Raw genomic sequence first — 45,004 nt, forward strand, 5'->3', positions numbered from 1 at the left:
AATCCCACCACCATCCCGAACTCCCCTGCCTGTGGATAACCCAACAGCCGGCAGACGAACCGCTGGGGCGCCTTCCAGGGATGCCGGAGGGCCGGCGCCGGGACCCGTCCCGACGCCGGCCCTCCGTGGGGTCAGCGGTCGTTGTTGTCGAGCGCCGCGCCGATCTCTCCGACCCGATCGGCGAGCAGGCCCATCGCACCGATGGCCCTGGTCATCGGGTCGTCGTCGGCTCCGCCCAGGGCCCGACCCCGACGGAAGCCGTCCTTGACCTCGGCCCAGCGTCGTTCCTGCTCCTGAGTCATCACGCCGCGCAGCTCGGCGAGCTTCAGCAGGTTGGCCTCGGCGCCCGACGTCAGGGTCTGTGCCTCGCCCAGGTAGTGGTCGTCGATGACGGCCTCCACCTCGGCGTCGTTCATGACCGGCACGATTTTTTCGGAGAGCCGGTTCATGTTGCGGTACGAACCCTGGAGCTGGAAGGGCGGTTCGGTGCGGGAGTCCTCGGACTGCGCGGCCGAGGCGATGTAGGCCTGGTTGTTGGCCAGCACCACTTCCTGCACCCGCAGCAGCTTCTGGAGCACCGACACGATCCGATCCACCTCGGCCGCCGAGTACGGGTGCTTCAGGTGGTCGGTGCCGACCGATTCGTCCCCCTGAGCCATGCGCACGAACGTGTACACGTCCTCCCTGTCCCGGGTGGACAGCGGCGCCAGGGTCGGGTTGGAGGTGATCGCGTTCTCGATGTAGCTGAGCGCGAACAGCTCCTCCTTCCCGGACAGTACGTCGCCCAGGTTGTACACGTCGGCACGGTTGGCCAACATGTCCGGGATCCGGAACCGCTTGCCCTGCTCGGTGTAGGGGTTACCGGCCATGCAGACCGCGAACCGTTTCCCACGCAGGTCGTAGGTACGGGTGCGGCCCTCCCACACGCCCTCCATCCGGCGCTGCCCGTCGCACAGCGAGATGAACTTCTGGAGCAGTTCGGGGTTGGTGTGCTGGATGTCGTCCAGGTAGAGCATGGTGTTGGCGCCCATCTCCAGCGCGAAGGAGATCTTCTCGATCTCCTGGCGGGAGGTGGCGTCCGGGGCCTCGGCCGGGTCCAACGAGGTGACGGAGTGCCCCAGCGAAGGCCCGTTCACCTTGACGAACACCAGCCCCAACCGGCTGGCCACGTACTCCATGAGCGTGGTCTTGCCGTATCCGGGCGGGGAGATGAGCAGCAACAGGCCGCTCTGGTCGGTGCGCTTGTCGTCACCGGCCGCCCCCAACTGTTTGGCGAGGTTGTCCCCGATCAGCGGCAGGTACGACTCGTCCAACAGACGGTTGCGCACGAACCCGCTCATCACCTTCGGCTTGTACTCCTCCAGCCGCAAACGCTCGCGTTCGGTGCCCACCAGGTCGTTGCGGCGCCGTTGGAAGTCCCGGTAGGCGGGCACGTCCACGGCCCGGAACCGGCGGGTGCGCGGCAGGATCTCGTCCAACCGCACGGAGAGTGAACGCCCCTCGATCCTCGGGTGGGAGCCCAACAGCCCCGGCACCTTCTCCTCGACCGCGGCGGAGGATTCGTACCGGTTCACGGTGGTGAGTTGCAGCGCCACGGCCTCGGGCAGGTCACCCGGGGCGACCGGCTCCTCCAGGGTGGTCGCGTAGGCCTCCAACCAGGCCGTGACGAGCTGGTGTCGTGCGGCCACGTCGTCGCCGAGCCCTCGCAGGTCCTCCTCGAAGGACTTACGGGTGGTCTCGCGGGTACTGCCCAGAGCCCGGTGGAAGCGGTCCAACAGGGTGCGCGCACCCGCACCGGAGACGAATCCGCGCCGGTTGGGGCCGTCCAAGGCCATTTCTTCGAACAGGTAGTCGCCCACCGTTTCGAGGTCGGTGCCGGGGTACAGCCCGGTCTCAGTGAGGAAGGTGTCCACGGCCTCGGCGAGTTCGGTGCGCAGGGCGTCGATCGCCGTCGACCGCCGCGCCCCGAACACGCTCCGGGCACGGGCCAGGGAGACCGCGCGAGTACGCCAGGAACGCCGCAGTCCCTCGTCCGCCCCGTTGGCCCAGAACAGCTGGGCGACCGCGCGCACCTGCCCCGGGTAGCGCAGCAGCTCGGCCCCGGCGCGCAGCCGCAACAGCACCGACAGGATCTTCGCGGCGTCGTGGTCGTGCACGCCCCGCTCGTATCCCTCGTCGTAACGCGACTCCGCGACCCCGCGCACCAGCGACAGCAGCGAGCCGCCGTTCTCGGCGTGCAGTTCCGCGTCGTGCAGGGCGTCCAGGGACAGTCCTTCGGCGCCTTCCTCGGCCGCGGCCAGGATCGACGTGGCCAGGTACTCGGCCCGGTACACCTCGGGGCTCTCGGAGACCAAGAGCCGGTCCCACAGGTGCCTGGTCTCCTGGAACGCCTCGTCGGTGACGGGCGAGCGGAAGTCGGTGCCGGTGATGGCCACCGACATGTGCCCGTCGTGCGGTGTGAGGGTGAGATCGATGGGCTGGGTGTTCACCGCGAAACGGTGCCTGCCCAACCGGATCGTCTCGCCCCCGGGCCCGCCCTCGAACAGGTCGCTGCGGTCCTGTAGGGCGCGCCCGGCCTCCTGCCGGGCGGCCAGGATCTGGCCCTCCAGCTCCTCGGCGCGGACGGTGTCACCGAGTTCGCGCATCTCCGCGACGGTGCGGCGCAGTCGCGTCACCATCGCGTCGGACGCGAAGTAGGTGTTGACGTCCTCCAGCGTGGTCAGGGCGGAGACCCGCCGGTGCACCCCCTCCAGGACGCGGGCGGCCGAGGACGCCAGGCGGTCGGCCCGCCTGGCCCTGGCGTCCACCAGCGACTGCTTGCGGGTGGAGAACGCCTCGTAGACGTCCTCGCGTTTGTCGGCCAGCTCTTGGAGGAAGTCGTCGAACTCCGCGAAGCGCGACTCCAGGTTCTCCAGCTGGAGCATGATCCGGCCGAGCTGTTCGTCGCAGCGCTCCGGGGTGTCCGCGGCGGCGATCGCCCCGGTGATGGCCTGGCCCAGCAGCGCGAACTCGGCGGCGAACTCGGCCCGGCCCTCCAGGGCGAGGAGTTCCTTGCGCCGGGACTCCAGTGTGGCCCGGGCGCGGTTGACCCCGCCCATGACCTCGCTGATCCGCTCCAGGATGCGGGTGCGCACCTGGGCGTCACCGATGTCGAGCGAACCGATGACCTCGGTGACCACCTGGAGGCCCTCGGTCTGCTCGGCGATGCGTTCGCCGACGGCGGTGGCGGCGCTGACCGCCTCCAGCGCCTCGGCGTCCTCGACCAGCCGCTCCACCTCGGAGTGGTAGCCGTCGAAGGCGTCCTCCTGCTCCAGGAAGGACACCGTGCGCCGGCCGGTGGAGGCGATCTCCTCGTCGAGGCCCTGCTCGATCACGTCGATCCGCTCGCCGTCCACGTAACGCATCTCGCGCAGCGTGGCGGCCTGACCCTGGGCGCGGCGCAGTTCGGTCAGACGGGTCACCCAGCCCTCCGCCGACCTCGGGGTCTCGCCCCTGGATCGACGGATGAGCGCGGTGACCTTCGCTTCGGTCTCCGCGAGGGTCTCGGCGGCCTGCCGGGTCAGGGACTGGACGGTCTCGAACTCGTCCAGCACCCGCTCGGCGGTGCCGCGTACCTCGGTCAGCGGAGCGGCGAGGTCGCCCAGTTCCTCGTCACCGAGCCAGTGGAACCGGTCCAGCACCCTGCGGCAGGAGGCGATGATCGCCTCGAACACCTCGGTGGAGGGCCGCATGTCCTCGGCGATCCGTGACACCGACAGACTCTCGGAGATGCCCTGCACCAGTTCGGCGTTGCCGATCCGCTCCAGGGGCCCGGTGCCCACCGGCTGGGCCGCGGCGTACACGTCGGACACGAACGGGGTCCGCCACACCTGCATCGGGTGCACCCGGGTGGGTTCGCCCGAGCCGTCGCGGAACACCGTCATGGTCCCGTCGTCGAACAGCGAGTGACCGTGACAGACGATCGGGTTGGCGACCTCCTTGCGGATGGTGTTGTAGGGCAGCAGCAGGCTGCGTCCATCCGTTGGGGAGTGGAAGACGTACAGCACGTCCTCACCGTTGGGAGAACGCACCATCCGGTCGAACTCCAGGTCGGTGACGTCGGTGTCGAAGGTCCGCGCCACCCCGGTGGCCAGGTAGTGACCACCCGGGAAGATGAGCCCCTGGTCGTCGGGCAGCCGCTGGCAGGAACGGCCGATGCCGTCGAGGCGCTCGACCTCCTTGGTCCGCTTGTTGAAGACCAGGTACCGCCACGTGGTCTCGTTGTAGGGCAGGACCTTCAGCAGGATCAGCGCGCCGGCCTCGGCGTGGAACACCGAGGCGTCGGCCAGGCTCTGTAGCGGCTCGTCGACGGGCTCGCTGTAGATCCCCTCGCCGACCTCGGTGTTGTTCTCGATCTTGATGGTCAGGTCGCCGCCGACCGTCTCCACGAACAGCTCGTCGCGGATCGAGATGTGCGGGTGCCGCCCCAGCACGTGGTTCTCGCGGGTGGCCTCCACCCACTCGAAGTCGTGCGCGGGCGGGAACACGTGGTCGCGTTCGCCCCGGTCGTCGAGGTAGGCGATCTCACCGGCGGGTGAGACCGACCACCTCAGGACGCGGACGTCCTCGGTTCTCGGCCCGGTCTGGAAGACGGCCAGCAGCCGATCCTCGACCCTGCGCAGCCGGAGCAGGCGGGCGTCGCGGTAGTAGCGGTACAGCTGCTCGAAGTCCTGCCGGAAACGCTCGTCGGCGAGCAACCCGGGGATGGCGTCCTCGGGCGCGTCGGTGAACTCGAAGGAGTCGTCACCGTGCTCGTACCGGTGCAGGGAGAACACGTCGGAGACGTGTGTGGTGCTCTGCATCCCGATGTAGACGTTGTAGCCGAACAGGATCATGTTCCCGCCGGCGTCGTCTCCGACGGAACGCCCCACGCTGATGATGTCGCGCGGCACGCAGTTGTGTTCGGTGCGGATGCGTTCGGTGCCGAGCAGGGCCAGCTCGGTGCCGCCGAACACCTCCAGTCGACGGTTGTTGAGCTCCTCGGTCCGTCGGGCCAGTTCGCCGGTCTGTTCGCGGAGCCGGGCGCGGAGCACCTCGTAGGTGCCCGCGTCCAGCGACCGCGCGTCCTCGGCTTCGGGCCCGGGGCCTTCGGTCTCCTGGAGCCGTGCTTCCTGGGGCTGTGTTCCCCGGGGCTGGGCCTCGGTCACGGAGGACTACCTCACTGCTTCACGGGGGCGAGTGCGTTGACGGGCAGCTGGTCCAGCCCCATGGAACGGGCGGTGCCGAGCAGCCGGTCCAGCTTGCCGGTGTCCGGGCCGCCCGCGCCGATCAGCTTGAGCAGCAGCGCGGAGACCGTGAGGTTCTTGACGTCCTCGGTGTCCACCTCGGCCAGGACCTTCTTGATGTCCTGGGCGAAGTTGCCCTCGCCGTTCAGCCAGCCGTTGCCCAGCGCCTGCACGGTCTCGGAGCCGTTGACGAACCCGTCCACGGCCTTGCCCATGCCGATCGAGTTGACCATCCGGTCGAAGAAGGCGCCGTCGCCACCGACGATGTTGATGTCGGCGCTCTCCAGCCCGGCGGCCATGGCCGTGGCCTGGGCCTCGGCGATCTGACGGTTGACGTCGATGCCGGCGAGGCGGACCTCCTTCTCCGCCTCCAGACGCAGGCGGTACTCCTCGTGCTCGCGGCTGACCTCGTCCAGGGCGGCCATCGCCGCGGCCTTGTCGGTCAGACCCGCGGCCTCGGCACGCAGCTTCTTCTCCACGGCGTCGGCTTCGACGTCGGCCTTCTCGCGTGCCACGACGGCCTCGGCGCGGCCCAGCTTCTCGATGGCCTCGGCGTCCTGCTCCCGGACCTGCACCTCGGCCAGACCCGCGGCGGCGGCTTCGGCCTGAAGGCCCTCGGCCAGGCGGATCTTGGCGCGGGTGTCCAGCTCGGCGGCCTGCTGACGGGCCTCGGCGAGGGTGAGTTCCTCCTGCGCCTTGTGCTTGGCCGCGGCTTCGGCGGCCTCGGCGGACTTGATGTCCTTGACCAGGTTCTCCTGGGCCTCGGCCTCGGCGTGGATGATGATGGCCTGACGCTCGCGCTCGGCCTCCTCGACCGCGCGCAGCTTCTTGATCGCCTCTTCCTGCTCGGCGACGGTGCGGTCGACGGCCACGCGCTCGCGGATGACGTCGGCGACCTCGCGCTTCTCGGCCTCGACCTCCTTGTCCTTGGCGATGCTGCTCAGCTCGGTCTCACGCTCGCGACCGATGACCTCCAGCATGCGGTCCTTCTCGATGCGCTCGGTCTCGATGGCGATGACCCGCTCGCGGTTCTTCTCGGCGACCGCGATCTCACGCTGCTGGTTCTGGTGCTGGACGCCGAGCTGCTCGGAGGTGCGGATGTTGGCGGTCTCGGACTTGAGACGCTCCTCGGCCTGGACCCGGGCGGTCTCGGACTCCTCCTTGGCGCGGATGATCTCGATCTCGCGCTTGGCCTTGGCGGCCGCCTCCTCGCGACGCTTCTCCAGCTCGGCGAGGGTCTCGGCGGTCTCCGTGTCCTGGCGGTCGATCTCCTTCTTGCGGTCGTTCTCGAACTCGTTGGTGCGCTTGTGCTCCCGGGCGGTGCGCTCGGTGATCTTCGAGATGCCCTGCGCGTCCAGGATGTTGTTGGCGTCGTGCTGGTGCAGCGGGGTCTGCTCCAGCTCGTCGATGGCCACGTCCTCCAGGATGTAGCCGTTGAGGTCGGTGCCGATCAGGGAGACGATCGCGTGGCGGAACTGCTCGCGGTGGGTGAACAGCTCCTCGAAGTCGAACTGCTTGCCGACGGTCTTGAGCGCCTCGGAGAACTTGGAGTTGAAGAGCTCCTGGAGGGTGTCCTGGTCGCTGGCGCGTTCGGTGCCGATCGCCTTGGCGACCTTCTTGACGTCCTCGGCGGTCTCGTTGACCCGGACGTAGAAGAACACCGTGATGTCGGCGCGGATGTTGTCCTTGCAGGTCAGGCCTTCGCGGCCGCCGCGTTCCAGGGCCAGGCTCTTGAGGGAGATGTCCATGACCTCGGCCTTGTGCAGGACCGGGAGGACGATCGATCCGGTGAAGGTGACGTGGACGTCCCGCACCTTGGAGATGATCAGGGCCTTGCCCTGTTCCACCTTGCGGAACAGCCTGGTCACCATCAGCAGCAGGGCCAGGAGGACGACGATTCCGACGGCGATGGCCACACCGATGGTCAGGAAGGTGGCGTCGGCCGCTTCCTGTCCGGTGGCCGGAGCACTCAGCAACACGTAGGGGTCTCTTTCTGCGAGCGGCGTGGATCGGGGGACACGCGGCATCGGGCGAAGGGACGGGAGCGGGACGGCCGTGCCCGAGGAGGTCGCTTGTCAGGGGTTATGACGCGTCCGCGTGGCGAACGGTTCCGAAATGTGCAAGATCATCCCTGCTCATCGCGGGTGGCGAGAAAAGGTCAATGCCGACCGGGGTCCAGAGCGGGGTCGAAGGCGGTGACGAGGAAGTGGTCGTCGGCCGCGTCGTGGTCGAAGATGAGGGCGGTGCTTCCGACGGACAGGACCTCGCCGCCGGTCGTGCGCACCGGGATGGAGATGGCGGCTCCGCCGGCGGTGGTGATCTCGGCCTGGCCGAAGTCCTCACTGGCCTCACCGATGCGGATGAGGCAGGTGCGGCCGACCAGTTCGTGCTTGGAGTCGCCCTTGCGTTTGGGCAGGAACCGCTGGAGTCCCATCACCACACCACTGGTGACCGCCCAGGCGGCGATCAGGGCGATGAGCAGGACGACCGCCCCCAGGGCCCACAGCATCGGCGCGGAGGTGGTCTCGATGAGACTGGTCACGATGCTTCCCATCATGCTGACGAACCAGGCCACGCAGATCAGCATGGTCAGGGCCACGGTCACCGGAACCCTTCCCAGGCCCGCCTTGCTCAGGACCGCGCTGAGCCCGGCGACGTCACCGTCGGCGTCCACGCTGTCGAGCGTCTCGGTGTCGGCGGCGCCGACGACCACGAAGATCCAGTAGCCGAGGACGACGATGAGCATCGGCGTGAACAGGACGGTGGGGAATCCGAAGGCGGTACTCAGGAACAGACCCATCCCGCGCACTCCTCCGTGTTCTCGTGGTTCCGCGACCGGTGCCGGGGGAGGGCGACCAGGGTTCGTATCCGCCGGAACCGTGCCGAAACCCTATCGAACACCCCTGCTCAGCACGTTCCACGGGGTCCCCGTTGACCGATTGTGGCCGGCACCCCGCTCCGTGAGCGCAGGCTGAACGGACCGCGCTGGGGAGGAAGAAGAAACAGGAGAATCTTCGATGGACGGTGTCGATCCGGCGTCGACCCGTTCGACGAACAGGTGAGAGAGCGGGGGAGGGACCCCGCCCGACACCCGAAAGAGGGCGAACACCATGCGTTACCTGATGTCGATCATGAGCGACCCCGAGTCCGAGGCCGGCACCCAGGAGCCCGAGCCCGAGATCTACGAGGCGATGGCCGCCTACAACGAGGAGATGGCCAAGTCCGGAGTCCTGCTGGCCGGTGAGGGCCTGGCCCCCACCTCCGAGGGCGCCGAGGTCGTCTTCCGCGATGGGGAGGCCACCGTCGTCGACGGGCCCTTCACCGAGGCCAAGGAGTTCATCGCCGGGTACTGGGTGATCCAGGTGTCCTCACACGCCGAGGCCGTGGAGTGGGCCAAGCGCTGCCCGCACCCGCCCAAGGGCGACCCGACCCGGATGAAGCTCCAGCTGCGCCGGATCGGAGAGCTGGAGGACATGGACAACATGTCCGAGGAGCTCAAGGAACGAGAGCGCGTCCTGCGCGAGCAGACGGAGGGATAGACCGGACCGGCCCTTGCCGACGCGATCCGCCGGTGCTGTCATGGTGCGGTGGATCACACGGATGTGACGCGCCAGGTGGAGGCGGTCTGGCGGATCGAGTCGGCTCGCCTGATCGCGACCTTGACGCGCATGGTCGGCGATGTCGGATCGGCCGAGGAATTCGCGCAGGACGCCCTGGTCACGGCCTTGGAGAAGTGGCCGGACGAGGGCGTCCCGCGCAGTCCCGGAGCCTGGTTGACCACCGTCGCCAAACGTCGAATCCTCGACCGTTGGCGCCGGGACGAACGCTTCCGGGAACGCACGTCCGAACTCGGCCGGGAAGTCGCCGACCGCGACGGGCAAGCGGAGTTCGACGCCGTCCTGGAAGAGGACTACGGCGACGACCTGCTCAAACTCATGTTCGTGTGCTGTCACCCCGTGCTTTCCACCGAGGCTCGGATCGCGCTCACCCTCCGCCTGCTCGGTGGGCTCACCACCGACGAGATCGCCCGCGCCTTCCTCGTTCCCGAATCCACCGTCGCCCAGCGCATCGTGCGGGCCAAACGGCGACTGGCCCAGAAGCGGGTTCCGTTCGAGGTGCCCTCGGGTGCGGACCGTGACGCCCGCCTCGCCGACGTACTGGAGGTCCTCTACCTGGTGTTCAACGAGGGGTACACGGCCACCTCGGGGGAGGGGTGGCTGCGTCCCGAACTGTGCGAGGAGGCCATGCGCCTGGGACGGGTCATCGCCGGGTTGATGCCCAAGGAACCCGAGGTGCACGGGCTGATCGCGCTCATGGAGCTCCAGGCCTCCCGGTTCCGGGCCCGGGTCGGTGCCGATGGGGCGCCGGTGACCCTCGCCGAACAGGATCGTTCCCGTTGGGACCGGCTGCTCATCCAACGGGGACTGGTCGCGCTGGAAGGCTCGATCCCCGTCGATCCCGCCCGTCCACGGGGCGTCTACTCCCTCCAGGCTGGCATCGCCGCGAAACACGCCACCGCACGTACCGCCGAGGACACCGACTGGCGCGAGATCACCGTCCTGTACGAGGCGCTGGCCAGGCGCACCGGGTCGCCCGTGGTCGAACTGAATCGTGCGGTGGCCGTGTCGATGGCGCTCGGACCCGGTGTGGCCCTCGGCATCGTCGACGCCCTACGCGACTCCGGGGCCCTGGACGGCTACCACCTGCTCCCGGCGGTCCGGGCCGACCTGCTCCAACGACTCGGGCGCGGTGAGCAGGCCCGAACCGAGTACGAACGGGCCGCCGACCTCACCCGCAACGAAAGCGAACGCGCGCTTTTGCTCGAACGAGCCCGTTCTGCCGTGGGCAGTGAGATCTAGCGGTGGGCGGGCGCTCTGGTCAGACTGGTCCGCATGAGACTTCTGGTTCTGGGCGGTACCGAGTTCGTGGGACGGGCGATCGTGCAGGACGCGCTCGCCCGAGGGTGGGACGTCACCGTCTTCCACCGAGGACGGCATGAAGCTCCGGTGGGGGCGCGCGTGCTGCACGGAGACCGTACCGAGGAGGGCGGCCTCACCACGCTGGCCACGGGGGAGTGGGACGCCGTCGTCGACACCTGGTCGGATGCCCCGGGAGCCGTTGCGGCCACCGCCCGACTGCTGGCCGATCGGGTCGGCCACTACGCGTACGTCTCCAGCCGTTCCGTGCACGGCATGCCCAGCGCTCCCGGTGCGGATGAGAGCGCCCCGACCGTGAAGCCCGCCCCCGCCGACGAGGGAGAGGACTACGCGCGGGCCAAACGCGGGGGCGAGGTGGCCGCCGAGGAGGTGTTCGGTGACCGGGCGCTGTTCGTTCGGGCCGGGCTCATCCTGGGGCCCTACGAGAACATCGGCCGACTGCCCTGGTGGCTGAACCGGATCGCTCGCGGTGGCCCCGTTCTGGCTCCCGGACCGCGTGATCTGCCCTTGCAGTACGTCGATGCCCGGGACCTGGCCGCCTGGGCCCTCGACGCGGTGGAGAAGGGGTCGGGTGGTCCGTACAACCTGGTGAGCCCGAGCGGGCACGCCACGATGGTGGAACTCCTGGAGGCCTGCCGGGAGGTGACGGGTTCGGACGCGGAGTTGCGCTGGACCGATCCCCAGGTGATCGAGGAGGCCGGTATCCGCCCCTGGATGGACCTTCCGGTCTGGCTGCCGCCGGGAGAAATGCACGAGACCCTGCACCAGGGGAACGTCGACCGGGCCCTGGCCACGGGGTTGAGGTGTCGCCCGGTCACCGAGACCGTCGCCGATACCTGGGCGTGGTTGAGGTCCATCGGTGGCGAGGCGCCCCAGCGCCCGGATCGTCCGCGTCTTGGCCTGGACCCCGAGATCGAAGCTCGCGTCCTCGAAGGTTGACCACCCTGCGCCTTGTCTCCCGGGCCGCGAGCGATCCCTGGTGATCCGAGCCCGGGCGACTCGGCCGTGTACCCACTTCTCAGCGTGACGATGCTCCGGTAACGGCCTCCGGTGAGGAAGGGGGCCGGCGGCCGGGAAAAATCCGCACCGGCGACCGAACACACACCTCCCGTCCCGACATAAGCAGGTGAGAGGACGGGAGGGATGCCCATGGGACGCAGCACGGACGGAGACCCTTACTCCGACGAACGCGCCTTCAACGCCCTGTTCGAGAAGCATTACGACGATGTGTACCGGTACGCCCGGCGCAGGGTGGGCGCGGACCAGGCCGACGACGTGGCCTCGGAGGCCTTCGTCGTGGCCTGGCGACGACGAAGGCTCCTGGTTCCACAGCAGGAACTGCCCTGGTTGTACGCGTGCGCACGAAGGATCACCCTGGCCCACCTGCGCCGCGACCGGCGACAGGACCGGATCGCGCAATCTTTGACTCGAGAACCCGGACGGATCGACGTGCTCGCCGACCACGCCGACCACGCCGACCGCGTCATCGACCGAAGCGGGGCCCTGGCGGCCCTGGCGCGGTTGACCGAGATCGAACGCGAGCTCGTGATGCTCGTGACCTGGGAGGGACTCGATGCCCGCCAGGCGGCCAAGGTCGTGGGATGTAGTCACGTCACCGCCCGTGGACGACTGCATCGGGCCCGCAAGAGGCTCGCCACTCACCTGAATGAGGCGCCCGAGCCCGAACCGGCCTTCACCTGGGAGAAGACGCCATGAACGACCTGACCAGCCTGCGCGCGACCCTCAACGACAGCGATCCGGCCAAGGACACCGCTCCCACCGACCAGGGCCGTCGATGGGCCCGGGGCAACGCCATCGCCCGACTGAGGGAGAGCACCCCCGTGACAAATCCACTGTGGCGTCGTATCCCCGTGCTCGTGGCCGGTGCCGCCGCCGCTGCCCTGGCCGTGGGAGTGGGAGCGACGCTGTTGCCCACCGACCACCCGGCCGGGGTGCCAGTGGCCTACGCCTCCCCGCCCGAGACCGTGGAGGTCGTCGGTGGGGAACCGGTCGACGGCACGGAGCCGTTGCTGGAGCTGGCCGAGGTCACGGCCGGACGCGGTGACCCCCAGGGGCGGGGGGACGTGGGGTTCGTCGCCTCCACCGGCACCACCATGTATCGGGTGAACGCCGACGCCGGTGACACGGACCCGGAGGAGACCCACGGATACGGGTTCATCCCCTTCGAGTGGGACCGGTGGCAGAGCCTGGACGGTGAGCTACGTGAGGACCAGAACCCCCAGCCCCCGACCGAGACGGGGGGAGAGGCCGGCGACCACGAGTGGTTCCTGGATCAGGTCGGTGAGACCCACGAGGAGACGCTTCACCCCAGCCTGGTCCTGCCCGAGGCGCTGCCCACCGACCCCGACGCTCTGGCGGAGCTCCTCATGGGCCTGGGCCAGGACCCGGAGGAGGTCAAGAGGACTGATTCCTTCCTGTTCCACGCCCTCGCGAGCCTCTACGAGTACCGGCCCTTGTCCGGCGAGGAGCAGGCCGCCGTCCAACGGATCATCGCCGACCGTGCCGAGGCGAGCCACCTGGGCACCGCCACCGATCCGTTGGGTCGAGAGGGTGAGCTCTTCTCGTTCCTCGTCGAGGAACCCGGTGTCCAGGTGCTGGAGTACCGCTATCTCTTCAGCGCCGAGGACGGAGCGTTGCTCTACCAGGACTCCACTCTGATGGGTGAGGAGGCCCCGGAGACCCCGATCGAGGACTACGGGCTCGAATACCCCGTCCTGTCCCAGCAGGTCAGCTACGTCTGGACCGGATGGGTCGAAGAGATCGGTGCGCGTCCCTGACACCGTGCCTCTGACACCGAGGGCCGTACCCGCCCGGGTACGGCCCTCAAGCCGTGGCCGGACGCATAAGGGTGTCGTAGGTGTCGCTCGTGCGCTCCAAGCCCACACCGAGCCGCTGCGCCCAGGCGTCCAGCTCCGCTTGGGCCCGCTCACCGTCCCGGTCGTCATCGACCACCAGTTCCAGCTCCATGAAGGTGCCGGCGCCCTCGACGACGTCGAGACACACACCGATCGTCCCCGAGCGCCCGGTGCGCCGTTCCTTGACGATTCGGACCGTGGGTTCGTATCCCAGGGCCAACAACGCGCCGTGCGCCTGCTCTCGATCGGCGACGACGGTCTCGTACTCGGCGCACTCCATCGCGTTCGCGAGCGGAGTCTTGGTGGTCAACAGGTGGGTGTTGTCCTGAGTCCGCAATCGGGCGAAGGTGTACCCGATCTTTCCCTGGTCAGGGGTCCAACCGGCGGGTGCGTAGGCCTGGTCGTCCTGGAAGACCGGGTCCTCCAGGATCAGCCCGGCGGACTCCAACGCCGCCAACAGGGCTTCTGTGCCCGCCACCCTGTACTTGGTCTCGATCTCCCGCACCAGTGGCCCCTCACGTCTCGTCGCTCGGCTGTGTGGAGCGTATCGACGCTTGCCCGCGAACACGTGGAGTTCGCCGACTTCGGGACCTGGGGAAATCGGGTGAACGGGCCGAACGCGCCGACCCGCCCACCCGGTTTTCGCCCTAGCGAACGCTCGCGCGTAGGAGCGCCGTCCACTCGTTGGAGGGGAACATCAGGTGCCCGGCCTCCCTGTTCTGGGTGTCGCGTACAGCAGTCGCGGAAGGGAGATCGGCGACCTCGACGCAGTTCTCAGTACGCCCCTGGCTGTAGGACGACTTGCGGAAGATCAGGTCGATTTGGGATCGCATTGGCCGGTGCCTTCTACTCGTTAAGCATGTTCTCCAAGAACGCTTGTGAGTCTGGCACACTGAGCGCGGCCGCCTGGACGTGCCTGTAAACCATTTCGCAGTGTGCGATCTCGACAGGGTCCTCATAGAACAACTGGCTCATGACATCTTCTCGATATACCACCGGTGGGTCATCGAGGAAGTCCAGGATCGAAAAGCTTCCCGCCGTGGCCGGGTGCAACCCCGCTGTGTCCGGGAGGATCTGTACCCGCAACGTGGGGCGCTGCACGTTGATCAGGTGTTGAACCTGTTCCTCATGAATCTCCGAGGGGATCTTCCGGAGAGCGGCCTCGTCGATGATCGCCCATACCTGTGGGCCGCTGGATCCGGGGGCGAGGATCTGCTTTCGGGCCATGCGAGCCTCAACGTATCTTTCGATGTCGGCTTCGTCAGTGACGCCATGGCCGCGAGTGATCGCGTGGGCATATCCCTCCGTCTGGAGGAGCCCGGGGATGACAAGTGCCTCGTAGGTCCGGATCGTGGCAGCTTCAAGCTCCAACCCGACGTAAGCACCCTTGCCCAGCACATCGGCGTAGCCGACCCACCAACCGGTATTGCGGGCTTCCTTGGTCAGGGTGGCGTAGGCCTCGCGGTCTGCCGGGTCAGTGACCGCGTAGATGTCGAGCAATGCTTCGACATCGACGATGGAGGGCCTGAGCCACTCGTTGTTCTCGATCCGGGTGAGCTTGCCCCTTGACCACTTGCCCTTTCCGCGCCTGCGGGCCTCGGTCGTGACATGGGCAGCGGTCAGACCTGCGGCTTCTCTCAGCTCGCGCAGGCGTCGAGAGAGCCGTCGTCGGCGCAAGGTCGAGCTTTTAGCCATGGTGCCGTTGCTCCTCGTAGTGGACCGCTGACGCGCTGATCCTATGTTGATTCCTCGCCTATCAGACATTTAGTGCACAGCCCAACTGTAGATGGTCCTCGCTTGTTTGCTTCTCGCGTCCGATTTTAAAGTGGGCATTGAGAAAATGACTCCGATGGGTCACTATGGAGTTACCTGATCGGCCTGGCTGGGCTTCCCCCAGCACCTGAGCACCAGGAGCCGCGCTATGCCGCGTTGCCTGAACCTGTCCGAGCTGACCTACGTGCGTTACCGCGCTGCTGAACTGGTGCGTCGCCGACGTCCCCGCAAGGCCGGACGTGTGCGTGCCTACGCCTCGGCTCCCCGAACTCTGGCCGGGGTGCGATCGCCGCGCTCGCCCCGCCCACCACAGATTCCGGTTCCGCGTCGTCCGTTGGACACCGCTCCGTCGGATGTCCTCCAAGCGGTCCTAGCGGGTCTGCACCGACTGGAGGTAGGTGCTTGAGGTCCCCGATGGATCGGCCGGGGCAGGGGCACTGAGAATCCGCCGCTTCTCGAACCCCGCCCAGGTGAGGCGCGATGGACAACCGAACGACCTGTTCAGATCCCAACGGACACGACTACGTCCCGGACCAACCCCCGGTGAAGCGCGGCAACACGGCCACCGCGACCTGTCGCTACTGCAAGGACACCATCACCGCGACGCGCTGAACCCTCGGCGCCCACGAAAAAAGCTCTGGCGGGTGCACCAACACCCCCAGAGCAGGCCGACAAACACCAACTACAAGGAAAGAGTTGCCGACATGGCCATTGTGCCGCACACCCGAGCCCCGATCCACACCCCCACCCCGCCCTTCACCGGCCGCCGCTGGCCCTCCCGCGTCTACCCCGGCGACCTGGCCCAGACCGCCTGGGTCCGCTCCGACCTGGCCGCGGACCTCGCACGTCTGGCCGGACTGCCCAAGGAGACCGGCGAGGACATCGTGCTCTGCGCCGGCGAGATGTTCGCGAACGCGTGCGACCATTCGCGATCGGGACAGGACCCCGATGGCCGCGTGACCCGCACGCTGCACATGCCCACCGCCACCACCGTCCAGGTCGGGATCGTCGATGACGGCATCCGCGCCGACGCCATCGAGCCCAAGGGCCCGCAGATCCCGCACCAGCGCACCCCCGAGGATTGGGAGGAGGCCGAACGTGGCCGGGGGCTGCTGCTCATCCACCACCTGGCCGAACGCTGGGGCTCCCGCGCGATCCTGGACTTCCCCTTCTGCGACGGTCTGGGTACCGTCATCTGGGCCGAGTTCGCGCTGGGCGGTGGCCGGTCTTGACCACCATCGACTCCAGGGTGCGGTCCGTGCTGAACGCGCCCCGAGGCCACCGATTCTCTCGACCGGGTCTTCCCCGCCCTGGGCACGTCCTGCCGGAATCGGACCAGGAGCGACGGGAGCGATTGCTGCGACAGATGCGGGACAACCCCAGGGTCGCCTACATGCTCGAACACGGCGAGCTTCCGCACTGGATGATCGTGGCCCGCCAACGCCGAGAACAGGCCGAGAGGGAAGCTCGGCGGGTCAGTGCACCCATCGAGCCTTCGGTCGAACCTCCCGCCATCCGCCGGGGTCGTCATCGGGCACCACGTCGGAGGTGGGCGCTGCCCGCCCTGGTCGTCAGCGCGGCCCTCCTCCTCGGGCAGAGGGTCGTGGAAGCGATCGGTCAGGCGATCTCTCCGTCCAGCGGATTCCCGCTCTAGCCGACGAACGACAACGGTGCCCCGGCCACTCGGTGATCGGGGCGGTGTGTATGGGTTTGCACCTTCCGTAGCGGCATGTGGTCTGGTGGACTCACGTACCGGTCCCTTGAAGAAAGGTCCCTGCTCTTGTACTCGTCCTTCAGGCCACCCCGTCAGGTCAAGATCGGTGACGCGGCGGCCTTCGCCGGCACCACGCCACGGGCGATTCGCCATTACCACGAGATCGGGCTTCTCCCCGAGCCTGAGCGGGGCGGCGATGACCGCCGCCGCTACGGGTACGAGGACATGATCCGCCTGCTGTGGATTCGCAAGATGGCCGACGCCGGGATCGCCCTGGACGACATCCGTGACGCCTTGACCACCGGCACGAATTCCGCCGGTGCGGGCAGCGGAGACGTTATCGCGGGCACCCTGGAGCGGTTGGAGGAAACCCTGGCCGAGCGGGAGTCGGAATTGCGGCGGCAACGGACCGCCGTGCAGCGGATGCGCACCGAAGGCAGCCGGATGGGGCTGCTCTCCGACTTCGTCACCGACCGTCTCAAGGGCCTGCCCGAGGGTTCCCTGCGTCAGGAGGACCTGGACAGCCTGCTGGTCACCGAGCGGATCTTCGGTCCGCTCGGCGCGGCAGTGCGGGCCGGCCGCTTCATCGCCCTGGCCACGTACCCCGCTCTGCGGGAGGCTTCCGACCGTATCGATGAGGCCGAGGAGGCACTCGATGACAGCGTCGCCGTCGATGATCCACGGGTGGCTCGAGTGGCCGTAGAGTGGCACGCCTTCGAGAGCGCCCTGCACGCCGTCATCGAGGAATCCGGCCTGGAGGAGGACGAGGACGCCCTCTTCGACGCCTGGGACGCTTTGTACCCCGAGGATGGCGAGGACGAGGCCGACCTCGGCTCTAGAAGGCGGGAAGCCGGCTACATGAGCGTGTCCGAAGCCGTCGGCAAGATGCCCTACGACGTTTCCCCGGCCCAATGGCGCTGTATGGAACTGGCCATGGAACTATCCGCCCAAGACCCACCCGCTACCTAGAACACGGCCCAGGACTCCCTCACCGCGGCCACGTATCAGGTCGGCGTGTCCGCCGGCCGTGGGCCACCCGACCAGATCCAGGTGAAGGCGGGCGAAGGGCACAGCTCGGGCACCAGCTCGACCGCCTTCTTGATCGCTTCCCCACGCAGAACGTGTGCCATCTCCGTGAGCCTGGCCGATTCCATCGGAGCGGAGAAGTGGGCCCGGCGCTCGTGCTCGAGACCGAGCGTGTTCAGCGTTTTGCTGAATCGTTCCGCTGCGGCGACGATGCGGTCCTTGTCAGTGCTCTTCGGACTCGCTCGAAGTGTGAGTGTTCCGTGGTCGGTGTCGTACCAGACCCGACCCAATTCATGGTTCTTCTCCAAGAAGGACCTGAAATCGTCGAGCGCTATCACGTACTTCGTCCTGCGTGCCATGAAACGACGATAGACCGTCACAGCTCTGCGAGAGGGGTCATTTTCCATCGTGCCCGGCGTGCCTCGCGCATTCACACCCGCGCTGTCGGATGTCCGCGAGGGGTGACCGAGTCACGGCCGGATGGGCCGGGTCTTCAGCGGCCGGGTCTTCGAGCCCGAACTCGCAGGCGAGTTCGTCACGGAATCACCACCGGCTTCCTTGTGGCCCGATGATCCGTTCCGGGTGGAGGCTCTCGGATATCCCTTGTGGCGCGCCCCGCCGGAGACGTCTGGTTCGGCGGTGACCTGTTGTGGTCATCGGCTGCGGACTGTCACCGGCCAGTGGTATCCAGGTGAGATCTATCCCTACCCCTGGAGGGTTTTGTGACCGCACGTAATTTCAAGGGTCAGTTTTCCTCGTGGCCGGCCACGGCGTTCTTCATCTTCTGCGGCGTGCTGCTGCTTGCCATGATCAACGACTGACCGGGGAAAGCCCAGGATGTGCCCATTTTGCGACCGCAGGATCGGTAAGCACAAGGACGGCTCGCGTAAGAAGCACCACATCGATCAGGCGCCGTCCTGGTCCTTGGGACACAAGCTTGCGGAGTGTGAGGATTCCTCCCGCGATGGGACCGAGCCGAACCACCACACGAAGACCGTGGCCGGCCAACGACGCAACGGCAAGATGACGTGCCTGGTCCGTCGGCAGTGGGTGAAGGTCACCCGGCCTTCCCCCCGGTCAAGCACGATGACCTGCACGGCAAGGCGTGCGCGGGATGGCGCGGCAACCCGGCACGGAACAACCGGACCATTCGCGTTGGGTGGTCGCTCTTGCCCCGCCCCTACCTCACACGCGCACGAAAAGGGGCCGTGCCCACTCGGACACGGCCCCGACCGTGGTTTCGTTCGCTTTTCCAACCGGCCCGGACGGCCGGACCCGGTCAGGCCTTGGCGGGGGTCACCATCAGGCTGTCGCGTTCGGGGTCGACGTCCACGTTCACGGTGTCGCCCTCGGTGAGCTCGCCGGACAGCATCACCTTGGCGAGCGGGTCGCCGATCGACGACTGCACCAGGCGGCGCAGCGGCCGGGCACCGTAGTTCGGGTCGAACCCGGTCAACGCCAACCACTCGCGTGCGCCCTGGGAGACGTTCAACGTGAATCTGCGCTCGGCCAGGCGTCGGGCCAGCTTGTCCACCTGTAGGTCCACGATCCGGGTCAATTCCTCGGTGGACAGCGCGTCGAACATGATCACGTCGTCCAGGCGGTTGAGGAACTCCGGCTTGAACGTCGCGCGCACGACGTCCATCACACGTTCCCGGCGGGTGGCCTCCTCCAGGGACTGGTCCACCAGGAACTGCGACCCCAGGTTCGAGGTGAGGATCAAGATGGTGTTGCGGAAGTCCACCTGGCGACCCTGGCCGTCGGTCAGTCGGCCGTCGTCCAGCACCTGCAACAGGGTGTCGAACACCTCCAGGTGGGCCTTTTCCACCTCGTCCAGCAGCACCACGGTGTACGGACGCCGCCGCACCGCCTCGGTCAGCTGACCGCCCTCCTCGTAACCCACGTAGCCGGGAGGAGCGCCCACCAGGCGCGACACCGAGTGCTTCTCGGAGTACTCGCTCATGTCGATGCGCACGATCGCGCGCTCGTCGTCGAACAGGAACTCCGCCAGCGCCTTGGCCAGCTCGGTCTTGCCGACACCGGTCGGGCCCAGGAACAGGAACGAACCGGTGGGCCGGTCGGGGTCGGAGATCCCCGCGCGAGCACGGCGCACCGCGTCCGACACGGCGGCCACGGCGTCCTTCTGCCCGATCAGCCGCTGCCCCAGCTCCTCCTCCATGCGCAGCAGCTTGGAGGTCTCGCCCTCCATCAGCCGGCCCACGGGGATCCCGGTCCAAGCCGACACCACGTCGGCGACCTCGTCGGCGCCCACCTCGTCCTTGACCATGGAGTCGCCGTCGTCGTCGGCGGTGTCCGCGGCCCTCTCCTCGGCCTTGGACGCTTCCTCGACCTGCTTCTCCAGCTGCGGGATGTCCCCGTACATCAGCCGGGAGGCCTCCTCGAAGCGGCCCTCGCGCTCGGCCACCTCGGCCTTGGTGCGCATCTCGTCCAGCCGGCCCTTGAGCTCACCGACCCGGTTCAGCCCGGCCTTCTCCTGCTCCCAACGGGCCACCAGACCGTTGAGCCGCTCCTGCTTGTCGGCCAGGTCCGCGCGCAACCGCTCCAGTCGCTGCCGACTCGCGGCGTCCGATTCCTTGTCGAGCGCCATCTCCTCCATCTTGAGGCGGTCGACGGTGCGGCGCAGTTCGTCGATCACCACCGGGCTGGAGTCGATCTCCATGCGCAACCGGGACGACGCTTCGTCGATGAGGTCGATGGCCTTGTCCGGCAGGAAGCGCGCGGTGATGTAGCGGTCCGACAGGGTGGCCGCGGCGACCAGTGCGGAGTCGGAGATCTGCACCTTGTGGTGCGCCTCGTACCGTCCCTTGAGGCCGCGCAGGATCGCGATGGTGTCGGTGGCCGAGGGCTCGCCGACGAACACCTGCTGGAAGCGACGCTCCAGGGCGGGGTCCTTCTCGATCTTCTCCCGGTACTCGTCCAGGGTGGTGGCGCCGACCATGCGCAGCTCGCCCCGGGCCAACATGGGCTTGAGCATGTTGCCGGCGTCCATGGCGCCCTCGGCGGCGCCCGCGCCCACCATGGTGTGCAGCTCGTCGATGAACGTGATGACCTGGCCCTCGGACTCCTTGATCTCCGTGAGCACCGCCTTGAGCCGTTCCTCGAACTCGCCCCGGTACTTGGCGCCCGCCACCATCGCGGACAGGTCCAGGCTGATCAGGCGCTTGCCGAGCAGGGACTGCGGAACGTCGCCCGCCACGATGCGCTGGGCCAGACCCTCGACGACGGCCGTCTTGCCCACGCCGGGTTCACCGATGAGCACCGGGTTGTTCTTGGTGCGACGGCTGAGCACCTGGATGACCCGACGGATCTCGCCGTCGCGACCGATGACCGGATCGACCTTGCCCTCGCGGGCCCGCTCGGTCAGGTCGACACCGAACTTCTCCAGGGACTGGTAGGTGTCCTCGGGGTTCTCCGAGGTGACCCGACCGGTGCCGCGGACCCGCTCGAAGGCCTCCAGGAGGCCCTCCGGGGTCGCCCCGGCGTCCTTGAGTAGTCGGGACGCCTCGCCGCCGTCGGCGGCCAACCCCACCAACAGGTGCTCGGTGGAAACGAACTCGTCCTCCATCTGCTGGGCCCGCTGCGCGGCCGTGTTGATGGAGACGATGAGCTGCCGTGAGGAACTGGGGGAGCCGACCGTCGAACCCGCCACCTTGGGCAGGGCGCCGATGGCCGAATCGACCTTGTCCTTGAGCCGCTCCGGGTCGACCCCGACCTCCTTGAGCAGCGGCCGAGTGATGCCCTCCGCCTGCTCCAACAGGGCGTTCAACAGGTGCAGGGGCTCGGTCTGGGGGCTGCCGTCGGCGGTGGCCTGACGGATGGCGGCGGCCAGAGCCTCCTGGCTCTTCTGGGTGAGTTTGTAGTTCATGATCCGTGACTCCATCCTCATGAAGCGTCACTAGGTCCTGTTTGGTGAACCACGGGGGTTGCCCGTTCGGGCGCCGTCAGGGTTCTGGAGGTGCTGGCGGTGGGATAGCACGTTTTTCCGCTATCACACCAAAGGTGCCGAAGGTTCCTGACTTCCAGGCGCCCGAACACGGGCCGAAGCGCTAGCGGAGGCCCAAAACAAACACCGCCTAAGGGTGATGTCGCATGGCCGACCACACCGCGCCGTAGGCGTGGAGCCCGTGCGGTCCGAACCCGAGGGCTCGGCCCCTACTTCTGGTCGGGACCGCTCGTGTCGCGGGGGCCACCGTCGCCCCCGAGCCCGCCGCCCCGCTCGGGGCGCTCTTCCGGGTCGGCCGTGTTGAAGATCGTCACGCGGGTGCGGCGCACCAGCTCCCCACGTGGGGACCCGCCCTCGGGGTGGGCCGGACGGCCGCGCCGGGACACCGCCCGGCGCGCCGCCTCGAGTTCGTTGGCCAGGTGGAACACCTGTTCGCGCAGCTGTTCGACCTCGTCCTCCAGCTCCAGGATCCGTTTGATCCCGGCGAGGTTGATGCCCTCCTCCTGCGACAGCCGCTGCACCACGCGCAACGTCTGCACGTCACGCATGGAGTAGCGACGGCCCCGCCCGGAAGTGCGTCCGGGCGACACGAGCCCCAGCCGGTCGTACTGCCGCAGCGTCTGCGGATGCATACCCGCCAACTCCGCTGCCACGGAGATGACGTAGACCGGGGCGTCGACTCCGAACGAAGGATCGTTCACGACATTCACGCGCCCTTCGCCCGCGCTTCGAGTCCGTCACGCGGGTCGTAGTCCGACGTCGCCGCGCGGAACTTCTCCAACGCCTCGCGAGCGTCGTCGTTGAGTGTCTGCGGCACCTTGACCTCGAAGGTGACCAGCATGTCGCCGATGGTGCCGTCCTTGCGGGTGGCGCCCTTGCCGCGAACCCGCAGCGTGCGCCCGTTCTGGGTGCCCGGCGGCACCTTCACCGTCACCGGGAAACCGCCCAGGGTCGGAACCCGGACGTCGGCGCCCAGCGCGGCCTCGGGAAAGGACACCGGGACCGTGATGGTGATGTTGTCGCCGCTCTTACCGAACACCGGGTGATCCTTCACATGGACGACGACGTACAGGTCACCGGCGGGGCCGCCGTTCTCGCCGGGCGCCCCCTTGCCCTTGAGCCGGATCCGCTGCCCGTCGGACACACCGCCGGGGATGCGGGTCTGGATGCTGCGCGTGCTCTTGCCGCGCCCGCTGCCGGAGCAGGTGGGGCAGGGGTCGTCGACCACCAGGCCGCGTCCCTTGCACTCGCTGCACGGCTCGGACAGAGAGAAGCCGCCCAGGTTGGTGTTCTCGTGCCCGGTGCCGGAGCACTTCGGGCACATTCGAGGGGCCGTGCCGGCGCGCGCGCCCGTGCCCTTACAGGTGGGACACGCCGCGTCGCTGGTCAGCTGGAACGAACGGGTCGCCCCGTCCGCGGCCTCTCGGAAGTTCAGTGTCGTTTCGGTCTCGATGTCGGAACCACGCCGGCTGCGGGTCGCCTGACCCCCACGTCCGCGGTTGCCGAACAGGCCACCGAACAGGTCGCTCAGCCGTTCGCCGCCGGGGGCGCCACCACCGCCACCGCCCTGACCGAAGATGTCGCTCATGTCGAACCCACCCGGGCCGGTGCCACCACCGGGCCGGTACGAACCACCGAACATCGAACGCGCCTCGTCGTACTCCTTGCGGCGCTTCTCGTCCGACAGGACGTTGTACGCCTCGGAGATCTCCTTGAAGCGGTCCTCCGCCTTCGGGTCGTCACGGTTGGCGTCGGGGTGGTTCTCCCGAGCCAGCTTGCGGTAGGACGAGCGGATCTCGTCCTTGGTGGCGGTCTTTGAGACTCCGAGGACCTTGTAGTAGTCCTTCTCCAGGTAGTCCTTGGTGCTCATCGACTGGTGCCTTCTCCCCGCTGGTGCCGGTTGCGTCCGATGTTTCCACGTGGGTCCCGGCCGTGTGGGGCCGGGGTCGACCTGTGGCCGTGACCGACGATCCCACGCCGGTCACGGCCACAGTCCGTTACTTCTCTTCCTCGCCCTTCTCGGCGGAGGCGTCTCCGGTGTCCTCTTCCGAGGCCTGCGGAGTGTCACCGGTGGGCTCTCCCACGACCACGCGGGCCGGGCGCAGAACCCTCTCACCGATCCGGTACCCCGGTTGGAACACCTCGATCACCGACTGGACGGAGATGTTCGGAACCGGGACGAGGGTGAGCGCTTCGTGCACGTTCGGGTCGAACTCGTCACCCTGCTCGCCGTACTTCTCCAGGCCCAGCTTGGTCGCCGTCGCCTCCAGGGACTCGGCCACCGCCTTGAACCCGCCGGTGAGCTCCTCGTGTTCCCGGGCGCGACCGATGTCGTCCAGGATCGGCAGCAGTTCGCCGATGACCTGGGCGGTGGCGACCTCACGGACGGCCACACGGTCACGCTCGACACGCTTGCGGTAGTTGGAGTACTCCGCCTGCACCCGCTTGATGTCGTTGGTGAGCTCGACGACCCGCTCGTCGGCGTTGATGGCCTCGCTCACCACCGATTCGGGGGTGTCCGGGACCTCGGGGACGTCCTCGACCTCGGCCTCGACGACCTCGGGTTCCTCGGCGTCGTCCGCCTCGGACTCCTTGGTCTCCTCGACCTTGGGCTCGCGGACCTCGCCGGTCTCGGGGTCGATCCTGCGGTTGTCGCGGATCACCGGACCCTGGGTCTCGTCACCGTCACCGTCACCGGAGTCGGGGCTGTTCTTATCCGACAGCGCCATGTCCGACGTTCCCTCCTTCCTCGACTCTTACCGGACCACGCCTCAGGACTGGGTGCCCTTGCCGTTGTCCTCGTCGACGATCTCGGCGTCCACGACGTCGGCGTCGTCGGCGGCGGCACCGTCCGCGCTCGCGCCGTCGGCCGGGGCGTCCTCACCCTGCTGGCCCTGGCTGTAGATGGCCGAGCCGATCTTCTGGCTGGCCAGGGCGACCTTCTCACTGGCGGTGCGGATGGCCTCGGTGTCGGTGCCCTCCAGAGCGGTCTTCAGCTCGGAGACGGCCGCCTCGGTCTCGGAACGCACGTCCGCCGGGATCTTGTCCTCGTTGTCCGTGATGACCTTCTCGGTCTGGTAGACGAGGGACTCGGCGTTGTTGCGGACCTCGGCCTCTTCGCGACGCTTGCGGTCGTCCTCGGCGTACTGCTCGGCCTCGCGGACCATCTTGTCGATGTCGTCCTTGGACATCGCCGAACCACCGGAGATGGTGACCGACTGCTCCTTGCCGGTGCCCAGGTCCTTCGCGGTGACGTTCACGATGCCGTTGGCGTCGATGTCGAAGGCGACCTCGATCTGCGGGACGCCGCGCGGCGCCGGGGGCAGACCGGTCAGGTCGAAGACGCCCAGCTTCTTGTTGTACTGAGCGATGTCGCGCTCACCCTGGTACACCTGGATCTGCACGGACGGCTGGTTGTCGTCGGCCGTCGTGAAGATCTCGGAGCGCTTGGTCGGGATGGTGGTGTTGCGCTCGATGAGCTTGGTGAACACGCCGCCCTTGGTCTCGATGCCCAGCGACAGCGGGGTGACGTCCAGCAGCAGGACGTCCTTGACCTCGCCCTTGAGCACACCGGCCTGGAGCGCGGCACCGATGGCCACGACCTCGTCCGGGTTGACGCCCTTGTTCGGCTCCTTGCCGCCGGTCATCTCCTTGACCTGCTCGGCGATGACGGGCATACGGGTGGAGCCACCGACCAGCACGATGTGGTGGATCTGGTCCAGGGCGATCCCGGCGTCCTTGATGACCTGCTGGAACGGCACCTTGGTGCGCTCGACGAGGTCGGCGGTCAGACGCTGGAACTCGGCGCGGGTGAGCTTCTCGTCCAGGTGCAGCGGGCCCTCGGCCGAAGCCGTGATGTAGGGCAGGTTGATCTGCGTCTCGCTGGAGCTGGAGAGCTCGATCTTGGCCTTCTCGGCGGCCTCGCGCAGACGCTGCAGCGCCATCTTGTCCTTGGCCAGGTCGACGCCGTTGGAGTTCTTGAACTTCTCCACCAGCCAGTCGACGACCTTCTGGTCCCAGTCGTCACCACCGAGGTGGTTGTCGCCGTTGGTCGCCTTGACCTCCACGACGCCGTCACCGACCTCCAGGAGGGAGACGTCGAAGGTGCCGCCACCGAGGTCGTAGACGAGGATCGTGGCCTCGTCCTCCTTCTCCAGGTGGTAGGCGAGAGCGGCCGAGGTCGGCTCGTTGATGATGCGCAGGACGTTGAGGCCCGCGATCGTGCCGGCCTCCTTGGTGGCCTGACGCTGGGAGTCGCTGAAGTAGGCCGGGACGGTGATGACCGCGTCGGTCACGTCCTCGCCCAGGTACGCCTCGGCGTCACGCTTGAGCTTTTGCAGGATGAAGGCGCTGATCTGCTGCGGGTTGAAGGTCTTGTCGTCGATCTGCACCGACCAGTCGGTGCCGATGTGACGCTTCACCGAGCGGATCGTCCGGTCGACGTTGGTGACGGCCTGGCGCTTGGCCACCTCGCCGACGAGCACCTCACCGTTCTTGGCGAACGCCACGACCGAAGGGGTGGTGCGGGAGCCCTCGGCGTTGGTGATGACCGTCGGCTCGCCACCCTCCAGGACCGCGACACACGAGTTCGTCGTACCGAGGTCGATTCCGACCGCACGTGCCATGGTTGCTTCCTCCGTCAAAGTTGAGTCGTTCAGGCGTAAGTTTGCTTCGTCAGGTCGGGGCTGTCAAGTCACTTGAGTCAGAGTGGCTCAACCTGGTTCCTACGACCTGACAACGGCCGGCCGGTCGATGATGTTCCCGACCTGGGGAATTTTCGATGGGTCGGCGGCCGAACTCCGGGATGACTCGGGGAGATCCTCGATTCGAGAATCCGGGAGACCAGGGGACGACTCAGGGGGACCGGTGGACCCACCGATGCCCGGGTGTGCCCGATCGGTCCGGTCGTCCGCTTACATAGGGGGCGTGGTGTGTTCGAAGGGGTGGGAGCGGCCGGCGTGATTCCGTCGTGGCCGAGGCCGGCTACGGTGGGCCCGCGCGCGAGTGCGGTTCCGCGATCGAACGGCGCGCCACGAGAGAACACGTCCGCGAGGACGTGGTGGCGGGTCTCGGGCCAGGATGGCCCGGGGTGGTGGCGACCTTGCTATTACTCGCTAGTAACATAAGTTGGGACCACCGGTGTGTGGCGCACCGGATGACGAACGCAGGATGGGAGGCCACGGACGATGCACCCGCTGTACTTGACACTGGGCATCATCACCTCGGTCTTCGCCGTGGTCGCGATGGCCCTGTTCGGGTTCGGTCTGTACAAGATCGTGCGAACAGTGGGCGTCGGCAGAGCGGTGGAGCCCGAGCGCAAGGGGCCGTTTGGACAACGGCTCACCATGACGCTCATCGAGATCGTCGGACACACCCGGATGCTCAAGCGTCCCTGGATCGGTGTGGCCCACTGGTTCGTGATGGTGTCCTTCCCCCTGCTGGTCCTCACGGTCATCGAGGCACAGGGTGAAGTCTTCGACCCGCACTTCAAACTGCCGATCATCCACGACTGGGCCATCTACGGTCTGGCGATCGAGTTCATCGCGGGTGCCAGCCTCATCGGCATCATCGGTCTGATCGCCTACCGGCTGTTGAACGGCCCCCACCGCAAGGGCCGTGACTCCCGGTTCTTCAACTCCAGGACCTGGACCGCCTACTACGTCGAGGCGTACATCCTCGGTCTGCTGTTGGCGATCTTCGCGATTCGCGGGTTCAAGGTGGCCATCGGTGACTTCGGCTTTCCCGTGTGGGCCACCCCGATCTCGCACGCGGTCGGCGCGATCCTGCCCGGCGACGCCGCGATCGCCGAGCCCGGGATCGCCCTGGTCGCCGCGTTCAAGCTGATCATCAGCTACGCGTTCTTCATGGTGCTGTACTTCAACCTCACCATGGGCATCGGCTGGCACCGCTTCATCGCGCCGGTCAACATCTTCTTCAAGCGCAACGCCGACGGCAGCCCGACCCTGGGCCCCGCCAAGCAGATGATGGACAAGTCCGGCACCAAGCCCCTCGACTTCGAGGAGGCCGACCCGGACGAGGACCCGTTCGGCGCCGGCAAGCTGGAGGACTTCACCTGGAAGGGCCTGCTGGACTTCAGCAGCTGCACCGAGTGCGGTCGCTGCCAGTCCCAGTGCCCGGCCTGGAACACCGGCAAGCCGCTGTCGCCCAAGAAGGTCATCCTCGACCTGCAGGCGCACACCTACGAGAAGGCCCCATACCTGCTCCAGGGCATCACCGAGGAGACCCTCGCCGAGGCCCCGGACAACAGCCACGCGGGCGTCGACGTCCTCGCACTCCTCAACAAGCCGCTGGTCGGCACCGAGGAGGAGGGTGGCGTCATCCACCCCGACGAGCTCTGGGCCTGCACCAACTGTGGTGCCTGCGTCGAGCAGTGCCCCGTCGACATCGAGCACATCGACCACATCCTGGACATGCGTCGCTACCAGGTCATGGTCGAGTCCAACTTCCCGTCCGAGGCCAACACCCTCCTCAAGAACCTTGAGAACAAGGGCAACCCGTGGGGCATGGCCGAGGACCGGCGCATGGACTGGATCGAGGAGTTGGCCGGTCAGGAGAACCCGGTCGAGGTCCAGGTCGTCGAGGACAAGCTGCCCGAGGGCACCGAGTACCTGTTCTGGGTCGGTTGCGCCGGTGCCCTGGAGGACCGCGCCAAGAAGACCACGAAGGCCATCGCCGAGTTGTTGGACATCGCGGACGTCAAGTTCGCCGTCCTGGGCGGTATGGAGGCCTGCACCGGTGATCCGGCACGGCGCCTGGGCATGGAGTACGTCTTCCAGATGCTGGCCCAGCAGAACGTCGAGACGCTCAACGACGCCGGTGTCACGAAGATCGTGGCCAGCTGCCCGCACTGCTTCAACACCCTGGCCAAGGAGTACCCGCAGCTCGGGGGCACCTACGAGGTCATCCACCACAGTCAGTTGCTGGCCCGGCTCGTGGACGAGGGTCGTCTGACCCCGGTGAGCTCCATCGACGAGAACATCACCTACCACGACCCGTGCTTCCTGGGCCGCCACAACAAGGTGTACACGCCGCCGCGCGACATCATGGCCCAGGTGCCCGGCGTCAAGACGCAGGAGATGCACCGGCACAAGGAGCGGGGCTTCTGCTGTGGCGCCGGTGGCGCCCGCATGTGGATGGAGGAGCGGATCGGCAAGCGCATCAACACCGAGCGGGTGGACGAGGCGCTGACCACCAACCCCGACACCGTCTCCACCGCGTGCCCGTTCTGCCAGGTCATGCTCGGCGACGCCATCAACGAGAAGAAGTCCGCCGGTGAGGCCAAGGAGACGCTGGAGGTCGTCGACGTCTCCCAGCTGCTGCTCCGTTCGGTCAAGGGCGACGACCCCGCGGCCGGCGGAGAGGAGAAGGAGACCGCCGACGCCTAGCGTCCGATCTCGCTGAGAATCCGCGCGCGAATGGGCGGGACATCCACGGGTGTCCCGCCCTTTCCGTTTCTTCGAAAGAGCAGTAGATCCCAGAGGACGTTTTTTCCTGAGAAGAAATTTCCCATTCGTTGTCGGGTGGGATCGATTCGACGGAGAATGGCGAATTCCGCCGACAGGCCGAGGGCGTCTCGTGTAGAAAGTTGGTGACCGCAGGTACGGCCCCGCCCGACGTGAGTGTGAGGGGACGGGCGTGGACCGCACCGCGGCCGCGACCGCGCTCGCACGTGAGGTGACGAAGGGGCACGTGCGAGCGCGGCGCACCACCGCACATGTGGAAGTGACGAGCGTGGACACGACGGCGCATGACATATGTCAGTGGCCCACCCGGGAGAATCCTCGCGCCGTCGTGTGACAGCGGTGTCTGGTACCCGTGACGCCGGATCCGACAGGCTATGACGTATGACGGCGACAGCGAACACCACCAAGGACACCAGTGCCCCCCACACCAGTGCGGAACCGGCGGTGGTCGTCCGAGACCTGAGGCAGAAGTACGGCGATTTCGAAGCGGTCAAGGGTGTCTCCTTCGAGATCCGGCCCGGTGAGCTCTTCGCGCTCCTGGGCACCAACGGTGCCGGTAAGACCACCACCATCGAGACCCTCGAAGGGTTCCGCCGCCCCAGCTCCGGCACCGCCCGGGTCTTCGGGCAGGACCCCTACGGTCAGCCCGTCGGGGTACGCGAGCGCACCAACGCGGTGCTCCAGGGCAGCGGCCTGATGGAGGACCTCAGCGTCGACGAGACCCTCGCCCTCGCCGCCGACCTCGCCGCCGACCCGCGCGGAACCGACGAGGTGCTCACGCTGATCGGTCTCACCGACAAGCGCGGGCTGCGGGTCCGTCAGCTCTCCGGTGGCCAAAAGCGCCGACTCGACCTCGGCCTGGCCCTGCTCACCCGGCCCGAGGTGCTCTACCTCGACGAACCCAGCACCGGAATGGACCCCGAGGCGAGGCACGAGACCTGGCGGATCATCGGCGACCTCAAGCGGGACGGCGTCGCGATCCTGCTCACCACGCACTACCTGGAAGAGGCCGAGAAGCTCGCCGACCGGCTCGCCATCATGCACCGTGGCGAGATCCGGGTGGAGGGAACGCTCGGCGAGGTCCTCGCCGGATGGGGCGACCGGGTGAGCTTCCTGTTGCCGAGCGACGTGCGCACCGCCGACCTGCCCGAACTGGAGGGTGCAGAGGTCGAGGTGCAGACCCGAGAACAGCGGCTGTGGGCGACCTACACGATCCGCGGCGGCGACGTCGCCGACCGGGCACACCACACCGTCGCCGCCCTCATGGCCTGGGCGGGCGAGCGCGGTGGAACCCTACAACACCTGCAGGTGCGCGGCGCCTCCCTGGAGGACGTCTTCCTCCAGGTCGCGGACGGCGCGGCGGACCTGGTCGGCGAGTAGCGGCCGGACCTTCGGACCACCCACCCCACAGACTTCTGGAGCAACCATCATGACCACCACAGCCACCGAGGGCACCGAACGCCGCAAGAAGGGGCCGGGCGCGCTGCGACAGACCCTGCGCCTGGGCCGCACCGAGTTCACGCTCTTCGTCCGGTACAAGACCGCGTTGATGTACCTGATCATGCCGGTGATCCTGCTGCTTCCGGTCCTCAACCAGGAGAGCGTTCCGATCCTGGGTGAGTACACCACCACGGAGGCGGCGCTGGTCGGCACCATCGGTGCCATCGCCCTGTTCATCGGCCTGGGGCACCCCTCCAACGTCTTCACCGCCCGACGTGAGGCCTTGGTCCTCAAGCGGCTCCGGGTGAGCGGGGTCCCGGCGGTGGCGATCTTCGGCGGCGTGTTCCTCGTGGTCCTGCTGTTCACCCTGTTGATCGCGGCGCTCATCATCGGCGGGTCCATCGCCCTCGGCGGTCCCCTGCCCTCCGACCCGGTGATGCTGGTGTTCTCCGTGGTGCTGGGATGCCTCGCGATGACCCTGCTGGGTCTGCTGATCACCCGTTTCGTGAGCAACGCCGAATCCGCGCAGATGCTCTCGATGGTGCCGATGATGGCCTTGCTGTTCCTCGGCGGCAGCTTCATCCCGCTGGATGTCCTGCCCGACGGCCTGCGCCAGGTGGCGATGCTGCTGCCGGTCGCCCCGACCGTGGAGATGGCCCAGGCCGGCTACTTCGGCTACGACGTCTTCGGCGGTCTTGAGGGCGCCGAACCGGTGGGGCTCATCGGCCTGTGGGCCGGCGCGCTGCCCAACATCGGCGTCATGCTCGTCTGGATCGTGGTCCTGGCGCTGCTGGTCCACCGCTACTTCGTCTGGGACCCCCGCCGTCCCTGAGGGAGACGGACGGGACGAACGCGCCGGGAGGACCCAGGACGGGGCCCTATCCTTCAGGGCCTCCGCTTCGCTTCGACGTGTTCGGGCGCCCCGAAAGGTCAGGAACCTTCGGCACCTTTGGTGTGATGGCGAAAAGCGTGCCATCCCACCGCCGGTACCTCCCCGGGTTTCCAGGGAACGGGGCCTGACGGCGCCCGAACGGTAACCCCTTGTGGACCAGGAAACAGGGCCCGAGCCTGTGGACAACCGTTCTGAGGGGTCGGCGCGTTTTAACGTGAGGTGGACGGATGACGGTGGGGAAGGCGGGGCGGGTGGCGCTACAGCTCGGAGAGGACACGGAGCCGACCGAGGTCTTCGAATCGTCGGACGGCGGTCTCTACACCCGCAGGCAGCGCCGCCTCCGCTGGGTCGTGCTGATCTTCATGTCCGCCCTGGGACTGCTCTTCCTGGTCTGGCCCTCCTACGAACTGCTCTTCCGACTCGATCCCGCCGGAAGACGCATCGAGTACTGGATGGTGGAGGGACAACGGCAGTGGCCGACCCTGGTCGCCCTGGGGTTGGGAGTGATCGGCTCGGCCTTCGGTTGTCGGATGACGTGGGAACGGGTGAACGGTCGCGCCGTCGCCGATCCCCGTCTGTACTGGGGGACCCTGGTCGTGGTCGCCCTGATGTGCGTCTTCCTCCGGATCCCCTTCTACGTCTTCTCCACGTGCGCGGGTACCTGGTGCCTGCTGGTCTTCATGGGCCCGTGGCGGCGGTCCCTCTGGATCAGCCCGCTCCTGGTGGTCCTGCCTTGGATCCGGCTCCTGATCGACCCGATCGGCCACTCGCCCCTCCTGCTCGGGATGGACTTCGTCCTCGCGGTCCTCTTCATGTTGATCCTCTGGTCCGGTTGTGTGGCCACCTTCTGGATGTGGGACGCGACCCGTGAGGCTGTCGAGGGCTCCCAGACCCGTGCCCGGCTGGCGGTGAGCGAGGAGCGCCTCCGTTTCACCGAGGACATCCGGGACCTTCTGGGCACGGAGTTGAGCACGCTCGCGGTGAGCGCCGACCACGCGGGTCGGGTCCTGCGCACCGACCCGCAGGAGGCACGGTCGAGGATCGACCGGGTGCACGAGGCGGCACGAGGAACGCTGCAACGAGTACGATCCGTGGTCCGCGGCTACCGTGACCTGGACCTGGAGACCGAGGTGGGTTCGGTCCGGGCGGTCCTGGAGCAGAATCGGACCGTCACGACGGTCACCGGCCTGAGCGGGTTGGAATTGCCACGCGAGACCGCCGGTCTGGCCGCGTGGGTGGTGCGCGAGGGCGGCACGAACGTTTTGCGGCACAGCGAGGCCCGCCGGTGCCGGATCGAGTTCTCCGTGGTGGAGGCGGCCGAAGACGTTCCGAGCAGCCTGGTCATCGAGCTGGCCAACGACGGCGTCGAGGTCGGTGAGGCCGAGGACACGGGCTCGGTCAGCGGTCTGTCGGGGTTGGCCGAACGCGTCGAGCGTGTCGGCGGCACACTGACGGCGACCGGTACGGCCGACGGTGGTTTTCGGCTGCGCACGGTCGTCCCGCTCTCCGATGCCTCGCTCCAGAGCGCGCACCGGAATCCGGTGCGAGCGGTCACCGAGCGGGTCACCGCGCGAGCGGACGTCGTGGTGCCCTCCGGAAAAGTCCAGGGGGAGACGAGCGGCGGGAAGGACCGGTGGGCCGACCGCCGTTTCCGGATCACCCGCACGATCAACTTCGTCATGCTCGGGGGAAGCTGCCTGTTCACGGCCTTGTTCCCCCTCCTCGACCTGGTCTTCAGCGCGTCAGGGCAGAGCCCGATGTGGCGGTCCGCGCTCGGGGTGGTGCTCTGCGCACCCAACATCGTCCTGCTCATCCTGTTGCTGCGCGAGCGCCTGGACGGCGACCGGTCCCCCTCCCCAAGGCTCTACTGGACCTCTCTGGCGCTGTTGGCGGCGACGGCCGTCCTGCTCGCCTCACCGGTGACGAGCCTGTTCACGATCGCCATCTGGTGGTCGATCGGCGCCCTCCTGACGCACGGACGCACCACCCTCGTCGTCAGTGTGGCCCTGCTGCTCTCTCCACTGGTGCTGCTGCCGACCTATGCCGTGCCCATCACCGACCTCCCCCTTTACCTCCTGGTCTGGGTCGGTGCGGTCCTGGCCGCCTTGGTGATGGTCGGCACGACCTTGCTCACCATCTGGCTCTGGGACGCCAGTCGTGAGGCGGTCATCGGCCAGCGGGCCCGTGCCCGGCTCGCGGTGACCGAGGAACGGCTCCGTTTCGCCCGGGACATGCACGACCTGCTCGGGCACAGCCTGTCCGCTCTGGCGGTCAAGGCCCAGTTGGCGAGCCGTCTGGTGGATCGCGCTCCGGATCGCGCCGCCGTCGAACTGGCGGAGGTCCAGGACCTGGCTCGCAAGGCGCTGGGTCAGGTGCGATCGGCGGTGAGCGGCCGCCGGGAGGCCGACCTGACCGACGAGGTCGCCTCGGTCTCCTCGATCCTGGGGACAGGAGGGACCCGGACCACGGTCACCGGGTTGGAAGGGCTCCGGCTCCCGGAGCGGGTCGAGGCGACGGCCGCGTGGGTGGTGCGGGAGGGAGGCACCAACGTGCTGCGACACAGCGACGCCGAGGAATGCCAGATCACCTTCACCCTGGCCCGCGGGGAGGCCGGGGAGAGCGACACCCTGGTGTTGGAGATGCACAACGACCACGCCCGGGAACGGGTGAGGGACGAGAACGGCGGCAACGGGCTGACCGGGCTCGCCGAACGTGTCTCCGCGAACGGGGGGACGGTCTCCGGATCCCGCACCAGGGACGGCGGTTTCCTGCTCCGCGCGGTCCTGCCTCTCTGACCCGACGCGTGGGCCCCTGCCCCGCGACACCCTGGACCGGGGCGTCGCGGAGCATCCGGGGGGTCGGTTCCGTCAGAGGGTGACCACGGAGTCGAAGGCGGCGTCGATACCGCCGGTGACCTCTTCGCCTCCACCGGTGTTCAGGCCGAGCATGAACGCGCCCTGGTCGCCGCCGAGCTCCATGACCAGGAATCTTCCATAGGTGTCCGCACCGTCGCCCGAATCGCTGCCCATGGTCACCCCGAACGCGGGAACGCCGTCCACCTCGGTGCCGCCGTCCGGTTCGATCCACAGGTCGCCCTCCTCGGCGACCAGTTGTCCGACCATGTCCGTGGCCATGTCCACGGAGGTGAGCGCGAGGGGTTCGAGGGGGCCGAGCTCCTCGGTGCCGGTCACGATGATCGCTTCCGGGTCCTGCGGCGAACCATGGACCGAGTAGGTGTCGTACTCCGGTGGCACCTGGTCGTCACCGAGCCGCTGCCAACCCTCACCGGGGAGTTGGAAGGCCAACCCCGAGTTCGGGTCGGAGACGGTGCCGGCGGCGGTCTCGGCCGGCGCCTGGTCGGTTTCGTGCTCCCCGCCCTCGCCGGAGACCTCCGAAGCGGAGGCGTCACCGGAGTCGGCGCCGGGGCCGGCCGAGGAGTCGTCGCGGGACAGGAACCAGCCGACGCCCGCCGCCGTGATCAGGAGGAAGAGGACCGTCACCACGGCGGCGATGGTGAAGGTGACCTTGCGCGCCTCGTCCGGCTCTTCGGAGTCGTCGGCGTCGCGGAGGTCGAGGCGCCGACGGGTCTCGGGGGTGGGTCTTTCGGGTTCGCGCATCCATGCTCCTGCGGGGGTGGCCGGCCGTGACCGGGGTGACCGAGGGGTCAGAAGGGTCACTACCCGGAGGCGGGGCCATTGGAGCGGACCGGGGGTGGCCGGATCGGGCCGTTCCGGTCGGGAACCCGACGATCGTGCGAGGAGGGGCGCCGCCGGCGGTCAGATGTACCAGGGAGCGAGCCTGCGCAGCAGGGGGCCCTGGGGTGCGCGGTGGGTGTGGAAGTCCCCGAGGGCCTGGAGCGGGGCCCATGGAGTGGACGGTCCCAGCGGGATCGGCCCGTGACCGGTACCGGTGAGGGACGCGTTCCGTTTCGGGTCCGCGGGCGCACGCTCCGTGCGTGGATCGGGAGGGCGGGGCGCCGGAGCGATGTCGACACCGTGCGGGGACGTTCCTTCGGGTGGCGTCGGCTCCGGAGGACAAGGAGCCGGCTCTTCCCGTCCAGACCCGGGGCATGGTGGCCCACCGGACGGCGAAGTTACCCCGTGGTCGCCCTCGGGGTGTTCCGCGATCCCCAATGCGCGGTCGATCTCATCGAGACTCAGGCTCTGGTCGGTTTCGGCGACCGCTATCAGGACCTCGGCGTACAGCTCGATCTCGGCGAGGGCGACATGGTCGTGAAGGCGGTCGCGCAGCCCGGTGGCGTGGTTCATGGGTGCTCACCTCCGAGGGACGACGGTGTCGCTGGGCGGGACGGAGACGCCCACACCCTCGGTGTTCGGGCGGGCGCGACGCAGTCCGCTCCGACAGGGGGCGAGCACTTTCCAGGCTAGGTCCGAGAGTGCTCCTCGCGCATGACTCGGGTGGGCCACCCATCCGCCCACCCGAGTTAGTCACACAGTGCCCGTTCCCTTCGGGGGAGGCGCGTCGAGGTCCCGGTGGCCTCCATCCGGAGGGACCATGGGAGAGGCCGTCGACCACGCCTTCAGTACCAGGTGACGTCCTGGTGCTGTACGGCGTAGGCCGCGTACGCGGTCGGCGTGTATTCCAGCACCAGGCGGTCGTCGTCGTTGAGTTCGCGGACCACCTTGCCGGGAACACCCGCCCACAGCGTGTTCGGTGGGACGACCTTGCCGGGTGCCACCAGGGAACCGGCGGCCACGAGCGCGCCCTTGCCGACCCGCGCACCGCCGAGCACGATCGCGCCGATGCCGATGAGCGCACCCTCCTCGACGATCGCGCCGTGCACCATCGCCTTGTGGCCCAGGCTCACGTCGTCGTGGAGGATCGCGGGCTGTCCGGGGTCGGAGTGCAGCCCGCACTGGTCCTGGATGTTGACCTTCTCACCCACCACGATGTCCTCGGTGTCGGCGCGGAGGACGGACCCGTACCAGACACTGCTCTGGGCGCCCAGGCGGACGCGGCCGACCACGACCGCTCCCGGGGCGATCCAGGCGGTGGGATCGATCTCCGGCTCGCCGAAGGGGGCGCCACCGATGAGCGGGTCCTGGCCCCGGACCACGCCGCCGTCGTCCATCGCGCTGCCCATGTTCCACGTCCTTCTTTCCGAGGTCGGTTCCCTTGGGGCCGAATGTGGAGGAAGTTGACCGCTCGGCCCCCGTGCGGGGATGATCGCGCATACCTTAGTAAGTAGGTGACCAGGGTCCGCACGGCGAAGTACCCGTCAGAGATCTTGACGCGGCGGCGCGGACCGTGTCCACCTTGGTCGTTTGGACGGTGTCCACGGCGTTACGCTCCGCTCTCGGCCGGTGCCCCTCATCGAGCCGAGCCGGTGCATGAAACAGGCACTTGAGGGCAGAACTCGCACAGGGGGACGCCTTGGGTGTTCTTGAGACAGATGGGGCAACTTCACCATCAGCGACGTGCAGTCAACGGTGTTAAGGACATGAAAGGCACATGAGCGATATGTTGCCGGGCGGCGGACTGCAGCAAGACAGGTTCCCGACAGTGCGTAAGGGCGGCTACGACAAGGCGCACGTCGACGACTACTACGTCCGAATGGACAATCAGTTCAAGGACCTCCGCGAACGTCTTCAGCGGATGGACGACGAACTGGAGCAGTACAAGCGTGACCTCGCGATCGCTCGCGAGAAGGCCCAGGTCAAGCCTGAGCACGAGCAGATCAGCGAGCGCATGGCGGAGATCCTGCGGATCGCCGAGGAAGAGGCCAAGGAACGTCGTTCCCGGGTCGAGTCCGAGGTGAAGGAGGCCCAGAAGAAGGCCGAGGAGGAGGTCTCCAAGCACCGCAAGGACGCCGAGGAGCACGCCGAGCGCATCGTCTCCTCCGCTCGCACCGAGGCCACCGAGATGGTCTCCGGCGCCAAGAAGGAGGCCGACCAGCTCCGTGACCAGGCCAAGCAGGAGGGCGAGCGGCGGCTGAACGAGGCCGAGGCCCGGGCCAAGAAGATCCACGACACGGCCGACCGTCGACTGGCCACGCTCACGGCCACGCACGCCGAGGCGATGCGTCGTCTGAAGGACATGCACTCCACGCTCGCCGAGCTGGTCACCGCCGAGGACGAGGCCGGTGCGCTCGAGAGCGGTCTTTCGCGCGAGGAGGCCGTCGAGGCGGACAAGCCCAAGGCCGGGGCTCCCAAGACCGGACCCAAGGGGCCGCAGGGACGCCCGCCACAGGACAAGGCGCCCGAGAACAAGGCGCCCGAGAACAAGGCCCCGCAGGCCAAGGGCCCGGAGACCGAGGCTCCCAAGGCCAAGGCTCCGGAGGCCGAGCCGAAGCAGGACGAGGTCGCCGCCCAGGCGCCGCCGCAGGCTCCGGACGAGGCGACCGTACGCATTCAGCCGCTGCCCGAGAACGAGCAGGGTCGGCCGGACGAAGGCAAGGGCGGAGAGCCCAAGCCGGTCGCGTCCCAGCCGCCGCAGGGAGCCCGCTTCAACGCGCCCGCTCCGGGGGGTCCGCCGAACGCACCGCAGCAGCAGGTGCCCGGTGGCCCGCAGCAGCCCCAGAGTGGCCCTCAGCGTCCGCAGGGTGGACCCCAGCAGGCGCCCAACGGCCCGCAGCAGCCGCAGAGCGGCCAGGAGCAGTCCCCGACCGACGCCGCAGACCCGGGGTTCACCGGGGTCTACCGTCGTCCGGAGAGCCGGCAGCAGCCTCCGACCAACGACGAGGGCGTGCGGGTCATCCGCAAACCCTGAGGGTTCGTCGGGAAGCATCCCGCCAGGTGGCGGACGAGGGCGGGACGGTCGTCCCGCCCTCGGCGTTTTGTGACTGGTTGTAGGGGGTCGTCCGCCTTGTAGCAGGCTGTCGGCTACGATGCCGAAAGCCATGATGATTCGTGCGGCCATTCGGTCCGACCTCGGTGCGATCCTGCGCCTCTTGCGTGAACTCGGTGACACCACCCATACGCGGAGTGCGCACGTTCGTATGTCCTCCGCCGCGGTCCGGGCCTGGACCCGGATGGAGAACGATCCCGACCGCACCGTGTTGGTGGCCGAACGCCGCGGTCAGATCATAGGGACCCTCGACCTGATGGTCGTGGCCAACCTGACCCACGACGCCCAGCCGTGGGCGGTGGTCGACAACCTCGTGGTCGACCCCGAGACCCGCTTCCAGGGCATCGGCAGGGCCCTCATGGAGGACGCCCTGGACCGGGCCACCCGCGCGGGTTGCTACAAGGTCGAGCTGCTCTCCCACGAGAGCCGCCAAGGCGCGCACCACTTCTACCGGAACCTGGGCTTCGACGACTCGGCCGAGGGTTTCCGCCGCTACCTCTGAGCTCAGGGTGCGTGGACGACCCGGTCATGGAACGATTCCGGTCAGCCTTCGCGTCGCTTGGAATCCTCGCGCCGAACACACCCTGCATGGCCGTGGGCGAAGGCGCCCATGATCACCTCACGGACGGGTTCGGGTGGGGAGCGCACCGGCTCGGGCCGCCCCTGGGCGGACTCGGCGGCACTGGAACGCCGCCGGTATGCGCGCGGTCCACGGAGGTGGGACCCTGGAATGTCGAAATTCGGATCGAGGCCCCAAGGGGTGCAGATGGAGCGTCCGGACGAGATCAGAAGCGGCGCCACCGTACCCACGCGCCGCCGTGAGGTGACCAGGGAACGCATCCTGACCAGCGCCAAGGAGCTCTTCGCGCAGGAAGGATTCGGTTCGGTCTCCTCCCGGATGATCGCCTCGCACGCCGGGGTGAACGTCGCGCTGATCAACCGGTACTTCGGTTCCAAGGCCGGGCTGCTCACCGAGATCCTGCGCGAGGACGGCGTCTTCCCCCGGCTCATCACCGACGGTCCGGTCGAGGAACTGCCTCGTCGACTGGCCGAGCACGCGGTGGGGCGATTGCACGGGGAGGGGAGCACGCTACAGCGGGCCCTGGACCACTCGGCCGGGGACCCGGACCTACAGGCCGTCTACCAGGGTCGACTCAAGAGCGCGTTCATCGAACCGCTCGTCGAGTACCTGGGGCGGGAGAACGCCGAGGTGCACGCCTCGCTGTTCGCCGCCGTGTGGCTGGGACTGGGACGGGTCCGGCGCATCGAAGGGGGAGAGGCGCTGCGCGGGCACGACCGTACGCGGCTCACCGCGCGGATCCAGGCCATGTTGGAACTGTGCCTGGAGGACCTCGGAACCCCGGATCCGGAGGATCCCTAGGGTCCCGAGGCACTCACGGCCCTGTCCGGGTTCTAGAGGGGGAAGGCGGTGGCCACGGCGCCCGCACCGGCCAGGGGCAGGACGAACGCCCAGTACTGCATCGGCACGAAGAAGAACGTGTGCGCGTTGCGGTACTCGACCGGCTGACCGGTCGCCGGGTGGAAGCCGCGTTTGGGCGCGTTGAGCTTGCGCCCCGCGAAGAACACGGCCACGGAGGCGAGGAGGAACCCCACCCCGGCGCCGATACCGCCGAGGTGTTCCTGTCCCGTCGCCTCGGCGACGATGAGGGCACAGGGGACGGCGAGGACCGCCGCGATGAGGGGGACGAGGATGCCCCAACCGCGCCAGATGATCATGATGTTCCCTTTTCCAGTTGTCAGGGGGATTTGAGACATCTGATGTGACACATGATCACGGAGAGTGGTTCTCTTTTTTCGGTGAGGAAATCGAGAGGTTCCTCGCCTTTCTCGGGCGGGTCGAGCGCTTGCCGTATCGGCAAGGGAAGTGGCCATACGAATCGCCGACGACGAGAGTGTGGGCGGAGGTGGTCGATCAATGACCCAGGAGCACGGAGCCACGCCCCAAGAGATGGGCGAGGACTTCTGGAACGAGCGTTACCGATCCAAGGACCGGATCTGGAGCGGTGAGCCCAACCGTCATCTGGTGGCGGAGGTCGCCGGATTCGAACCCGGACGCGCCTTGGACGTGGGCAGCGGCGAGGGGGCCGACGCCCTGTGGCTGGCCGAGTGGGGGTGGCGGGTCACCGCGGTCGACATCTCGTCCGTGGCGTTGGACCGCGCCGAGGCCCACGCGCGGGAGCGGGGCGCGGAGATCTCCGAACGCCTCACGTGGTTGCGGGCCGACGTGACGCGTTGGTCTCCACCGGGGCCGCCCTTCGACCTGGTCACGGCCCAGTTCATGCACATGCTCCCCAACCCCCGGGCGCGCCTGTTCGCCGACCTGGCCGCGGCGGTGGCGCCCGGTGGTGAGCTGTTGGTCGTCGCGCATCACCCGAGCGACCTGGAGACCGGGGTGCCCCGGCCGCCCATGCCGGAACTGTTCTACGAGGGCGACGCGGTGACCGCGGCGCTCGCCGAGGGGGAGTGGGAGGTACTCGTCGACGAGTCCCGTCCGGGGCGACAGACGATCGACGACGTCACCCACACCGTGCACGACCTCGTGGTCCGGGCCCGCCGTTCGGGGTAGGTACCGCAAAGGGCGGATCGGCCGCCCCGGGGCCTTCCGGGGCGGCCCGACCTCAGTCCTTGAGCTTGGCGACGACGTCGATCTCGACGAGGATGTTCGCGAGGTCGGAGCCCACGGTCGTCCGCACGGGATAGGGGGCGGTGAAGTGTTCCGCGTAGACGGCGTTGAACTCGGGGAAGTCCGCCCTGAGGTTCTCCAGGTGGACGGTGGCCTTGACGACGTCGTCCAAGGTCAGCCCGTGTTCGGCCAGGACGGCTGTGACGTTGGCCAGGACCTGGGCGGTCTGTTCGCCCACGGTCGGCGCGACGAGTCCCGTCCGGGGGTCCTGGGGGCCGAACCCGGCGGTGAACAGGAAGCCGCCCGCGACGACGCCCTGGCTGTAGGCGCCGGCGGGGACGGGGGCCCGGTCGGTCTGGACCGCCTGCTTGGACATGGGGCTCCTTCGGTCGGAGGGTCGCGTGCACATGCGCGCGCCGCTGCTCGTGCGGACTCAGGGCGGACCACGGGCACTTTTACTGGCAACAAAGTTACCAATTATGTGCCCGTAAGCGTATCTTGGGCCACACCGCCACCCGCGCTTCGCCGCGCCGGGCGCCGGTGACCCGAACGGAGGAACAGTGCAGCCCGAGACCGTACTCAGTGGGGGGCGGGTCGTCGACGGCTCGGGCGGCCCTTCCCGCCTGGCCGACCTCGTCCTACGCGACGGCCGCATCAGCCACATCGTCTCGCCCGGATCAGCCCGATCCGCCGGTGAGACCCTCGACGTGAGCGGCCTCGTCGTCGCACCGGGTTTCGTCGACATGCACGCCCACTCCGACCTCGCCCTACTCGCGGACCCGGCCCACGAGGCCAAGGTCTGCCAGGGCGTCACCCTCGAAGTGCTCGGACAGGACGGACTCGGCTACGCCCCCGTCACCGACGACACCGTCGAACCGATCCGAGAGCAGATCTCCGCCTGGAACGGCACCCCCGACCTGGACCACACGTGGCGAAGCGTCGGCGAGTACCTGGACCGCGTCGACCGTGGGGCCCCCACCAACGCCGCCTACCTCGTCCCCCACGGCAACGTCCGGATGGCGGTCCTTGGCAACGAGGACCGCCCGCCCACCGACGCCGAACTCGACCGGATGCGCGCCATGGTGGCCCAGGGCATGGCCGACGGCGCGCACGGACTCTCCGCCGGACTGACCTACACCCCGGGCATGTACGCGACCGACGACGAGATCGTCGCCCTCCTCGGACCGGTACGGGACGCCGGCGGCTACTACTGCCCCCACCACCGCAACTACGGTTCCCGGGTCGTGGAGTCCTACCAGGAATGCCTGAACGTGGCCCGCCGCGCGCAGGTGCCGCTCCACCTGGCCCACTGCCACGTCAACTTCCCCCGCAACCGAGGGCGGGCACGCGAGGTCTTGGACGCCATCGACGAGGCCACCGTCCACTTCGGACTCGACGTCACCCTCGACAGCTACCCCTACCGGGCCAGCGCCACCTACCTGGCCGCTCCGCTGCCGAGCTGGGCACAGGAGGGCGGCGCCACCGCCACCCTCGACCGGTTGCGCGATCCGGACACCCGTGGCCGGATCCTGTGGGAGGTGGAGGCCAAGGGCACCGACGGCAACCACGGCGTACCCATGGACTGGGCGACCCTCGTCGTCTCCGGTACCGCCGACCCGGGCCTGTCCTGGGCGGTCGGGCACTCCATCGCCGACCTGGCGGCCCGTCGGGGAGAGGAACCGGGATCGCTCTACGTCGACCTGTTGATCGCCGACGAACTCCGCAGCGGCTGCCTGCTCCAGGTCGGCAACGAGGAGAACATCCGCACCATCATGCGGCACAGCGCGCACACCGCCGGCAGTGACGGCATCCTCGTCGGTGACCGGCCGCACCCGCGCGGTTGGGGCACCTTCCCCCACTACCTGGGCCACTACGTTCGCGAACTGGGCCTGCTCAGCCTGGAGGAATGCGTGCGGCACCTGACCTCCCGGCCGGCGCAACGTCTCGGCCTGGCCGACCGCGGCACCATTCAGCCGGGGTCCCACGCCGACCTCGTCGTCTTCGATCCCGACACCGTCGCCGCCCGCGCCACCTACGACGACCCCCGCCGCACTCCGGTGGGCATCGAACACGTGCTGTTGTCCGGCGAGTTCACCGTCCGGGACGGTCGACGCACCGATCGCCTCCCCGGCCGCTCGGTGCGAAGGAACCGCCGATGATCCCACCGTCACCGTCATCGTCGATGTCGGCGAGGCCGGGGGCGTGTCCACCCCACCGAGGACCCCCGTCCCTCAGGGGACGAGGCATGGCGAGGAAGAGCCGGTCACCGCGTCCGGATCGGTGACCACCGAGTCCTCTACACGGTCGACGAAGGTGTCATCCAGGTGTGGGTGGTGAAGGCCGACCACCGCCGTGGTGTCCACGAGTGACCGGGTCGGGTCAGCCGATGACGATGGCGCCGGCCAGGACCGGGGTGCCGAAGCGGACACTGCCGTGGCCGGACGCCAGAGCGCGACTGCCCTGACAGCTGGTTCCGGCGAACAACGCGAAGCGTGAGTCCCCCTCGATCTCCACGACACCGCCCTGTCCGGTCTCCAACACTCGGCAACCGCCGTTCTCCACGTTCTGTTCGTGACCCGACTCGAAGGTGACCCGGACCGGGGCGGTCCGATCCTTGTCGGACATGCCCGAGATGGCTCCAGCGATGGTCGCGGACATGGTGGCAAGGTTCGCAGGGCGGATCGGCACGGGGTTCCCCTCTTCGGAAGGCTCGCGCGAGCCCGGAAAGACACGGCGGAGATGGTTACTCTGTGTCATTTAGCTACAGGTTCGCGTGATCGGAGTGGAACGTCGGCGGAGTGTCGGCGGAATTTCTCCCTTGGCCGAGCAGCACCTTTGTCCGTATGATGGTGACCGGACACGATCGCAGCCGGTGCCTGCGATGACCGAGATCGAAAGGGGGGCGGGTGCACTACCTGATTCCCCTGTTCGACTTCCTCCTCCTCGGCGTCCTTCCCACCGAACTCCTCAGCCTCGGAACCCAGGGACCGGCCCTCGTGCTGGTGGCGGTGGCCGTCGGCACGGCCCTGACCTGGATGGTTCTGCGCGGCACGGCCCTGTGGCCGGTCGGCGACAGCGCCACCGGTGCCGGTCGCGCGATGCGGCGGCGTTCCGCCCGACTGCCCGTCCTCACCCTCCGCGACCCCGACGCCGCGGGTCGACCACGCCCCCGAGCGCCAGGACAGGCCCTTGCGGCCGCTCTCTAGGTTCGTTCGCTTCGCGGTGACCATCTCCCGCCCCGCGCTCTGACACGCGTCCTTCGCGTGCCCGGCGCGACCCCGCGCGCCCCGTTCCACGACGAGCGGCCCACGTCCGAACTCTCCACCTGGACGAAGGGCCTTCCACCTTGTACACCTTCGGGCCGATCGCGGCTCTTATCGACGTGCTCTCGGCGATCCTCGCCGTACTGACCGACCTGCTCGCCCCGTTCTCCGGGGCCTTCGCCGCCGGCCTGGCGGTGATCGCGCTGACCGTGGCCGTGCGCGTGCTGCTCCTGCCTCTGGGGGTGGCGCAGGTGCGCGCGGAGAAACAGCGTGCCCGCCTCGCCCCGCGCCTGGCGGCGATCACCGAACGTCACGGCAAGAACCCCGAACGGCTGATCGCCGAACAGCGCAAGGTCTACTCCGAGGCGGGGACCGGGCCGCTGGCCGGATGTCTTCCGGGGCTCGCTCAGGTTCCGATCATGATCGCCCTGTACGGGCTGTTCATCGGGGTCGTCCCCGGTACGGAAGCGCTGTTGCGGCGTACCTTCGCCGGGGTCGAACTGGGTGCCACCCTGGCCGGCGGTTCCTTTTCCCCGGTCTTCGTCGTGATGCTGGTCGTGCTGGCCGCGGTGGCCTGGGCCGGCCGTCGGTACGTCATGTTGCCGACCATGCAGGCGGGCCCGGCTCAGCCGCCGATGCTCGGGGCCTTGTCCTACCTACAGTTCTTCACCGTGCTCGTCGCGGTGTTCGTTCCGTTGGCCGCGGGACTGTACCTGTGCGCCTCCACCACGTGGGCGCTGGGTGAAAAGCTCGTCCTGCGTCGACTCATCCCCGACTAGATGAGTAATTCCAAGGGGTGGGCGTGGTGGGGGACGGTGGTGGTTGTTGGTGGGGGCGCCTGGGGTCGAGAGTCTTGGGGTTGTTGGGAGGGTGGCGGGTCTGTGGGTGGGGCGCCTGGGGGCGGGAACCTTGGGGTCGTT

At 68.2% G+C, this 45,004-nt stretch carries 39 protein-coding genes; 21 read left to right on the forward strand and 18 right to left on the reverse strand.

Annotated features, from left to right (window positions below):
- Positions 1-131 precede the first annotated feature (131 nt).
- The 3 genes from NLI01S_RS05220 to NLI01S_RS05230 all read right to left on the reverse strand — a co-directional run bounded on the left by NLI01S_RS05220 (position 132) and on the right by NLI01S_RS05230 (position 8,064).
- On the reverse strand, positions 132-5,186 hold the full coding sequence (locus NLI01S_RS05220; protein WP_067600038.1) for a DNA repair ATPase: 5,055 nt from the start codon (positions 5,184-5,186) through the stop codon (positions 132-134).
- A gap of 11 nt (positions 5,187-5,197) precedes the next feature.
- Complete coding sequence (locus tag NLI01S_RS05225) at positions 5,198-7,243, reverse strand: SPFH domain-containing protein (RefSeq protein ID WP_067600041.1); 2,046 nt, start codon at positions 7,241-7,243, stop codon at positions 5,198-5,200.
- A 179-nt stretch (positions 7,244-7,422) separates the two neighbouring features.
- Positions 7,423-8,064, reverse strand: a complete 642-nt coding sequence (locus NLI01S_RS05230; RefSeq protein ID WP_067600043.1) for an OB-fold-containig protein — start codon at positions 8,062-8,064, stop codon at positions 7,423-7,425.
- Between the two features lie 310 nt (positions 8,065-8,374).
- Here NLI01S_RS05230 and NLI01S_RS05235 point away from each other — a divergent pair, with 310 nt between their 5' ends.
- The 5 genes from NLI01S_RS05235 to NLI01S_RS05255 all read left to right on the forward strand — a co-directional run bounded on the left by NLI01S_RS05235 (position 8,375) and on the right by NLI01S_RS05255 (position 12,999).
- Positions 8,375-8,803 (forward strand): YciI family protein, encoded by a 429-nt coding sequence (locus NLI01S_RS05235; protein ID WP_067600047.1) that lies wholly within the window; start codon positions 8,375-8,377, stop codon positions 8,801-8,803.
- Positions 8,804-8,851: 48 nt separating this feature from the next.
- A complete protein-coding gene (locus tag NLI01S_RS05240; protein ID WP_067600051.1) occupies positions 8,852-10,123 on the forward strand; it encodes an RNA polymerase sigma factor in 1,272 nt (423 codons plus the stop codon).
- A 33-nt stretch (positions 10,124-10,156) separates the two neighbouring features.
- Positions 10,157-11,140, forward strand: coding sequence for an NAD-dependent epimerase/dehydratase family protein (locus NLI01S_RS05245; RefSeq protein ID WP_067600053.1), 984 nt, complete (start codon positions 10,157-10,159; stop codon positions 11,138-11,140).
- Positions 11,141-11,350: 210 nt separating this feature from the next.
- Positions 11,351-11,917: an RNA polymerase sigma factor gene (locus tag NLI01S_RS05250; RefSeq protein ID WP_067600132.1), complete on the forward strand. Its 567-nt coding sequence runs from the start codon at positions 11,351-11,353 to the stop codon at positions 11,915-11,917.
- A complete protein-coding gene (locus NLI01S_RS05255; protein WP_067600056.1) occupies positions 11,914-12,999 on the forward strand; it encodes a CU044_5270 family protein in 1,086 nt (361 codons plus the stop codon). The genes NLI01S_RS05250 and NLI01S_RS05255 overlap by 4 nt, the downstream gene beginning before the upstream one ends.
- Before the next feature lie 46 nt (positions 13,000-13,045).
- On the opposite strand, the gene NLI01S_RS05260 is transcribed toward NLI01S_RS05255, so the two are convergent.
- From NLI01S_RS05260 to NLI01S_RS05270, 3 genes are all read right to left on the reverse strand, one after another.
- Complete coding sequence (locus NLI01S_RS05260; RefSeq protein ID WP_067600059.1) at positions 13,046-13,582, reverse strand: class IV adenylate cyclase; 537 nt, start codon at positions 13,580-13,582, stop codon at positions 13,046-13,048.
- A 142-nt stretch (positions 13,583-13,724) separates the two neighbouring features.
- Positions 13,725-13,910, reverse strand: coding sequence for a DUF397 domain-containing protein (locus tag NLI01S_RS05265; protein ID WP_067600062.1), 186 nt, complete (start codon positions 13,908-13,910; stop codon positions 13,725-13,727).
- Between the two features lie 13 nt (positions 13,911-13,923).
- Complete coding sequence (locus tag NLI01S_RS05270) at positions 13,924-14,772, reverse strand: helix-turn-helix domain-containing protein (RefSeq protein WP_067600065.1); 849 nt, start codon at positions 14,770-14,772, stop codon at positions 13,924-13,926.
- A 226-nt stretch (positions 14,773-14,998) separates the two neighbouring features.
- Here NLI01S_RS05270 and NLI01S_RS25070 point away from each other — a divergent pair, with 226 nt between their 5' ends.
- The 5 genes from NLI01S_RS25070 to NLI01S_RS05285 all read left to right on the forward strand — a co-directional run bounded on the left by NLI01S_RS25070 (position 14,999) and on the right by NLI01S_RS05285 (position 17,533).
- On the forward strand, positions 14,999-15,256 hold the full coding sequence (locus tag NLI01S_RS25070) for a hypothetical protein (protein WP_084392326.1): 258 nt from the start codon (positions 14,999-15,001) through the stop codon (positions 15,254-15,256).
- A gap of 74 nt (positions 15,257-15,330) precedes the next feature.
- Positions 15,331-15,462, forward strand: coding sequence for a hypothetical protein (locus NLI01S_RS26550; RefSeq protein WP_263363273.1), 132 nt, complete (start codon positions 15,331-15,333; stop codon positions 15,460-15,462).
- 92 nt (positions 15,463-15,554) lie between these two features.
- Complete coding sequence (locus NLI01S_RS05275; RefSeq protein ID WP_067600067.1) at positions 15,555-16,082, forward strand: ATP-binding protein; 528 nt, start codon at positions 15,555-15,557, stop codon at positions 16,080-16,082.
- Positions 16,079-16,504, forward strand: a complete 426-nt coding sequence (locus tag NLI01S_RS05280) for a hypothetical protein (RefSeq protein WP_223809124.1) — start codon at positions 16,079-16,081, stop codon at positions 16,502-16,504. The genes NLI01S_RS05275 and NLI01S_RS05280 overlap by 4 nt, the downstream gene beginning before the upstream one ends.
- A 126-nt stretch (positions 16,505-16,630) precedes the next feature.
- A complete protein-coding gene (locus NLI01S_RS05285; RefSeq protein WP_067600070.1) occupies positions 16,631-17,533 on the forward strand; it encodes a MerR family transcriptional regulator in 903 nt (300 codons plus the stop codon).
- A gap of 35 nt (positions 17,534-17,568) precedes the next feature.
- Here NLI01S_RS05285 and NLI01S_RS05290 read toward each other — a convergent pair whose 3' ends face one another.
- The 6 genes from NLI01S_RS05290 to dnaK form a co-directional block, all read right to left on the reverse strand.
- Positions 17,569-17,949, reverse strand: coding sequence for a hypothetical protein (locus NLI01S_RS05290; RefSeq protein WP_157090963.1), 381 nt, complete (start codon positions 17,947-17,949; stop codon positions 17,569-17,571).
- A 920-nt stretch (positions 17,950-18,869) separates the two neighbouring features.
- Positions 18,870-21,476 carry an ATP-dependent chaperone ClpB gene (gene clpB, locus NLI01S_RS05295; protein ID WP_067600138.1) on the reverse strand — a complete coding sequence of 869 codons (2,607 nt, stop codon included), beginning with the start codon at positions 21,474-21,476 and terminating at the stop codon, positions 18,870-18,872.
- A 287-nt stretch (positions 21,477-21,763) separates the two neighbouring features.
- On the reverse strand, positions 21,764-22,264 hold the full coding sequence (locus tag NLI01S_RS05300; RefSeq protein ID WP_067600076.1) for a heat shock protein transcriptional repressor HspR: 501 nt from the start codon (positions 22,262-22,264) through the stop codon (positions 21,764-21,766).
- Positions 22,261-23,424, reverse strand: a complete 1,164-nt coding sequence (gene dnaJ / locus NLI01S_RS05305; RefSeq protein WP_067600079.1) for a molecular chaperone DnaJ — start codon at positions 23,422-23,424, stop codon at positions 22,261-22,263. Before dnaJ ends, NLI01S_RS05300 begins: the two co-directional genes overlap by 4 nt.
- Before the next feature lie 127 nt (positions 23,425-23,551).
- Positions 23,552-24,283 (reverse strand): nucleotide exchange factor GrpE, encoded by a 732-nt coding sequence (gene grpE / locus NLI01S_RS05310; RefSeq protein ID WP_067600082.1) that lies wholly within the window; start codon positions 24,281-24,283, stop codon positions 23,552-23,554.
- 42 nt (positions 24,284-24,325) lie between these two features.
- Positions 24,326-26,179 (reverse strand): molecular chaperone DnaK, encoded by a 1,854-nt coding sequence (gene dnaK / locus NLI01S_RS05315; protein WP_067600086.1) that lies wholly within the window; start codon positions 26,177-26,179, stop codon positions 24,326-24,328.
- 561 nt (positions 26,180-26,740) lie between these two features.
- On the opposite strand from dnaK, the gene NLI01S_RS05320 reads away from it, so the two are divergent.
- The 4 genes from NLI01S_RS05320 to NLI01S_RS25075 all read left to right on the forward strand — a co-directional run bounded on the left by NLI01S_RS05320 (position 26,741) and on the right by NLI01S_RS25075 (position 34,165).
- Positions 26,741-28,960, forward strand: coding sequence for a (Fe-S)-binding protein (locus tag NLI01S_RS05320; RefSeq protein ID WP_067600089.1), 2,220 nt, complete (start codon positions 26,741-26,743; stop codon positions 28,958-28,960).
- A gap of 459 nt (positions 28,961-29,419) precedes the next feature.
- Entirely contained in the window at positions 29,420-30,418 is a 999-nt protein-coding gene (locus NLI01S_RS05325) for an ABC transporter ATP-binding protein (RefSeq protein ID WP_067600092.1), read from the forward strand.
- Positions 30,419-30,467: 49 nt separating this feature from the next.
- Entirely contained in the window at positions 30,468-31,310 is an 843-nt protein-coding gene (locus NLI01S_RS05330; RefSeq protein WP_067600095.1) for an ABC transporter permease, read from the forward strand.
- Positions 31,311-31,597: 287 nt separating this feature from the next.
- The gene (locus tag NLI01S_RS25075) at positions 31,598-34,165 is read left to right on the forward strand and encodes a sensor histidine kinase (RefSeq protein WP_084392328.1); all 2,568 of its coding nucleotides are present in this window, start codon (positions 31,598-31,600) and stop codon (positions 34,163-34,165) included.
- Positions 34,166-34,237: 72 nt separating this feature from the next.
- Here NLI01S_RS25075 and NLI01S_RS05340 read toward each other — a convergent pair whose 3' ends face one another.
- The 3 genes from NLI01S_RS05340 to NLI01S_RS05350 form a co-directional block, all read right to left on the reverse strand.
- Positions 34,238-34,987 carry a hypothetical protein gene (locus NLI01S_RS05340; RefSeq protein WP_067600098.1) on the reverse strand — a complete coding sequence of 250 codons (750 nt, stop codon included), beginning with the start codon at positions 34,985-34,987 and terminating at the stop codon, positions 34,238-34,240.
- Between the two features lie 159 nt (positions 34,988-35,146).
- Positions 35,147-35,638: a hypothetical protein gene (locus NLI01S_RS25080; RefSeq protein ID WP_084392329.1), complete on the reverse strand. Its 492-nt coding sequence runs from the start codon at positions 35,636-35,638 to the stop codon at positions 35,147-35,149.
- Between the two features lie 272 nt (positions 35,639-35,910).
- Positions 35,911-36,474, reverse strand: a complete 564-nt coding sequence (locus NLI01S_RS05350; RefSeq protein WP_223809125.1) for a gamma carbonic anhydrase family protein — start codon at positions 36,472-36,474, stop codon at positions 35,911-35,913.
- 377 nt (positions 36,475-36,851) lie between these two features.
- Between NLI01S_RS05350 and NLI01S_RS05355 the strand changes: the two genes are divergently transcribed.
- From NLI01S_RS05355 to NLI01S_RS05365, 3 genes are all read left to right on the forward strand, one after another.
- Positions 36,852-38,099 carry a cell division protein DivIVA gene (locus NLI01S_RS05355; protein WP_067600104.1) on the forward strand — a complete coding sequence of 416 codons (1,248 nt, stop codon included), beginning with the start codon at positions 36,852-36,854 and terminating at the stop codon, positions 38,097-38,099.
- 130 nt (positions 38,100-38,229) lie between these two features.
- Positions 38,230-38,679: a GNAT family N-acetyltransferase gene (locus NLI01S_RS05360; protein WP_067600107.1), complete on the forward strand. Its 450-nt coding sequence runs from the start codon at positions 38,230-38,232 to the stop codon at positions 38,677-38,679.
- Positions 38,680-38,943: 264 nt separating this feature from the next.
- Positions 38,944-39,558, forward strand: a complete 615-nt coding sequence (locus tag NLI01S_RS05365; RefSeq protein WP_067600147.1) for a TetR/AcrR family transcriptional regulator — start codon at positions 38,944-38,946, stop codon at positions 39,556-39,558.
- A gap of 32 nt (positions 39,559-39,590) precedes the next feature.
- Here NLI01S_RS05365 and NLI01S_RS05370 read toward each other — a convergent pair whose 3' ends face one another.
- On the reverse strand, positions 39,591-39,914 hold the full coding sequence (locus tag NLI01S_RS05370; RefSeq protein WP_067600110.1) for a hypothetical protein: 324 nt from the start codon (positions 39,912-39,914) through the stop codon (positions 39,591-39,593).
- Positions 39,915-40,113: 199 nt separating this feature from the next.
- Here NLI01S_RS05370 and NLI01S_RS05375 point away from each other — a divergent pair, with 199 nt between their 5' ends.
- Entirely contained in the window at positions 40,114-40,764 is a 651-nt protein-coding gene (locus NLI01S_RS05375) for a class I SAM-dependent methyltransferase (protein WP_067600113.1), read from the forward strand.
- A 52-nt stretch (positions 40,765-40,816) separates the two neighbouring features.
- On the opposite strand, the gene NLI01S_RS05380 is transcribed toward NLI01S_RS05375, so the two are convergent.
- Positions 40,817-41,197, reverse strand: coding sequence for a RidA family protein (locus NLI01S_RS05380; protein WP_067600115.1), 381 nt, complete (start codon positions 41,195-41,197; stop codon positions 40,817-40,819).
- A gap of 184 nt (positions 41,198-41,381) precedes the next feature.
- Between NLI01S_RS05380 and NLI01S_RS05385 the strand changes: the two genes are divergently transcribed.
- On the forward strand, positions 41,382-42,980 hold the full coding sequence (locus NLI01S_RS05385) for an N-acyl-D-amino-acid deacylase family protein (protein ID WP_067600119.1): 1,599 nt from the start codon (positions 41,382-41,384) through the stop codon (positions 42,978-42,980).
- Positions 42,981-43,200: 220 nt separating this feature from the next.
- Here NLI01S_RS05385 and NLI01S_RS05390 read toward each other — a convergent pair whose 3' ends face one another.
- Entirely contained in the window at positions 43,201-43,509 is a 309-nt protein-coding gene (locus NLI01S_RS05390; RefSeq protein WP_067600122.1) for a hypothetical protein, read from the reverse strand.
- A 218-nt stretch (positions 43,510-43,727) separates the two neighbouring features.
- Here NLI01S_RS05390 and NLI01S_RS05395 point away from each other — a divergent pair, with 218 nt between their 5' ends.
- Both NLI01S_RS05395 and NLI01S_RS05400 read left to right on the forward strand, forming a co-directional pair.
- Entirely contained in the window at positions 43,728-44,027 is a 300-nt protein-coding gene (locus NLI01S_RS05395) for a DUF6412 domain-containing protein (protein ID WP_067600126.1), read from the forward strand.
- A 140-nt stretch (positions 44,028-44,167) separates the two neighbouring features.
- Positions 44,168-44,863 carry a YidC/Oxa1 family membrane protein insertase gene (locus NLI01S_RS05400; protein WP_067600129.1) on the forward strand — a complete coding sequence of 232 codons (696 nt, stop codon included), beginning with the start codon at positions 44,168-44,170 and terminating at the stop codon, positions 44,861-44,863.
- Positions 44,864-45,004: the final 141 nt, after the last annotated feature.

This window comes from Nocardiopsis listeri NBRC 13360 (assembly GCF_001570765.1).
Lineage (GTDB): Bacteria > Actinomycetota > Actinomycetes > Streptosporangiales > Streptosporangiaceae > Nocardiopsis > Nocardiopsis listeri.

Coding starts and splice junctions, on each gene's coding strand:
- clpB (WP_067600138.1), bottom strand. CDS start 21,476: ATGAACTACAAACTCACCCAGAAGAGCCAGGAGGCTCTGGCCGCCGCC.
- grpE (WP_067600082.1), bottom strand. CDS start 24,283: ATGGCGCTGTCGGATAAGAACAGCCCCGACTCCGGTGACGGTGACGGT.
- NLI01S_RS05380 (WP_067600115.1), bottom strand. CDS start 41,197: ATGTCCAAGCAGGCGGTCCAGACCGACCGGGCCCCCGTCCCCGCCGGC.
- NLI01S_RS05375 (WP_067600113.1), top strand. CDS start 40,114: ATGACCCAGGAGCACGGAGCCACGCCCCAAGAGATGGGCGAGGACTTC.
- NLI01S_RS05290 (WP_157090963.1), bottom strand. CDS start 17,949: ATGGCACGCAGGACGAAGTACGTGATAGCGCTCGACGATTTCAGGTCC.
- NLI01S_RS25070 (WP_084392326.1), top strand. CDS start 14,999: ATGCCGCGTTGCCTGAACCTGTCCGAGCTGACCTACGTGCGTTACCGC.
- NLI01S_RS05325 (WP_067600092.1), top strand. CDS start 29,420: ATGACGGCGACAGCGAACACCACCAAGGACACCAGTGCCCCCCACACC.
- NLI01S_RS05270 (WP_067600065.1), bottom strand. CDS start 14,772: ATGGCTAAAAGCTCGACCTTGCGCCGACGACGGCTCTCTCGACGCCTG.
- NLI01S_RS25080 (WP_084392329.1), bottom strand. CDS start 35,638: ATGAACCACGCCACCGGGCTGCGCGACCGCCTTCACGACCATGTCGCC.
- NLI01S_RS05265 (WP_067600062.1), bottom strand. CDS start 13,910: ATGCGATCCCAAATCGACCTGATCTTCCGCAAGTCGTCCTACAGCCAG.
- NLI01S_RS05320 (WP_067600089.1), top strand. CDS start 26,741: ATGCACCCGCTGTACTTGACACTGGGCATCATCACCTCGGTCTTCGCC.
- NLI01S_RS05355 (WP_067600104.1), top strand. CDS start 36,852: ATGTTGCCGGGCGGCGGACTGCAGCAAGACAGGTTCCCGACAGTGCGT.
- NLI01S_RS05235 (WP_067600047.1), top strand. CDS start 8,375: ATGCGTTACCTGATGTCGATCATGAGCGACCCCGAGTCCGAGGCCGGC.
- NLI01S_RS05255 (WP_067600056.1), top strand. CDS start 11,914: ATGAACGACCTGACCAGCCTGCGCGCGACCCTCAACGACAGCGATCCG.
- NLI01S_RS05245 (WP_067600053.1), top strand. CDS start 10,157: ATGAGACTTCTGGTTCTGGGCGGTACCGAGTTCGTGGGACGGGCGATC.
- NLI01S_RS05330 (WP_067600095.1), top strand. CDS start 30,468: ATGACCACCACAGCCACCGAGGGCACCGAACGCCGCAAGAAGGGGCCG.
- dnaK (WP_067600086.1), bottom strand. CDS start 26,179: ATGGCACGTGCGGTCGGAATCGACCTCGGTACGACGAACTCGTGTGTC.
- NLI01S_RS05370 (WP_067600110.1), bottom strand. CDS start 39,914: ATGATCATCTGGCGCGGTTGGGGCATCCTCGTCCCCCTCATCGCGGCG.
- NLI01S_RS05340 (WP_067600098.1), bottom strand. CDS start 34,987: ATGCGCGAACCCGAAAGACCCACCCCCGAGACCCGTCGGCGCCTCGAC.
- NLI01S_RS05365 (WP_067600147.1), top strand. CDS start 38,944: ATGGAGCGTCCGGACGAGATCAGAAGCGGCGCCACCGTACCCACGCGC.
- NLI01S_RS05360 (WP_067600107.1), top strand. CDS start 38,230: ATGATGATTCGTGCGGCCATTCGGTCCGACCTCGGTGCGATCCTGCGC.
- NLI01S_RS05230 (WP_067600043.1), bottom strand. CDS start 8,064: ATGGGTCTGTTCCTGAGTACCGCCTTCGGATTCCCCACCGTCCTGTTC.
- NLI01S_RS05250 (WP_067600132.1), top strand. CDS start 11,351: ATGGGACGCAGCACGGACGGAGACCCTTACTCCGACGAACGCGCCTTC.
- NLI01S_RS25075 (WP_084392328.1), top strand. CDS start 31,598: ATGACGGTGGGGAAGGCGGGGCGGGTGGCGCTACAGCTCGGAGAGGAC.
- NLI01S_RS05350 (WP_223809125.1), bottom strand. CDS start 36,474: ATGGGCAGCGCGATGGACGACGGCGGCGTGGTCCGGGGCCAGGACCCG.
- NLI01S_RS05275 (WP_067600067.1), top strand. CDS start 15,555: ATGGCCATTGTGCCGCACACCCGAGCCCCGATCCACACCCCCACCCCG.
- dnaJ (WP_067600079.1), bottom strand. CDS start 23,424: ATGAGCACCAAGGACTACCTGGAGAAGGACTACTACAAGGTCCTCGGA.
- NLI01S_RS26550 (WP_263363273.1), top strand. CDS start 15,331: ATGGACAACCGAACGACCTGTTCAGATCCCAACGGACACGACTACGTC.